Origin of the sequence: Pseudomonas sp. SMV7 (assembly GCF_052041995.1) — a bacterium.
In the GTDB taxonomy this organism is placed as follows: domain Bacteria; phylum Pseudomonadota; class Gammaproteobacteria; order Pseudomonadales; family Pseudomonadaceae; genus Aquipseudomonas.
Genome location: NZ_JBKGGT010000013.1, coordinates 114,008 through 169,505 on the forward strand (window position 1 = coordinate 114,008; position 55,498 = coordinate 169,505).

The following is a 55,498-nucleotide window of genomic DNA, read 5'->3' on the forward strand; positions in this document are numbered from 1 at the left end:
CCGCACTCTGTGGCTACGGTTTCTGGACCCAGCAGCGCCCGGAAGGCCATTACCTGTCCGACCTGCGCATCGAACTGGCGCTGAACCATGGCGTGCCCGGCGAACATGGCAACCTGCTCGGCGTCGAGCCGTTGCTGTACCCCGGCGACTATCAGAACCTGCAACGCCTGCACCGCAAGCTCGCGGCCTACCTGGAACAGGCCCGGGCCCAGGGCCTGGTCGGCCCGCGCACGGTGGTGGTACTGCCCGAGCACATCGGTACCTGGCTGTGGGCGCGCGGCGAAAAGAACGAGCTGTACCAGGTCACCCAAAGTCGTGAAGCCCTGCAATGGCTGGAGCTGAGCAACCCGCTGCGCTATGGCCTGGCCATGCTCGGTGCTGACGGTGACGACCGCCGCGCCGATGCCCATTTGCGCATGAAAGCCGAACAGATGGCCACGGACTACCAGCAGCTGTTCGGCGGCCTGGCCAAGGAATTCAACGTGACCCTGGTGGCCGGCTCGATCGTACTGCCCGCCCCCTATGTGAAACACGGCGTGCTGCATGCCGGCAACGGCCCGCTGTTCAACAGCAGCATGGTGTTCGCCAGCGACGGCTCGCTGCTCGGCCAGCCACAGCGTCAACAGTTCCCCGACAGCGAAATGCGCCGCTATGTCCACGATGGCCGCCAGCAGCCTTTGCAGGTCGTGCAGACCCCTGCCGGACGCCTGGGAGTACTGGTGGGCAGCGATAGCTGGTACCCGGAAAACCACCAGCAACTGGCCCGCCAGGCCGTAGAACTGATCGCCAACCCGGTATTCCTCAGCGGCAAGAACAGCTGGCAGGCACCCTGGCGTGGCAACCGTCATCAGGCTGCCAGCGCCAGGCTGCCCTTGCAGCGCGGCGAAGTCAGCGAACAGGCCGCCTGGCAGCGCCTGACCGAGGCCGCCGGGGCCGGCGTCAGCAGCATGAGCGTGTTCATGCGCGGGCAGTTCTGGGAACAGGGCAGCGACGGCCAGGGCTTTGCCCGCCAGGCCGGTGAACTGCTGGCGGGAACGCCCAGCCCTGGCGCCCGCCTGCTGAACCTGTGGTTGTAGGCCGATGGCCCGCCCCCGTGTGCGCCTGGGCGACCTTTCGGTCGGTTTCGTCCAGCCGCTGAGCGAGGCCCTGCGCGAGCTTGGCCACGACCCTGAGCCGCTGTTACAGCGCTATGGCCTGGGCGCGGTACGCCTGGGCGAGGCCAATGCACGTTTGTCGATACCGCGCTACATGCACCTGGGGCATGCCGCCATCGAACTGTGCGGCGAGGCGGCGCTGGGCCTGCACATGGGGCGCCTGAGCCGTCTGGCGCAGGCCGGGCTGGCCGGGGTCACCGCGGCCCAGGCGCCCAGCGTGGGCGAGGCGGCGCGCACCCTGCTGCGCTTCGAGCCGCTGTATGCGGCCAACTACCGTGGCCATTGCAGCTTCCATGAGGACGCCCACGGCGCCTGGCTGCGCTTCTACTCGATCAGCCCCTACAACGCCTACAACCGCTTCGTCGTCGATTCCCTGCTCGCGGGCTGGCTGGCCCAGTTGAGCGACCTTGCCGGCACACCGGTGCAGGCCGAGCGCCTGGAAATCGAGTTTGCCGCCCCCGCCTACGCCGAACGTTACCAGCCATTGTGCAGCGCACCCGTGCAATTTGCCGCAGAAAGCAATCAATTGCGCCTGAGCCGCGCCACGCTGCAGCTGGCCAACCCGCGGCATTGCCCAAGCACCTGGCAGCATCTGCTGCAGCTGTGCGAGGCGGAGATGCTGCAACGCACCCGCGTACGCAGCCTGGGTGAGCGCATCACCCACCTGCTGGGCCCGTTGCTCAATGGCGGTCGCGAACCGGACCTGGAAGAAGTAGCGCTGCACCTGCAGCTGCCGACTTGGACCTTGCGCCGCAAGCTGGCCGAGGAAGGCACGCGTTTTCGTGACCTGCTCAACGAAACACGGCGCGACCTGGCCGAGACCTACATCCGCGATACGGCACTGGCCTTTGGCGAGATCGCCTATCTGTTGGGGTTTGCATCGGCCGAGGCCTTCCAGCGCGCGTTCAAGCGCTGGACGGGCCTTACACCGGGCGAGTTCCGCCGCAGCCAGCGGCGGGTGGGCTAGAGCTCGGTGGCGTCGTCGGCTGGTTCCGGAGTGTCCAGTTCATAAGCCTGGTATTCGAGAAGTTCTTCCTGGTATTCATCCATAACCCTGCGTCCTCTTGCTCATTTTCTCTTGATGGCGGTTGCCTTCACCCTAGGCAGGTGAGATGAAGGAACGATGACAAGCTTAGGAAAGATACAACAAAGCTGTAAGGTAATCCCCCCAACTGTGTCAGCCTGATGGATTTCTAGCCGAGAAGCATGTCGTCACCCAGACAGCGCATCGGACCACCGACAACCAAGCCTGGTTCGGCTCCACCGAGATGCGCTTCCGTGGGTTGTTCAAGTGTGGCGCGCAAGCAAGACGCTAATGCCCCGTCGGGCCTACCATTGGACCAGCCATGACAAGCGAGCTCCAGTAAAAGCCGGGGCTTCCTTGCTCCCATCCAAAAGCAAAGCTTCAACCAAGCTTGCGACCTAGCGCCTTGAAGAACAACGCCGATTGAAGTCGCTCACCGTCAGCCTGAAGTGCAACTTTCGCAGCTATATCATTACTGACACCCGCTAGTGCAAGGCCCGTAGAGCGCGCCAACACCTCGGCGCCGCACGCTCTTTCTAAAAAATACAAATCGTCATAGGCATAATCAATTCTATCATTACACACTACCACGCCATGATTTCTCAGAAATACGATATCAGCCCCGCCCATGGCAATTGCAATGCGCTCCCCCTCGGAGTGATCCAGCGCAAAGCCGTTGTATTGTTTATCTACAACCACGCGATTATGAAACCTCATCGCATTTTGCGAAAGCTGGGTATCCAGGCAGCCATGTTCGGTCAGAGCAAGTGCAGTCGCATAGGGCATATGTGTATGAAGCACACAGGACTTTTTCGCAATTCGATGAATGGCTGCATGAATAAACATCGCCGTGGGCTCAACCTCATGACGTCCAGCAATTCGATTTCCGTCGCTGTCGACGATGACGATGTCATCGGCTTGGATCTCTTCCCACAGCAAGCCCCGTGGATTCAACAAGAACAGATCGGGCTGTTGTGGCAGCGCGATACTGAAATGATTGCAGACCCCTTCACCAAAGCCATGATAGGCGGCCGCACGTAAAGCCAGCGCTAGACTTTCTCTCAGTTCAACGACACTGCTTTCCGAAAAAATCTCTGCCCCAGGATTCAATTCTGCCTTCATGAAAACCTCCCTTCCTCACAACTTATGTGTGCCTGATCATTGGCGGCTATTTGATTTATTGCTGTAGCTGGGTTCGACAGCAACAACGGATAATCGGTTGTTCGCCGCGCGGGCCAAATAGTAGACGGCCAATGCAATGATAGCGATGCCACATTGGCCAAGGCTGATCCGGAGCACCGGGTCGAACGCCATGCTTGCCAGGACGGCTACAATCGCTGCGATCACCAACAGCGGTACCCACGGATGTCCCCAAACTGCAAATTTCAGAGAGCCCTGCGAGACCCAGTTACTGCGTAATCTGAGCTGAGACAGACAAATCATCAGATAAACAAAGAGAAACACTGTTCCGGATGAGTTGATGAGGAACTGAAAGACAGTGTCGGGCCAGAGCGCGGCTATGACCACGCAGCCATATCCCACGAGTGTGGAGGCAATGACACCACGGACCGGAACGCCTTTATGATTAAGCCGGGCCATTGAACGCGGGGCGTCATCGTTGGATGCCAGGATGAACAAGACCCGCGATGCAGTGTAGATACCGGCATTTAATACAGAGAGCACCGCCACCAGAATTACCGCGGTTAGAATGGTGCCGGCAGCAGGAATGCCAATATGTTCAAGCGTGGTTACGAAGGGAGACTTGCCAGGAATGATGTTGCTCCAAGGCTGCGCGACAACGATAAGGAATATCGCCAGGACATAGAAAATCATGATACGCATGATGACGGTGTTGGCGACTTTGCGAATGCTGCGTGCGGGGTCCCCCGACTCGGCGGCAGCAAGCGTAGCAACCTCCATTCCAGTCATGGAGAAAATCACTACTACCACACCCGCGAACAATGATCCGACGCCGTATGGCAGGAAACCGCCATGTGCTGTCAGATTACCGAAGTTGGCCGTAGCGGTTGAGTCATTATCCAACATGAAAAAGACGACGACCCCGACGAACACCAGGATTGCCACAACCTTGACGCCGGCAAACCAGTACTCAGCCTCCCCGAAGGAGTGGACAGACATCAAATTGAGCAGGGTCATGCTCATCATGAGCCCCAAAGCTATCGTCCATACGGGTATATCAGGTAGCCAGCCGTTAATGATTTGCGCCCCCGCCACGGCCTCGAAACCCACGACAATGACCCAGAAATACCAATATAGCCATCCGGTCATGTAACCCGCCGGACGGCCGAAGGCCAAGCGGGCATATTCAATAAAAGAGCCTGTCACGGGATGCGCTGCCGCCATTTCACCGAGCATCCGCATTACCAACGCCACGATAACGCCTGTCAACGCATAGGTAATGAAGGCACCAGGACCGGTGGAAGCGATTACCGTACTCGATCCAACAAATAGTCCAGCACCCAGTGCACTTCCAAGCGCTAGCATGCTGACATGTCTTGTTTTCAGCGCTACCTTGAGCGCTGAGGGCTTGCTTTCATTCGGCATGGTCGTCTTCTCCATTATTGTTTTTTAGCGGAGTCAATATCACTGGAACACTTATGAGGGAAATGCCACTGGCAGGCGTGTTATTGCAGACCTGGACTTAATGACTTAAAGCCGTATCTGCGCCTGCCTTGGCAATAGGCACTGCATGTCGTGGAGATATAGGGCGTTGTTGTCGTTACAACCCATGACTTGAGTTGCAGCTAATCATGAGGCGCCGGGAGGAGCGCTCACCTGTCGGCAGCCTGAAGCACCCCTCCCCTTCTCCCTAGGAGCGCGCCCAACCAAGTTGCTCAAACAGGCTGCAAACCGGATCCAGCGTCGGGAAAACGGCGTCAGGCTTGTAATCCGCAAGGGGCATGCGTTTCGTGCCTCGGTCGATCCAGATGCAGCGGAAGCCCATATCCCGCGCAGCTACCAGATCGAGATGGGGACTTGCGCAGATATGCAGGACTTGGGAGCGTTTCACACCAAGCTGCTCGTGAGCGAAATCGAAAAGGCGAGGGTCAGGCTTGTACGCTTGGGCTTGCTGAGCGGTGATGACCCTGTCAATCAGCCCGCCTAGCTGGGCGACATTGCCTGCAATGATGTCATCGTCGGTATTCGAGACGATGCACAACTTGAAGCCCTGCGCCTTCAACCAGTCGAGGGTAGGTACTACTTCTGCAAAAGGCGTCATGCGCCCGATCCGCTCGACGAATGCTTCGGCCTCACCTCCCTCGTAGCTGACCTCCAGCTCTCTCAGGGTGCTGCGCAGCGACTGCTCGGTTACCTGGCGAAAATTCATGAAGGACGGCTGCTGTTCGAGGCGGTGTTCGTATTCATCATAAACCCGCAGAAATTCCGCCTCACGGTGGATGATTCCTTTTTGCTGGAGGAGCGTACGGACGTAATCCAGCAGCCCTTCATCCCACTGAATCAAGGTGCCGTAGCAATCGAAAGTCAGCCATTGAGGCTTGGAAAAATCATGAAGAGACATGGAAATAGCACTCTGCGTTGTTGGTACGAGTTCATCATCCCCGCGCTGTGCCAAATTTGAAAATTGAATTATGATGAAAAAATAATTCGAAACGCAGATTAATCGCCATGATCGACCTGGACCTCTTGCAAACCTTCGTCTCTGTCGTCGATTCGGGAGGGTTCACTCGGGCAGGAGATCGAGTGAAGCGTACTCAATCGACCATCAGCCAGCAGATAAAGAAGCTCGAGGAGCAGGTCGGGCGGGCGCTACTCGTTCGCCAACGGGCATGCAGGTCGGTCCAGCTCACCGAGGATGGTGAGCGTCTGCTGGGTTACGCACGGCGATTGGTAGGACTTGCTCGGGAAGTCGGGGACATGATGAGTTGCGCTGACATTCGCGGCGTGGTCAGCCTCGGCATCCCTGAGGATTTCCCGATTGATCAGCTAATCAGGCTTATCACTGGCTTCAACCAGCGCTTTCCTGACATCAGGCTCGACATATCAAATGGATTAAGCAGCAGCCTGATCGCCCAGATGGAACGCCGCGAGCTAGACATGGCCGTGGTAAAGCGCAACAGCGGCGATGGAGAAGCGATTGCCATATGGCCAGAGCATTTAAGCTGGGTCGCCGGGCCTGACCTACCGTTGGATCAGGATACCGTTCCGCTTGTAGTGTATGCGCCGGGATGCTTGTACAGGGAACGTGCTATCCGCGCCCTTGAGCTCGCCGGCAGGCGATGGCGAATCGCGTTCGCATCGCCAAGCCTGACGAGCATTCAAGCCGCTATTTCCGCCAATCTCGGCCTAAGCCTGTTGCCTGGCAATGCGATACGTCCCGATCACCGGATTGTATCCACGGAGTTAGGCCTTGGCGTCCCGCCTTCGACAGAACTGGCACTTGTAGCGGCTAGCCGAATATTGACCAACGCTCAGAAACTCGTCGCTGATTTTCTCATCGAGCACGTGAATTGAACGGGCAGCTCTCGTCTGCCTTTATTTCTTCGGGCCGCTGCTGGCCGAGCTCTTTCGTTCCCGACCGTGCGCTTTCATAGAGCGGGCGAAGTGGCTTCGCCAGGCTGGGCCTGTTGCTGCACCTCAATCGGCGCAGCCTCGGCCGGCGGTGCCACCGGCTGCGAGCCCTGGCTGTCATCCACCGCTGGCGCCGCTACCGCCTCAGTGGCCGGCGCCATGGCTGCTGGCGCTGGCACAGCCTCAGTAACAGGCGCGGCTGCCGGGGCGGGCGCCACCGGGCTGGCCGCTGCCTGCTCCGGCAGCCCCAGGTCAGCCGCAGGCTTTTCGACCTTTGGCGCGGGCGCCTCGGCCTCGGCCTTGCTCGCCTGCTTCGGCTTGGGCTTGGGCAGATAGCTCTCCACCAGGGCGAAATAGCGATCATAGAACTGCGCCGCCGTCACCGTCTCGCTGGCCACCTTGACCATGGAATCGTCGCTGGAGCCGATCGGCATCGACACAGAACCCAGCACGCCAACGCCCAGGCTGGCCGAGGTGTTGGACTTCTTCAGGGCATAACGGTCCTGCAGGGCGTTGGCGAACATGGTCGAGCGCTGCTCGTCGCTCACATCCGGCGCACAGGTAACGTTGAAGCTGATCTGCAGGTGATTCTCGCTGTTCTGCTGGAAACTCTTGTTGCCCATCACCTGGTTGGCACCGCTGCTGGTGATGATATAGCCCTGGCTGAGCAAGGCACGCCGGGCGGCCTCGCAAGAGCCGGCATCGCTCACCGGGAAGCTGCGCGAGAAGGTGCCCGAGTCATCGAAATTCTCATGCTCGTAGACGGCGGCTTTTTTCGAGGAACAACCGGTCACGCCCGCCAGCACCAGGGCCAGCCCGAGCGCACCAAAGACGGTAGATCTGGTCATTGCGTATTCCGGGTAAGTCAGAAAGGTGCCTATTGTGCAACACAGCAGGCAGGCACAGGAACCGCTGATCGGTGAAGAGTCTGTCAGATTCGTGTAAATCTGGGCCAAGGCCGGCGACGGCCAGGCGCAGAAACAAAAAAAGCGACCCTGAGGTCGCTTTTTCGTGCTTCGAGGCGTTCAAGGGGCCTCGAGGCGAAGATGGCGCAGCGGACGGGACTCGAACCCGCGACCCCCGGCGTGACAGGCCGGTATTCTAACCGACTGAACTACCGCTGCGTATCATTCAGGCTTGCGCCCGATTGAAACCTGGGTCTACCCTTCCGGCTCGATGGCCTCAGGATAGGCACAAAAAAAGCGATGACTGGATCGCTTCTCTTGTGTTTGCTTCAAGGTGTTCAAGGGACCTTGAAACGAAGATGGCGCAGCGGACGGGACTCGAACCCGCGACCCCCGGCGTGACAGGCCGGTATTCTAACCGACTGAACTACCGCTGCGTATCGTTCAGGCTTGCGCCCGATTGAAACTGGGATCAGCCCAAGGCAGCTTGCCTTGCGACTTCAGACCGGTGCCAGGCACCCATCTGTTATTGAAAAATGGCGCAGCGGACGGGACTCGAACCCGCGACCCCCGGCGTGACAGGCCGGTATTCTAACCGACTGAACTACCGCTGCGCAGTGCGCTCCTCTCTGGCTATCGGCCTCTTGCAAAACCTTTAGCACCAGGAACTTCTCAGGAAGTGGTGGGTGATGACGGGATCGAACCGCCGACCCTCTGCTTGTAAGGCAGATGCTCTCCCGGCTGAGCTAATCACCCTCGCGATGTTGCTTGTTGCGTTTGCTTCGCTGAGGCCGCGAAATTTACGCAGGTGGTGAAGCTAAGTCAATAGCCCCGTTGGATTTTTTTCAAAAAAGGTCGGTTGGCTACACCGACCTCTTCGCGGGCTCGCCCGCTCCCACAGGATCTCCACCGATCCTGACCTATGTGAAATACCTGTGGGAGCGGGCGTGCCCGCGAAGAGGCCAGTACAAAATATGCAGAATGCTCAGGTGTAGATCATCTTGCGGGTCATGCCGCCATCGACCACGAACTCCTGGCCGGTAACGAATGCCGCCTGGCGTGACAACAGCCAGGCCACCATGGCCGCCACGTCTTCCACCGTCCCTACCCTGCCCGTCGGATGCTGGGCATGGTCGGCCTCGGTCAACGGTTCGGCCCGGCGCTGCGACGGGTCGCGGGCGTCGATCCAGCCCGGGCTCACCGCATTGACGCGGATCTCCGGGCCGAGGCTCATGGCCAGCGCATGGGTCAACGCCACCAGGCCGCCCTTGCTGGCTGCGTAGGCCTCGGTGTCAGGCTCGGACTGCCGCGCCCGGGTAGAGGTCAGGTTGACGATCGCCCCGTTGTGCGCGCGCAGGTACGGCGCACAGTGCTTGGCCAGCAGCATCGGGCCACTGAGGTTGACCGCCAGCACGCGGTTCCACTGCGCCAGGCTCAGGCTTTCCAGGGTATGGTTGTGCGGGTTGGCAATGGCCGCGTTGCACACCAACGCGTCCAGGCGGCCAAACTGCCCCAGCACCTCGGACACCCCGGCACTGACCTGGGCCTCGTCGGCAACATCCATGGTAATGAACCAGGCGTTGCCACCCAGGGCCTTGGCCACCTTGGCACCACGCTGGCGATCAAGATCACTGAGCACCACCTGCCAGCCTTCGCAGATCAGCCAGGCGGCAATGCCCAGGCCAATGCCGCGCGCGGCACCCGTGACCAGGGCAACCCGGCCGTTGTGGCCGGGCGCAGCGCCGCCGATCTCGATCACAGTGCCGCCAGCCCGCGCGCCAGGTCGGCCTGCAGGTCAGCGACGTCTTCCAGGCCCACGGCAACGCGGATCAGGCTGTCGCGAATCCCCGCAGCTTCACGCTCCTGCGGCGTCAGACGGCCGTGGGAAGTGGTGGCCGGGTGGGCGATGGTGGTCTTGCTGTCACCGAGGTTGGTGGTGATGGAGATCACCCGGGTGGCGTCGATGAAGCGCCAGGCGCCCTCTTTGCCGCCCTTGACCTCGAAGCTGACCACCGCACCGAAGCCGCTCATCTGGCGCTTGGCCAGCTCGTGCTGCGGGTGGCTCGGCAGGCCGGCGTAATGCACCTTCTCCACGCCCTCCTGCTGCTCCAGCCATTCGGCCAGCAGCTGGGCGCTTTCACAGTGCGCACGCATGCGCAGGCGCAGGGTTTCCAGGCCCTTGGTGAAGATCCAGGCATTGAATGGGCTGAGGGTCGGGCCTGCGGTACGCAGGAAACCGACCACTTCCTTCATCTGCTCGGCACGCCCGGCAACCACGCCGCCCATGCAGCGGCCCTGGCCGTCGATGAACTTGGTGGCCGAGTGGAACACGATGTCGGCACCCAGCTTCAGCGGTTGCTGCAGCGCCGGGGTGCTGAAGCAGTTGTCCACTACCAGCATGGCACCGTGGGCGTGGGCGATTTCGCTGAGGGCAGTGATATCGACCAACTCGGCCAGCGGGTTGGACGGCGACTCGACGATCAGCAGCTTGGTGTTGGCCTTGATGGCTTTTTCCCAGCCAGCCAGGTCGACCAGCGGCACGTAGTCCACCTGCACGCCAAAGCGCTTGAAATACTTCTCGAACAGGCTGATGGTCGAACCGAACACGCTTTGCGACACCAGCACATGGTCACCGGCGCTGCACAGCGACATCACCACGGCGAGGATCGCGGCCATGCCGGTGGACGTGCCCACGGCCTGTTCGGCGCCTTCCATGGCCGCCAGGCGCTCCTCGAAGGCGCGCACCGACGGGTTGGTGTAACGCGAATAGACGTTGCCCGGCGTTTCGCCGGCAAAGCGCGCGGCGGCGTCTGCAGCCGTGCGAAACACATAGCTGGAGGTCAGGAACAGCGCTTCGCTGTGCTCGGCCTCCGGTGTACGGTGCTGACCGGCGCGCACCGCCAGGGTGTCGAAACCGACACCCTCGAGGTCGCTGTCCAGCCGCCCGGCATCCCATTGATCCGTCATGCCGTCGCTCCCGAATCAGTTGTTGTACAGGTCGATGATCGCGCTGACTGCCTGGTTCTTGACCTTGGCCAGGTCATTGCGGGCTTGTTCGATGCGGTCGAGGTAGGCCTCGTCGATGTCGCCGGTGACATATTCACCGTTGAACACCGCGCAGTCGAAGTGCTCGATCTTGATCTTGCCGCCACCGACCGATTCGATCAGGTCCGGCAGGTCCTGGTAGACCAGCCAGTCGGCGCCGATCAACTCGGCCACCTGTTCGGTGGTGCGGTTGTGGGCGATCAGTTCGTGAGCGCTCGGCATATCGATGCCGTAGACGTTGGGGTAGCGCACCGCAGGGGCTGCGGAGCAGAAGTAGACGTTCTTGGCGCCGGCTTCGCGGGCCATCTGGATGATCTGCTTGCAGGTGGTGCCGCGCACGATCGAGTCGTCCACCAGCATCACGTTCTTGCCGCGGAATTCCAGCTCGATGGCGTTGAGCTTCTGGCGTACCGATTTCTTGCGCGCGGCCTGGCCGGGCATGATGAAGGTACGGCCGATGTAGCGGTTCTTGACGAAGCCTTCGCGGAACTTCACGCCCAGGTGGTTGGCCAGCTCCAGGGCCGCGGTGCGGCTGGTGTCCGGGATCGGGATGACCACGTCGATGTCGTGGTCCGGGCGCTCGCGCTGGATCTTCTCGGCCAGCTTCTCACCCATGCGCAGGCGCGCCTTGTACACCGACACGCCGTCCATGATCGAGTCCGGGCGGGCCAGGTAGACGTGCTCGAAGATGCACGGCTGCAGTTTCGGCGCGTCGGCGCACTGCTTGGTGTACAGCTGGCCTTCTTCGGTGATGTAGACCGCTTCGCCGGGTGCCAGGTCGCGGATCAGGGTGAAGCCGAGCACGTCCAGGGCCACGCTTTCCGAGGCGATCATGTATTCCACGCCTTCGTCGGTGTGACGCTGGCCGAACACCACCGGGCGGATGCCATTGGGGTCGCGGAAACCGACGATACCGTAGCCGGTGATCATCGCCACCACGGCGTAACCGCCGACACAGCGGCTATGCACATGGGACACCGCGGCGAACACGTCTTCTTCGGTCGGCTGCAGCTTGCCGCGTACGGCCAGCTCATGGGCGAACACGTTCAGCAGCACTTCCGAGTCGGAGTTGGTATTGACGTGGCGCAGGTCGGACTCGTAGATCTCCTTGGCCAGCTGCTCGACATTGGTCAGGTTGCCGTTGTGTGCCAGGGTGATGCCATAAGGCGAGTTGACGTAGAACGGCTGGGCCTCGGCCGAGGTCGAGCTGCCCGCGGTCGGGTAGCGCACGTGGCCGATGCCGATGTTGCCGACCAGGCGCTGCATGTGGCGCTGCTGGAAGACATCGCGCACCAGGCCATTATCCTTGCGCAGGAACAACCGGCCGTCATGGCTGGTCACGATACCGGCAGCGTCCTGGCCGCGGTGCTGGAGGACCGTAAGCGCGTCATACAGCGCCTGATTGACGTTCGACTTACCGACGATACCGACGATGCCACACATGCGACGCAACCCCTACTTTGACGAAACTTGAGTGAATAGCGCTCAGGGCTTTGCCGGCCCGAGCAACTGTTCCTTGAACGGAAGATCAGCCGGAGTGCCGATCAGCCCACTGGGTGTCCACTGGCCGGTAAACCCCAGGATCAGGTTTTTCGACCAGTCGGCAACCAAGAGAAATTGTGGTATCAGGCGTGATTCCTGCCACCAGGTGTCCTGTTGAACCGGCCCCAGGCTGATCAGCCCGATGGCCACCACCACCAGCAAGGCCCCGCGCGCGGCACCGAAGGCCATGCCCAGGAAACGATCGGTGCCGGACAGCCCGGTCACGCGAATCAGCTCGCCGATGAGGAAGTTGATCATGGCGCCTACCAGCAAGGTGGCGACGAAAAGAATGGCGCAGCCGGCGATGACGCGCATCGACGGCGTCTGGATGTAGCTTTCAAGATACACCGACAGCGAACCGCCGAACATCCAGGCAACCGCACCGGCAATGATCCAGATGAGCAAGGACATGGCTTCCTTGACGAAGCCGCGCTTGAGACTGATCAGTGTGGAGACGGCGATGATCGCGATGATCGCCCAATCAACCAGGGTAAATGCCACGGTGCTGCCTGCAGACGTTTGAGGCGGCGCATTTTACCAGAGCGGCGGGCCGGGAGTAAGCGGAATGTCAGGTTGATTGGGGTTGGATCATTCGCGGGCAAACCTGCCCTCCAGGGATCGCGCACAAGAGAAATGCGCGATTTACCCAGGAGCTTGTCAAACAGGATCAGCTGCGTTCGGGCTGGAAGCGCACCACAAAGCCCTTGAGGCTGTTCTGGCGGTTGATCGCATCGCGCATGCGCTCGGCCTCGGCGCGCTCGATCAACGGCCCCACGTATACCCGGTTCATCCCACCCGCCGAGCGGACATAGGCGTTATACCCCTGGCTACGCAAGGTTTGCTGCAGCTTCTCGGCACCAGCGCGGTTGGACAGGCTGGCCAGCTGGATGGACCAACTGACGGGCAGGCCATTGACGTCGATCTTCGATGGCGCTTCCGCTTTGGCCACCGCTGCGGCCGGGGCCGAAGCCACTGCCGGCTTGCTCTCCGGCTTGGGCTCGACCTTTGGCGCGGGCGCCTGCGCCTTGGGCGGCTGAGCCTGCACCTGTACCTGCGGCGACGGCGTGATCGGCTGGCTGGGCGGGCTCGCCGGTGCGGTGGATTCCTCCACCACCACCGGTGGCTGTTGTGGCTCTGGCGCAATGGCCTGCGGCTCCGGCACGGCGACCGGCTCCACCTTTACTTCCGGCAGGCTTGGCATGGCCGGTGCCTGCGGGGCCTCGACGTGCACCTGGCGCATCTCGTCCTCGCGGGTGAACAGCATCGGCAGGAAAATCACCGCCAGCGCCACCAGCACCAACGCACCCACCATGCGCTGTTTCATCCCTTTATCCAGCACTGCCATCTACTCCACCCTCCTGGGCGTGCCGCTCCAGCCATTCCAGCGCCTGGGCAACACAGAAAAACGAACCGAACAGCAAGATCTGGTCATCCGCCGTCGCCTGCGCGCATTGCCCTTCAAGGGCGGCGTCGACGCTGGCATAAGACTTCACCGCGGCGCCGAGGTTCGTCAAGGCCGCGACCAGCTCGGCAGCCGGGCGGCTGCGCGGGGTGTCCAGCGGCGCCACCGCCCAGTCGTCGACCAGGCCCTGCAGCGGCGCGACAACGCCGTCCAGGTCCTTGTCGGCGAGCAGCCCGAACACCGCCAGGCGACGCCCGCTCAGTGGTCGCGCTGCCAGGCGTCGCGCCAGGTATTCTGCGGCATGCGGGTTGTGCCCCACATCCAGTAACAGCTCCACCGACCGGCCCTGCCAGCTCAGTAGCCGGCGATCGAGGCGCCCGGTGATACGGGTATCCAGCAGCGCCTGGCGAATCTGCCCGGCGTCCCACGGCAACCCCATCAGCAGGGAGGCCTGCAGGGCAAGCGCGGCGTTCTCCATCGGCAGGTCGAGCAAAGGCAGGCCGGGCAACGCTACCGGCTCACCCGTCGCGGCCGTACCGCGCCAGCTCCAGTGGCCATCGGCACCGGCCAGGTCGAAATCGCGCCCGCGCAGGAACAATGGCGCAGCCAGCTCGGCGGCCTTGTCCAGCAGCGGCTGCGGTGGATCCAGGTCGCCACACAGGGCTGGCTTGCCCTGGCGGAAGATGCCGGCCTTTTCGAAGGCCACCTGCTCGCGGGTATCGCCCAGGTAGTCGACATGGTCGACGCCGATGCTGGTCACCAGAGCCAGGTCGGCATCCACCACGTTCACGGTATCCAGGCGGCCACCCAGGCCCACTTCCAGCACCACCGCGTCCAGCTGCGACTGGTAGAACAACCAGAACGCGGCCAGGGTACCCATCTCGAAATAGGTCAGCGAAATGTCGCCGCGCGCCGCCTCGACGGCAGCGAAGGCTGCACACAGGCGCTCATCGCTGGCTTCGTGGCCATCGATCAGTACCCGCTCGTTATAACGCAACAGGTGCGGCGAGCTGTACACGCCGACCTTCAACCCCTGGGCACGCAGCAGTGAAGCCACGAAGGCGCAGGTCGAGCCCTTGCCGTTGGTGCCGGTCACCGTTACCACGCGTGGCGCCAGCTTGCCCAACGCCAGCCGGGCAAGCACCTTTTGCGACCGCTCCAGGCCCATGTCGATGGCCGTGGGGTGCAACTGCTCGAGGTAGGCGAGCCATTCGCCCAGGGATCGTTGTGTCATCACGCGACGGCAGCCGCCTCACGCGCCTGCGCCGGGGTTTCCTGGCCAGTCATCTGCGCCAGCAGGCGAGCCAGACGCGGACGCAGTTCACCACGCGGGATGATCAGGTCGATCGCACCGTGCTCCAGCAGGAACTCGCTGCGCTGGAAGCCTTCCGGCAGTTTCTCGCGCACGGTCTGCTCGATCACCCGCGGGCCGGCGAAACCGATCAGCGCCTTCGGCTCGCCGACAATCACGTCACCGAGCATCGCCAGGCTGGCGGAAACGCCACCGTATACCGGGTCGGTCAGTACCGAGATGAACGGGATGCCTTCTTCACGCAGGCGCGCCAGCACGGCCGAGGTCTTGGCCATCTGCATCAGCGAGATCAGCGCTTCCTGCATGCGCGCGCCGCCGGAGGCGGAGAAGCACACCATCGGGCAGCGGTGCTCCAGGGCGTAGTTGGCCGCGCGTACGAAACGCTCGCCGACGATCGCACCCATGGAGCCGCCCATGAACGAGAACTCGAAGGCACTGACCACGATCGGCATGCCCATCAGGGTGCCGCTCATGGAGATCAGCGCGTCTTTCTCGCCGGTCTGCTTCTGTGCGCCGGCCAGGCGGTCCTTGTACTTCTTGCCATCACGGAACTTCAGGCGGTCGACCGGTTCCAGCTCGGCGCCCAGTTCGGCACGGCCATCGGCGTCGAGGAAGATGTCGATGCGCGCACGTGCGCCGATGCGCATGTGGTGGTTGCACTTGGGGCAGACATCCAGGGTCTTTTCCAGCTCCGGACGATACAGCACGGCCTCGCAGGCCGGGCATTTGTGCCACAGGCCTTCAGGCACCGAGCTCTTCTTCACCTCGGAACGCATGATCGAAGGGATCAGTTTGTCGACTAACCAGTTGCTCATGCTTTCTTTCTCCAGTATCGGCAGGCGGGCCCGGTAGCGCCGGCCCTGCCCTTGAGCTCACAATCTTTCATGAAACGATGATGGACCGACCGCCGGGGCTTCCGGCGCGCCGCTCCACCGCTAATGTATGTTCTGCCGCCACAGACGCTGACGGCTGCCCCACAGGGCTGCGAAAGCTATGGACGATGGCGCGCAGCCAGCCGTCACATCTGCTATCACGCCTGTTTCACCGCCTGCAGGAAGGCCTCGATCTTCGCCGCATCCTTGATGCCCTTGGCCTGCTCCACGCCGCCACTGACATCTACCGCGTAGGGCCGCACCTGGGCGATGGCCTGGCCGACATTGTCGGCAGACAACCCACCGGCCAGGATGACCGGTTTGCTCAGGCGCGCCGGCACCAGCGACCAGTCGAACGCCTCACCGGTACCCCCGGGTACGCCAGGCACATAGGTGTCCAGCAGGATGCCACGGGCCCCGGCGTACAGCTGGCAGGCCGCCTCCAGGTCGTCGCCCGGGCGTACGCGCAGGGCCTTGATCCAGGGACGCTGGTAGCCTTCGCAGTCCTGCGGGGTTTCATCGCCGTGGAACTGTAGCAGGTCCAGCGGCACCGCTTCGAGAATCTCGTTCAGCTCGCAGCGCGTGGCGTTGACGAACAACCCCACCGTGGTCACGAATGGCGGCAGCGCGGCGATGATCGCCCGTGCCTGACGTACGTCCACCGCCCGCGGGCTCCTGGTGTAGAACACCAGGCCGATGGCGTCAGCCCCTGCCTCGGCAGCGGCCAGTGCGTCTTCGATGCGGGTAATACCGCAGATCTTGCTGCGAACGTTGCTCATGGACAGCGAACCCTGCTGGTGGCAGTGAAAGGCCGGATGTTAACAAATGACGTTTGGCCCGTCAGTCAGCCAATGCCTCGTAGCCAGTCAAAAAGTGTGGGCCGATGTAACGGCTGGGCAGTGCATACGCCTCGGGGTACTCCACCTGCACCAGGTAAAGCCCGTACGGGTGCGCCGTGACCCCGCCTTCGCGACGGTTGCGCCCTTCCAGCACCTCGCGCGCCCAGGCCACCGGGCGCTCGCCGGCGCCGATGGTCATCAGCACACCGGCGATGTTGCGCACCATGTGGTGCAGGAACGCCGTGGCGCGTATGTCCAGCACGATCATCTGGCCATGCCGGGTAACGCGCAGGTGGTAGATGTGCTTGATCGGCGACTTGGCCTGGCACTGGCTGGCCCGGAAGGCGCTGAAGTCATGGGTGCCGAGCAGGTACTGCGCGGCTTCGGCCATGCGCTCGACATCCAGCGGGCGATGGTTCCAGGTGACCTCCTCGGCCAGGTGCGCGGGGCGGATCGGGTCGTTGTAGATGACGTAGCGGTAACGCCGGGCACAGGCCTTGAAACGGGCATGGAAGTCGGCCGGCATCGGCCGCGACCAGACCACACTGATGTCATGCGGCAGGTTGAAGTTGGTGCCCATGGTCCAGGCGCGCTCGTCGCGCACGGCGCGGGTGTCGAAATGCACGACCTGCCCACAGCCATGTACGCCGGCGTCGGTGCGCCCGGCGCAGATGACCGAAATCGGCTCGTTGGCCACCTTGGACAACGCTTGCTCGAGCGCTTGCTGGACACTTGGCACGCCGCTGGCCTGGCGCTGCCAGCCGCGGTAGCGCGCGCCCTTGTATTCCACGCCCAGGGCGATGCGAGAGTAGCCTTCGGCCGCAGACTCGGCGGCAGTGTCGATGATGTCCAAGAGCATGAAACCTGTGGGGTGTACGGAATGGCGGGGATTATAACGACAACGGCAGCCATGTTGGGCTGCCGTGGGATCCGCATTGTCTTATGGCCGCTTCGCGGGTTTCCACGGAGAGGCCAGCCTTGGGTGCCTCAAACCAGACGGGAAAGCATGTCCTCGGCTTCCTGGCGCTGGTTTTCATCACCATCCTTGACCACTTCATCGAGGATGTCGCGCGCCCCCTGGTTGTCGCCCATGTCGATATAGGCACGCGCCAAATCAAGCTTGGTGGCCACTTCGTCGCTGCCGGAGAAGAAGTCGAAGTCCAGGTCGTCCAGCGGCTCGGGCTCGGGCTGGGCAGCGGCGTCTTCGCTGGTGAAATGTGGCTCCAGCGAGGGCGACTCGAGGCTCTGCGACAGCTTGTCCAGCTCGGCGTTGACATCGTCCAGCTCGGAGGCGAAGTTCTTCGCCGCTGGCGAATCATCTTCCAGCGACAACGACAGGTCGAAGTCGGATGGCAGGTCGAACTCGGACAATGGGTCGAACGCCGGCACGCTGTCGAAAGCAGCCAGTTCCGCGGCGACATCCACCGGGGTTTCGTCGACACCCGGCGCAGCCGGGGCAACCGGCTCGCTGACATCGAGGTCGAAATCGGACAGGTCGACAGCGGGTTGCGCTTCGGCCTGGGCCAGCATGGCCTCGAAATCGGCGTCGGCATCGGCCTGCAGCTCGGCATCGACGGCAAACGGTTGTTGTTCTTCCTGCGCCACTTGCGGCAGGGGCTCATCGAGTACCGGCTCGTCCAGCACCGGTTCGTCCAGCCCCGGCGTAGCCAGCGGGCTGTCCTCGGGCAGGTCATCACCCAGGCTCAGGTCGAAGGCAGTGTCCAGGTCCTGTTCGTCCAGGCCCGGCATATCGAGGGTCGGCACTTCATCGAAGGCATCCAGCTCAGGTGCAGCTTCAGGCTGCGCTGGCGCGGCGGCCTCCGGCTCGACCGCCAACTGCGGCTCGAGGGTCGGCAAGTCGTCCAGGCCGACTTCGGCAGGCGCTGGCGTTTCAGGCTGATCCTGCAGCAAGCCCTGCACATACTGTTCGTCCATCTCGGCAGCCAGGGCCGCAGCACCGAGGCCGGCAGCAGCCAGGCCGAGCATGGCCGGGTAGCGTTCCTTCAAGCCGGCGACCGCGGCGCTGTTCTGCTCGCTGGCCGGCAGTTTGCGCTCCTGCTCGACGAACGCACTCTGGTCACCCTGGCGAGCGTACACGTCCATCAGTTGCAGGCGCAGGTCATCACGCTCCGGCGCAGCAGCCACGGCGGGCTCCAGCAGGTCGGCAGCGCGGTTCAGGCGGCCTGCGGCCAGGCATTGCCCGACCTCTTCCAGCAGCGCGGCGTAGGGGTCGGCCTGTGCCTCGGGCTGCGTTTCGACGGCGGCCGCCAGCGGCTTTTCTGCTGCTGCGGCAGCGGCGGCCGAAGCGGCGACCACGGCTGGCGACAGAGTCACGCTCGGCGCCGAAACATCGACGCCATCGAGGCTTGCGCTGTCGTTGTCGAAGCCTGTGGCCTGCTCTTCTTCCAGCGCGCGCGCCATGCGCAGGTGTTTTTCGGCTTCCTGCTGGGCCTTGCGCTTGCGCGCCAGCAGCAACAGCAGAAGCAGCAGCACGAGCAACGCGCTGCCGGCGATCAGCCCCAGCAACAGCGGATTGCCGGTGATTTCATCCAGTACATTGCCAGGCTGTTCGCCGGCTGCAGGCTCGGCGGCTGGCGCCGGCTTGGGTGCGGTATCCACGGCGGCAGGCGCCGGTTTGACCACCGGTTGAGCATCGGCCGCGGGCTGGGCCGGGGCCGCTGCCCCCTGGGCCTCCAGGCGGGCCAACTGGTTGTTCTTCAGCTCGATCAGACGCTGCAGCTTGTCCAGCTGGCTCTGCAGGTCGGCCATGCGGCTCTTGAGTTCTTCGTTGTCGCGACGGCTGGTGTCCAGGCTTTCCTCGGCCACGGCCAGCTTGTCGCTGAGTGCCTTGGCCTGGTCGGCACCGGCGTTGCCCGGGCTGACCAGGCGCAGGTTGTCGCCCTGGGCGATACGCGCCGGTGCCGCCTCGGCGGCACCCCGACGGGTGGCATCCAGCTGGCGGGCACGCGGGCCCAGGCGGCGGCCTTCACGCCAGGCGGCATACTGCTCGGCCACTTCGCTGATCGCCTCGCCCTGCGGGATGCTCTGGATCTGCTGCTGGTCAGGCAGGCGCAGCACCTGCCCCACCTTCAGCTGGTTGATGTTGTTGCCGATGAAGGCATCCGGGTTCAGCGCCTGGATCGCGATCATGGTCTGCTGGATCGAACCACCCTGGGTGTTGCGCGCGGCAATCTGCCACAAGGTGTCGCGGCGCTGGGTGGTGTAGCTGCCGGCAGCGGTCACTGCCGGTGCGACATTGCCCGCTGCCGGCTTGTCGCCCTGGGCCTTGGCCTGGTCGAGCAGCACGCTGTAGTCACGCAGCAGGCGGCCCTGCGGCCACATCACCTGAACCAGGAACTTGACCACCGGGCCCGGCAGCGGCTGGCTGGAGGTAACCCGCAACACGCTCCTGCCATTGGGGTTGATCACCGGCGTGAAGGTGAGGTCTTCGAGGTAAGGCGGCAGCGCTACCCCGGCCTTGCTGAACTCTTCCGGCGGCGCCAGGCTCGGCGCCACTTCGGCGGCGGTAAGGTCGCGCACGTCCAGCAGCTCGATCTCGGCGTCCAGCGGCTGGTTCTGTGCCGACTTGAGGGTCAGCTCCCCCAGGCCCAGGGCATTCGCCATGCCCGACGACAGCGCCGATGCTGCAGCCATGGCCAGAACCAGTTTGCGAATTCGAAGCATGACCTCTTCCCTTGTATGAAGCGTCCTGAAACCTGCATGCAGAGCAGGACAAAAGTGCTCGCCAGTATCTTTTACGGCATGTGTTTAATCAACAATTGCGCCACTTGCACAGCGTTTAGCGCGGCACCTTTGCGCACATTGTCGGTGGTCAGCCAGAGATTGAGTTGCTGCGCCTCATCAACACCGTGCCGTACACGACCAACATAGACCACGTCTTGGCCCACTGCGTCACCAACCGGGGTCGGATAATCATCGCGCTCCACCAGTTCGACACTGTCAGCCGCCTCGAGAGCGTGTTGAATCGCCTCCAGGTCCACCGGGCGGCGGCTCTGCACCGCCACACTGAAGCTATCGCCAAAAAACACCGGGACTTGAACACAGCTCACGGAAATCTTCAGTTCCGGCATGCCCAGCAGCACGCGCAATTCGTTGACCAGGCGCCGCTCCAGCGCGGTATGGCCCTGTTCATCGGCGGCACCGACCTGGGCCAGCAGGTTGAAGGCCACCTGGCGGTCGAAGAAGCGTGGTTCCAGCGGCCGGGCATTGAGCAGCTCGGCGGTTTGCCGGGCCAGTTCGGTGACCGCTTCACGGCCTTGCGCAGACACCGCCAGCGCCGCCATCACCTGCACCCGCTCGATATCCAGCAGGCCCTTGAGCGGTGCCAGCGCAACGGCCACGGCCACTGCGGCCGAGCACGGGCTGACGATGCGCGCGGGCAGCGCCAGGCCGGCCAGGCGTTCGGCGTTGGCTTCCGGTACCAGGGCCAGGGCGTCGTCCAGGCCGCCGGACAGGTCGATGACCGTGCAACCCGCCTGCAACGCCTTGCCGGCAAAGCTGCGGCTGACAGCGGCGCCGGTGGCGAAGAAGGCCAGCTTGACCTGGGCGAAGTCGAAGCTGTCCACTTCGCGCACTTTCAGCTTCTTGCCGGCGAACATCACGCTGCTACCGGCCGATTCCATGCTGGCCAGCAGGTGCAGCGTGCCGACCGGGAAGGCCAGTTCTTCGAGGATCTGTACCAGGGCTTCACCGACGCTGCCGGTGGCGCCGACGACGGCGATGTCCAGAGGGTTTGTCATGGAAGGAGTCCTTTTGCTGAAAACGGCGGGGGCGGCACTTTACTTGGATTGTCGGTGTTTGTCTTTGCTGACATATGGTGGGCCTACGGGCTGAATGGGTGATCGCCAGTATGCATAGGTCGCGGGGTTTACGGCGCCTGTGAGATCGAGCGCTGCACGGGCGGCGCTCGATCAGCTGACGCAAAAAAACCCGTGCTGTCGCCAGCACGGGTTTTCGGTCAAGCCGGAACGATCAACGCTCCAGCAGGATCCGCAGCATGCGGCGCAGCGGTTCGGCCGCGCCCCACAGCAGCTGGTCACCGACGGTGAACGCACCGAGGTACTGCGACCCCATGTTCAGCTTGCGCAAACGGCCAACCGGAATGTTCAGGGTACCGGTCACCTTGGTCGGGGTCAGCTCCTGCATGCTGATTTCACGCTGGTTCGGCACCAGCTTCACCCAGGGGTTGTGCTGGCTGATCATGCCTTCGATGTCGGCGAGCGGCACGTCCTTGTTCAGCTTGATGGTCAGCGCCTGGCTATGGCAACGCATGGCGCCGATGCGCACGCAGATGCCGTCGACCGGGATCGGGCTCTTGAAGCGGCCGAGAATCTTGTTGGTCTCGGCCTGGGCCTTCCACTCTTCGCGGCTCTGGCCGTTCGGCAGCTCCTTGTCGATCCACGGGATCAGGCTGCCGGCCAGCGGCACACCGAAGTTCTCGGTCGGGAACGCTTCGCTGCGCATGGTTTCGGCAACCTTGCGGTCGATGTCGAGGATGGCACTGGCCGGGTTGGCCAGGTCATCGGCCACGGCAGCGTGGGTTGCGCCCATCTGCTTGATCAGCTCGCGCATGTTCTGCGCGCCGGCACCGGACGCCGCCTGGTAGGTCATGGCGCTCATCCACTCGACCAGGCCGGCTTCGAACAGGCCGCCCAGGCCCATCAGCATCAGGCTGACGGTGCAGTTGCCGCCGATGTAGTTCTTGGTACCGGCGTCCAGTTGCTGGTCGATGACCTTGCGGTTGACCGGGTCGAGGATGATCACCGCGTCATCCTGCATGCGCAGGGACGAAGCGGCATCGATCCAGTAGCCCTGCCAGCCGGCTTCACGCAGCTTGGGGAAGACCTCGTTGGTGTAGTCGCCGCCCTGGCAGGTCAGGATCACGTCGAGGGTCTTGAGTTCTTCGATCGAATAAGCGTCCTTGAGTGGAGCAGTATCCTTGCCCACGTTCGGGCCTTGGCCACCGACGTTGGAGGTGGTGAAGAACACCGGCTCGATAAGGTCGAAGTCCTGCTCCTCCAGCATCCGCTGCATGAGCACGGAACCGACCATACCGCGCCAACCGATCAGACCTACACGTTTCATCGCAACTACACCTTTGCTAAAAGTGGGCCGCCACCGGGAATTTGGGGTGGCGGGCCAGAGAGATTACAGATTCCGCAGCGCTGCGACTACTGCGTCGCCCATTTCCTGCGTCCCCACCTTGCGGCAGCCTTCCGAGAAGATGTCGCCGGTGCGCAGGCCCTGGTCCAGAACCAGGCTTACGGCCTTCTCGATCGCCTCGGCGGCAGCCACCTGATTGAAGCTGTAGCGCAGCATCATCGACACCGAGAGGATGGTCGCCAACGGGTTGGCGATACCCAGGCCGGCGATGTCCGGCGCCGAGCCGTGGCACGGCTCGTACATACCCTTGTTGTCGGCATCCAGCGACGCCGACGGCAGCATGCCGATGGAACCGGTCAGCATGGAAGCTTCATCCGACAGAATGTCACCGAACATGTTGTCGGTCACCATCACGTCGAATTGCTTGGGCGCCCGCACCAGCTGCATGGCAGCGTTGTCGACGTACATGTGGCTCAGCTCGACATCCGGGTAGTCCTTGGCCACATCCTCGACCACTTCGCGCCACAGCTGGCTGGACGCCAGGACGTTGGCCTTGTCCACCGAGCACAGCTTCTTGCCGCGCACGCGGGCCATGTCGAAGCCGACCCGGGCAATGCGACGCACTTCGCTTTCGCTGTACGGCAGGGTGTCGTAGGCCTGGCGTTCGCCGCCCTCCAGCTCGCGCTGGCCACGCGGTGCACCGAAGTAGATACCACCGGTCAGTTCACGGACGATCAGGATATCCAGGCCCGAGACGATCTCCGCCTTGAGCGACGAGGCATCGGCCAGTTGCGGATAGAGGATGGCCGGGCGCAGGTTGGCGAACAGCCCCAGTTGCGAGCGGATCTTCAGCAAGCCGCGCTCCGGGCGGATGTCACGCTCGATCTTGTCCCACTTCGGCCCGCCCACGGCGCCCAGCAGCACGGCATCGGCCTTGCGCGCACGTTCCAGGGTCTCGTCGGCCAGCGGCACGCCGTGCTTGTCGATGGCGGCGCCACCGATCACGTCGTGGGCCAGGCTGAAACCGAGCTGGAACTTATCGTTGGCCAGTTCCAGTACCTTGACCGCCTCGGCCATGATTTCCGGGCCGATACCGTCACCTGGGAGAATCAGAATCTGCTTGCTCATGCTTTCCTCTATCCATTCACGCGGTGCGGCCAAGCGGGCCACACCGAAAAGTTCTTAACGCTCGGCCCACAACACCAGCACATCCGTGCTGAACGAACCATCGGCCTCGATCTGGTAATACTGCCGTACTTCTTCGCCCATGGCTTGCTGCAACTGGCGGATGGCCACACGCATCGGCTCGGGGGTACGCATGCGCTCGACCCAGCTGGCGAACTCCAGGCGCAGCGGTTGGCGGGTATGGCTGCGCACGTGCAGCCCGGCCTCGCTGACCTGGCGCTGCCATTCGGCGGCGGAGTAGTCACGTACGTGGCTGGTATCGCGCAGCACTTCCACCGTTTGCAGGTAGGTGTCGAGCAACGGGCTTCCCGGCGACATGACGTCGATGAAGGCTGCCACGCCGCCCGGCTTGAGCACCCGGCGCACTTCGCGCAGGGCCAGGCCCAGGTCGCTCCAGTGGTGCGCCGAATAGCGACTGAAGACGAAGTCGAACGCAGCATCGGCGAACGGCAGGCGTTCGGCGGCACCGCGCTCGGTGGTGATATTGGCCAGGCCGCGCTCGGCAGCGGCACTGGCGACCACGTCGAGCATGGCTTGCGAAAGGTCGTAGGCAACCACTTCGGCAACCAGCGGGGCGACCTGGAAGCTGACATGGCCGGCACCGCAACCCAGGTCCAGCACGCGGGCATGGCCCTGCCCGGCCAGTTCGGCCTGCAGCAGGGCGAATTCACTGCCCTGGGCGTGCACGGTGCTGCTGAGGTAGGCACTGGCCTGTTCGCCGAACTGGCGCTGGACCACATCGGTGTGGGTGGTGCTGGTCATGTCTCGATCCTTTTGGTTTCTTGCCGCCTGTACCGGCCCTTTCGCGGGCGTGCCCGCGAAGAGGCCGGTACTGCCACCTACAAACAATCAGGCATCACGGAACAGCCAAGGCTGCGCTGCGCGGTGCTTGCCTTCGAAAGCCTTGATCGCGTCGCTGTCCTGCAAGGTCAGGCCGATATCGTCCAGGCCATTGAGCAGGCAGTGCTTGCGGAATGCGTCGATCTCGAAGTGCAGCACCTTGCCATCCGGGCGGGTGACGGCCTGCGCCTGCAGGTCGATGACCAGCTGGTAGCCCGGGTTGGCTTCGACCTGCTTGAACAGCTCGTCGACTTCCTGATCACTGAGAATGATCGGCAGCAGGCCGTTCTTGAAGCTGTTATTGAAGAAGATGTCGGCAAAGCTCGGCGCGATCACGCTGCGGAAGCCGTACTCGTCCAGCGCCCACGGCGCATGCTCACGGCTGGAGCCGCAACCGAAGTTCTCCCGCGCCAGCAACACGCTGGCACCCTGGTAACGTTCGTGGTTGAGCACGAACTCCTTGTTCAGCGGGCGCTTGCTGTTGTCCTGGTAGGGCTGGCCCACGTCCAGGTAGCGCCACTCGTCGAACAGGTTGGGGCCGAAACCGGTGCGCTTGATCGACTTGAGGAACTGCTTGGGGATGATCTGGTCGGTGTCGACGTTGGCACGGTCCAACGGGGCGACGAGGCCAGTGTGCTGGGTAAAGGCTTTCATGCTGCGCTCCCTTGGATCAACTCGCGGACATCGATGAAGTGGCCGGTCACCGCGGCGGCGGCGGCCATGGCCGGGCTGACCAGGTGGGTACGGCCACCGGCGCCCTGACGGCCTTCGAAGTTGCGGTTGGAGGTGGACGCGCAGTGCTCGCCGCTCTCCAGGCGGTCCGGGTTCATCGCCAGGCACATCGAGCAGCCTGGTTCACGCCATTCGAAACCGGCTTCGAGGAAGATCTTGTCCAGGCCTTCGCGTTCGGCCTGGGCCTTGACCAGGCCCGAGCCCGGCACCACCAGCGCCTGCTTGACGTTGGCCGCGACCTTGCGGCCCTTGGCGATTGCGGCCGCGGCGCGCAGGTCTTCGATGCGCGAGTTGGTGCACGAGCCGATGAACACGCGGTCGAGCTTGATGTCGGTGATCGCCTGGTTGGCGGCCAGGCCCATGTACTTGAGGGCACGCTCGATCGAACCACGCTTGATCAGGTCCGGCTCGGCAGCCGGGTCCGGTACGCGCTGGTCGACGGCCAGGACCATCTCTGGCGAAGTGCCCCAGCTGACCTGCGGCTTGATTTGCCCAGCGTCGAGCTCGACCACGGTGTCGAACACTGCGTCTGCATCGGAAACCAGGCCTTTCCAGGCTGCGACCGCCTGCTTCCACTGTTCGCCCTTGGGCGCGTACGGGCGGCCTTCGACATAGGCGATGGTGGTGTCGTCCACCGCCACCAGGCCGACGCGGGCACCGGCTTCGATGGACATGTTGCAGATGGTCATGCGGCCTTCCATCGACAATTCGCGAATGGCGCTGCCGGCGAACTCCATGGCGTGGCCGTTACCACCGGCGGTACCGATCTTGCCGATCACCGCGAGGACGATGTCCTTGGCAGTAACGCCGGCAGACAACTGGCCTTCCACGCGCACCAGCATGTTCTTCATCTTCTTGGCGACCAGGCACTGGGTCGCGAGCACGTGCTCGACCTCGGAGGTACCGATGCCGTGCGCCAGGGCACCGAAGGCGCCGTGGGTGGAGGTGTGCGAGTCGCCGCAGACCACGGTCATGCCCGGCAAGGTGGCCCCCTGCTCCGGGCTGATGACGTGGACGATGCCCTGGCGCTCGTCGTTCATCTTGAATTCGACGATGCCGTACTCGTCACAGTTTTCGTCGAGGGTCTGCACCTGCAGGCGCGACACCTGGTCGACGATGGCTTCGATACCGCCCTTGCGCTCCGGCGTGGTCGGCACGTTGTGGTCCGGCGTTGCAATGTTGGCGTCGATGCGCCACGGCTTGCGATTGGCCAGGCGCAGGCCTTCGAAGGCCTGGGGCGACGTCACTTCGTGGATGATGTGGCGGTCGATGTAGATCAAGGACGAGCCGTCATCACGGCGCTTGACCTCATGTGCTTCCCAGAGTTTGTCGTAGAGCGTTTTGCCAGCCATCAGACTGTTCCTCATCAGCGTCTTTCTATGCCAAAGACCCCTTGGCTTGTGCGGTCGATGCTAGGGCGTTAGATTGAATAACTCAAATTCATAATTTTTATGCTTTGGATAACCAACAGGAATTCAGATCATGGACCTGGCCAACCTTAGCGCCTTCATTGCCATCGCAGAAACCGGAAGCTTTTCCGGGGCAGCCGAACGCCTGTTCCTGACCCAGCCGGCCGTCAGCAAACGCATCGCCGGGCTGGAACAGCAACTGGAGGTGCGCCTGTTCGACCGACTGGGCCGCGAAGTTACCTTGACCGAGGCTGGCCGCGCCTTGCTGCCGCGCGCCTACCAGATCCTCAATGTGCTCGATGATACCCGCCGGGCGCTGACCAACCTGACCGGCGAAGTCAGCGGTCGCCTGACCCTGGCCACCAGTCATCACATCGGCCTGCACCGGCTGCCGCCGCTGTTGCGGGCATTCACCCGCCAATATCCGGCCGTGGCACTGGATATTCAGTTCATGGATTCGGAACAGGCCTACGATGAAATTCTGCATGGCCGCGCCGAGATTGCGGTGATCACCCTTGCGCCCGAGCCACATCACCTGGTCAAGGCCATGCCGGTGTGGGACGACGCCCTCGACTTCGTGGCCGCGCCTGAGCACCCACTGGCCGCCAACCAGGCGGTCAGCCTGGCCGACGTCGCCCGTCACCCGGCGGTGTTCCCGGGCGGCAACACCTTCACCCACCATATCGTCCAGCGCCTGTTCGAAAGCCAGGGCCTGGCCCCGAACATCGCCATGAGCACCAATTATCTGGAAACCATCAAGATGATGGTGTCGATCGGCCTGGCCTGGAGCGTGCTGCCGCGCACCATGCTTGATGAACAGGTTGCACCCATCACTTTGCCGGGCATACAGCTGTCGCGCCAGCTAGGCTACATTTTGCACACTGAGCGTACGTTATCGAACGCGGCCAGGGCATTCATGGCCTTGCTCGACAGCCACGCGGGGCCCGCCTGACCGGTCGTCAGCCCGGTTTATCATCCCAAAGGACGCGTCACACGCCAAAGGTCTGGTACCGATGCCCAAATCAGCGAACCGTTTTCCGCGCCTGCCGCGTATCCCGGCGGCCGATCCCCAGGAGTCGGAACAGGCCTGGCAGAACGCCCCGCAACTGCTGGCCGCACTCAACGGGGCGCGGCTGGGCGCCTGGCTGTGGGACATACAGACCGGCCGGGTGAGCTGGTCGCGTGGCACCCAGGCACTGTTCGGCTTCGACCCGCACAAGCCGCTATCCAGCGATATCGACTACCTCGACCTGCTGCCGGAGGAAGACCGCGCCCGTACCCGCCAGCTGTTCCAGGCCGTGGTCAACGGCGAGCCGGCGGAAAAAGCCATGCGCCACCGCATCCGCTGGCCCGATGGCAGCCTGCACTGGCTGGAAATCAACGGCAGCCTGACCCACGACCAGCAAGGCCGCCCGCAGATGATCGGGGTCATTCGTGAAATCACCCGCCAGCGCGAACGGGAAACAGCCCTGATCAACTCGGAAAAGCGCTTCGCCACCCTGTTTCACCTCAGCCCCAACGCCATCCTGCTGACCCGCCGTGACGACGGCATGATTTTCGAGGTCAACCAGCACTTCGAAAACATGTTCGGCTGGCCTGGTAGCCAGGTGATCGGCAAGACCAGCCTGGAACTGGGCTTGTGGACCAACCCCGAACAGCGCCACCAATTGCTGGAACTGGCCCGTCACAACAGCGGCCCGCTGAGCCTGGAAGTCCAGTTCCGCGCCGTCAGCGGCAAGATACATGACGGCATCCTCTGCACCCAGGGCATAGAGCTGGAAGGTGTGACCTATCTCCTCAGCACGTTCATGGACACCACCGAACGCAAACGCGCCGAGCAGGCCCTGAAGGACAGCCAGGAGCGCCTCGACCTGGCACTGGACTCGGCACAGCTGGGCACCTGGGACTGGCATATCCCCAGCGGCATGCTCTATGGCTCGGCCCGCGCCGCACAACTGCACGGTTTGCCACCGATCCCCTTTCACGAATCGTTCGACGCGTTTTTCGAAGGCGTGCCGGAGCAGGAGCGCAACGTGATGCGCCAGGCCTACCGCAGCCTGCGCGAGGGGCCTGCCGGCAACTACCAGATCACCTACCAGGTTCAACTGGAAAACGGCGTTTCGCGCTATATCGAAAGCCGCGCCCGGCTGTACCGCGACGAGCAGGGCAACCCGCTGCGCATGGCCGGCACCTTGCTCGACATCACCGACCAGGTGGAACGCGAACAGCGCCTGAGCGCTTCGGAAGAGAAGTTCGCCAGCCTGTTCCAGGTCAGCCCCGACCCGATCTGCGTCAACCGCCAGGACACCGGCCAGTTCATCGAGATCAACCCGGCGTTCACCCAGACCTTCGGCTGGAGCGCAGACCAGGTCATCGGCCGCACCGCCGAGGAAATCGGCCTGTGGGCCGAGACCTTCGAGCGGGCGCAACGCATCGAGCGGGTGATCCGTGAACAGGCCCTGAGCAACGTCGCCGTGGTGGTCAACCACCGCAACGGGGGGCCGTTGACCTGCGTGATTTCCAGCCGCCTCATCACCGTCGACGGCCAGCCCTGCAGCGTGACAACGCTGCGCGATATCACCCAGCAGCAACGGGCCGAGGCAGCGCTCAAGTCCAGCGAGGAGAAGTTCGCCAAAGCCTTTCATTCCAGCCCCGACGCCATCACCATCACCGAACGCTACAGCGGCCGTTACCTGGAGATCAACGACGGCTTCTGCCGCCTGACTGGCTACAGCGCCGCCGAAGTGGTCGGCCGCACAGTGTACGAGGTCGGCATCTGGGCTGACGACAAGCAACGCAGCGCCCTGCTGGCAGAGCTGCGCGAGCGCGGCCGGGTACATCACCGCGAGATGCTCGGGCGCAACAAGCGTGGCGATATCCTCACCGTGGAGGTGTCGGTCGAGCCCATCACCCTCAACGAGGTCGACTGCCTGCTGCTGAACGCCCGCGATGTCAGTCAGCTGAAGAACGCACAAGCGCAGATTCGCCACCTGGCCTACCACGACCCATTGACCAACCTGCCCAACCGCGCCTTGCTGATGGACCGCCTGAGCCAACAGATCGCCCTGCTCAAGCGCCACAACCTGCGCGGCGCGCTGCTGTTCCTCGACCTCGACCATTTCAAGCACATCAACGACTCGCTGGGCCACCCGGTGGGCGACACGGTGCTGAAGATCATCACCGCGCGGCTGGAAGCCAGCGTACGCCTGGAAGACACCGTGGCACGCCTGGGTGGCGACGAATTCGTGGTGTTGCTGAGCGGCCTGGAAGGCAGCCGTGATCTGGTCGAAGAAAAAGTGCGTGAGCTGGCCGATACCCTGCGTGAACTGCTGGCCGAACCGATGTCACTGGACGGCCAGCGCCTGCAGGTGACGCCCAGCATTGGCGTCGCGTTGATCCCTGACCATGGCGCCACGCCGGCCGACCTGCTCAAGCGTGCCGATATCGCCCTGTATCGGGCCAAGGATTCCGGGCGCAACACCACCCAGCTGTTCCACACCACCATGCAGAAAGCCGCCAGCGAACGCCTGCGCATGGAGAACGACCTGCGCCTGGCCCTGGCCCGCGGCGAACTGGCGCTGCACTTCCAGCCGCAGGTCGATGCTCGTGACAACCGCATCGTCGGCGCCGAGGTACTGCTGCGCTGGCACCACCCGGAGCTGGGCCAGCAGCCACCGGCGCAGTTCATTCAGGTATTGGAAGAAAGCGGCCTGATCCTGGAAGTTGGCAGCTGGATTCTCGACGAAGCCTGCGACGCCTGTGCCCGCATGCTGGCCGACGGGTTGGTCGAGGCAGACACTTTCAGCCTGTGCGTGAACATCAGCCCACGACAATTCCGCCAGAACGACTTCGTCGGACGCGTGCTGCGCAGCCTGGACGACTACCGTTTGCCCCGGCAGATGCTGAAGCTGGAAATCACCGAAGGCATCGTCATCCAGAACCTGGAGGACACCATCAGCAAGATGCGCGAGCTGAAGCGCCACGGGGTGAGTTTCGCGATGGACGACTTTGGCACCGGCTACTCTTCGCTGACCTACCTGAAGCGCCTGCCGGTGGACGCCCTGAAAATCGACCAGACCTTCGTGCGCGATGCGCCGATGGACCCCAACGATGCCGAAATCGTCCGCGCCATCGTGGCCATGGCCCGCAGCCTGGACCTGGCAGTGATTGCCGAAGGGGTGGAACTGAGCGAGCAGCTGGAGTTTCTGGAACGGTTGGGGTGTCACTTGTACCAGGGGTACCTGCACAGCCGGCCGTTACCATTGCCGGAGTTTCGGCAGATGTTGCTGGAGGCTCCGGCAAATTACTGAACCTGACACGCTCGCTGTAGGAGCGCACAAGGGCCATTACAGCGGACACAAAAAAGGGCACCCCCGGGGGTGCCCTTTTTCACATCGCCGCGATCAGTTCAGCGCTGGCTGTTCGCCGTTGATCGGGATGCGCTTGGCCTTGGCTTCTTCAGGTACGATGCGCAGCAGGTCGATGCTGAGCAGGCCATTGGCCAGGCCGGCAGCCTTGACTTCGATATGGTCGGCCAGGCGGAACGACAGCTTGAAGGCGCGTTGCGCAATACCCTGATGCAGGTAGGTGACCTCTTCGGCGCCATTGTCGCGCTTGCCACCGGACACGGTCAGGACACCTTTCTCGACCTGCAGATCGAGGTCCTGCTCCTGGAAGCCGGCTGCGGCTACCACGATGCGGTATTGGTCATCGCCATGCTTTTCCACGTTGTAGGGCGGGTAGCTGCTACCGGCCTCGTTACGTGCCGCAGATTCGAACAGGTCGTTGAAACGGTCGAACCCTACGGAATGGCGGAACAGTGGAGCGAGAGAGAAAGCAGTGTTCATGGTCATTAACTCCTGAGATTCAGCAAGTAAAGTCACTACGCGACCCGACTTCGGCATCGCGTACTCAAGAGATAGGGGCGGCAGAACGGCTTTCAAGAGGGGCAGCAAAAAAATCTTGCATCAGTGCCCACGCAAACGCCGGATCAGGCAACGCATGCCGTCACCGCTTGCGCTTCAACCCCCAGCAGGCGGCTGATACGCGCGCAGTCGTCTTCCCGACGCAACTCGGCGAACAGCACCACCGCCTCCGGGTAACTGCGGGTCAGCATCGCCAACCACTGCTTCATCCGTCCCGGCGCATAACGCGGCGACAGCTTGGCCTGGGCCTGGCGCCAGAATTCGCGCAGCAACGGCAGCAGGTCGTTCCAGGCCAGCGGCAGGTACTCACGTCCATCCCGCGCCGCGGCTATCTGCAGGCCAAGGTCCGGGCGCGAGACCAGCCCGCGACCAAGCATGATGTGTTCGGCACCACTGACTTCACGGCAGCGCCGCCAGTCGTCCACGGTCCAGATCTCGCCGTTGGCGAACACCGGCACCTTGACCACATCCTGTACCCGCGCCACCCACTCCCAATGGGCCGGCGGCTTGTAACCTTCGACCTTGGTCCGCGCATGCACCACCAGATGCGCCGAGCCGCCCTCGGCCAGCGCGGTGGCACACTCCAGCGCGCCATCGGGGCTGTCGAAGCCCAGGCGCATCTTTGCCGTTACCGGAATATGCGCCGGCACGGCGCTGCGCACCTCACGCACAATGGCGTGCAACAACTCCGGCTCCTTGAGCAGCACCGCCCCACCGCGCGACTTGTTCACAGTCTTGGCCGGGCAACCGAAGTTCAGGTCGATCACCGGTGCCCCCAGCTCACAGGCCAGCGCGGCGTTTTCCGCCAGGCACACCGGGTCGGAGCCCAGCAATTGCACACGCATGGGTACCCCGGCGGCAGTCCGGGCGCCATTGCGCAACTCGGGCGCCAGCTTGTCGAACGAGGCAGGCGGCAGCAGACGGTCGCACACGCGAATGAACTCGGTGACGCACCAGTCGATACCGCCGACGCGGGTCAGCACGTCGCGCAGGATGTTGTCGACCAGCCCCTCCATGGGGGCCAGGGCAATTTGCATGTCGGGGTCTCGGCGGAAAAAGCCGGCAGTCTAGCAAAGATTGCCGGTGTTTCAGGCGCCGATCAGCGCCGGGCCGTAACCGTCGAGGAATTCCGCCGGCATGCGCCTGGGCTTGCCACTGGACAGCTCGATGCAGGCGAAGGTGGTCTGGGCGCGCAGCAGGGTCACGCCGTCGCGCGGGCGCTTGAGCTGGAAGCGCCGGGTCATGCGCAGGCGCTGGTCCCAGTCGATGATCCAGGTGGCCAGCTGCAACTCGTCGTCTTCATAGGCGGCGGCCAGATAATCGATCTCGTGGCGAACAACGGCCATGGCCCGGTCCAGCCGGCGGTATTCGGCCAGGTCCAGACCCAGGCGTTGCGAGTGGCGCCAGGCGCAGCGCTCCAGCCAGGTCACGTAGACGGCGTTGTTGGCGTGGCCGAGGCCATCGATATCCTCGCTACCGACGCGCAGATCGATGACGAAAGGTGTTGCCAGGTCCCAGCTCATGTTCGCTTCCTTGGCGCAAAAGTGGATTTAGCAGCGACCTGGGCGGGAATGTCCAGACCTTCTGTGCCTGCCTGGAAGCCCGGCGCGTCGATCAGGCAGTTTGCCGCGCTGGCGCAGCGGCCTGGGCCAGCAGTTCGAGCACGGCTTCACCCAGGCGCGGGTCAGCCAGCACGCGCTGGTGCCCGCCCTCCTCCAGCAGCAACAGCCGGCTGTCGAACCAGGCCTTGTGAATGGCCTGGGCTTCGCTGGCAGGCACCAGCTCGTCATCAACGGCATGCACCACCAACCCCGGCAACTCCAGTTGATAACCACTGACATCGAGCCGCGCAATCGGCATGCCGACGTCCCGCTCCACCTGGCGAATGAACGCGGCCCGCGCCCGGGCCGGCAACCCCAGGCGATGGGCAAAACCACGCAGCACGTCGAGCAGTTGCGCCGGCGCAGCGATACTTACCGCCGCTTCGGCGCGCAGGCCCATCTGCAACGCCAGCAACACACTGGCAGCGCCCATGGAATGGCCAATCACCGCGCGCAACGGTGGCAATTCGGCGGCAGCCTCCAGCAATGCCCGGGCAAACAGCGCCACATGCGCCTGCTGGCCAGGTGAACGACCATGCCCCGGACCTTCCAGCGAGACCACGGTGTGCCCGGCCTGGACCAGGGTCTCGATCAAGGCGGCAAACTGGGTCGGGCGCCCTTCCCAACCGTGCATCAACAGCACGGTCGGCCCTTTGCCCCAACGCAACGCGGACAAGCCGAAGCGCAGGGTGATGCGCTCGGCGCTGGCCAGCACGGGCAGCTCCCACTGCCTTGGCGGCAGGTTGCGCGGAGTCATGAATGCACGGCGCATCTTGCGCGCAACGTGCTCCGGGGCCAGGTGGCCCAGGGTGCCGTTGACAGCACGAATCCAGCTCAGGGTCGTCATCGCCATGCTCCCGTCAGAGCACCGCCGATTTGGCGGCGCGTAGAATGCGGTCAGACAGCTCGCTGGTGCCCAGGGCGCGGGCCAGGGCCAGGCCACCTATCATCAGGGCCAGGTCGGCCAGAGCCTTGTCGGTGTCTTCGGGGCGGTCGACCATGGCAGCTGTCATCAATTCGATGTGTTCGGCCAGCACCTCGCGAAATGCCTCTGGCAGGCGCTGCATTTCACCCAGCGAGTTGGGCAACGGGCAGGCATGTACCTCGGCATCGCGGTGCTTGCGCGACAGGTAGAAGGCGCCGGCCAAGGCCCGTCGCTCGGCACCCTCGAGGCTGGGATCGAGCTGGGCCAGCAACGCCCGGCGCTCGACCAACAGTTGGCGGAACGCCTCGAGCATCATTTCGTCCTTGCTGTCGAAATGGGCGTAGAAACCACCGACAGTCAGCCCTGCCGCCCCCATCACCTGGCTGACGCTGGGCTCGGCCGGTCCATGCTGGATCAGGGCGCTGCGCGCCGCTTCGAGAATGCGTTCGCGGGTTCTGCTTTTCTTGTCGCTCATCAGGGACTCGCCGATTAAATATGATGATCGAAATATTATTCTCATAATATTTTTTCGCAAGCGAATTCAGCGGCCATTTGTCGGGCAGGCATTTTTTTCGGGGAGAAAAAACAAAAGGCCCATTCAATAAGCGAATGAGCCTTAAAGGTCCCGCAATACGCGGGTAAAAGTGGCGTCCCCTAGGGGACTCGAACCCCTGTTACCGCCGTGAAAGGGCGGTGTCCTAGGCCACTAGACGAAGGGGACGTAACCTTCGCGAAGATCCACGTGCGTGAACCCTGGCAGAAATGGTGGAGCTAAGCGGGATCGAACCGCTGACCTCCTGCATGCCATGCAGGCGCTCTCCCAGCTGAGCTATAGCCCCGAAACAAAAGGCTCATCAATAATCGACGAGCCTTTTTAAGCCCTGCAAAACGCAGGAAAAGTGGCGTCCCCTAGGGGACTCGAACCCCTGTTACCGCCGTGAAAGGGCGGTGTCCTAGGCCACTAGACGAAGGGGACGTAACCTTCGTGCCGATCCGCCTGTGCGAACCGCGGCAAAAATTGGTGGAGCTAAGCGGGATCGAACCGCTGACCTCCTGCATGCCATGCAGGCGCTCTCCCAGCTGAGCTATAGCCCCGGATTTCTAGCCTCTCGGCCCAGCGACATCGTGAAGCATCGCTTGTGCAAAACTGGCGTCCCCTAGGGGACTCGAACCCCTGTTACCGCCGTGAAAGGGCGGTGTCCTAGGCCACTAGACGAAGGGGACGAACCTTCTTACCTTCAAGACCCGGTTGCTGGACCCGGTCTTGCCTGACAGCCTTGGCTGCCAAGCGGAATTTGGTGGAGCTAAGCGGGATCGAACCGCTGACCTCCTGCATGCCATGCAGGCGCTCTCCCAGCTGAGCTATAGCCCCACAATGTCGCTCTGAACCGAAGCGCTGGCTGGGTGCCTGACGTTTCGTTTTCGTTCATCGCTGTGGACGGGGCGCATATTAAGATCGGATTGCAGGGCTGTCAAACTAATTTTTCAAAATATTCAAAAAAATTTTCACAGATAACAATCACTTACCGCCCTGCCCTGGTAAATCGAAGCGCCGCGCCCTTGTAGGAGCGGCCTAGTGTCGCGAAAGGACCGCAACGCGGTCCCGCGATTTCAGCTTTGACGCAAAAATTGCCGGGGCCGCGTTGCGGCCCTTTCGCGACACTAGGCCGCTCCCACCGGGCTCAGCCAAGGCCTTTGGAGCGCTATCAGGCGATGGACGCCAGCAGCTTTTCCCATTCCTTGTTTTCTTTCTTCGACACCCCACCCAGCAGGTCCAGGGCCTGGCGCAGGCGATAGCGGGTCAGGTCCGGGCCAAGGATTTCCATGGCATCGAGCACCGACACCGAGCTGGCCTGGCCGGTGATGGCGGCGAACATCAGCGGCATGGCGTCACGCAGCTTCAGCTCCAGCGCCTCGACCACGGCCTGGATGCAACCGGTGATGCGCTCCTTTTCCCACTGGCGCAGGCTTTCGAGCTTCCACAGGATCAACTGGATCACCTGGCGCACCTGGTCGGCCGACAGTTTCTTGCTTTCGAACAGTTTGGCGTCGAGCTTCAGCGCACCCTCGAAGAAGAACCCGCCCAGCGGGGCAACCTGGCTGAAGGTTTCCACCCGACCCTGCACGTGCGGGGCAATCTTCATCATGTAGTCGCTGTTGAACGCCCACTTCTGCAGGCGCGCGGCGAACTCTTCGACCGGCAGCTCGCGCAGCCACTGGCCGTTCAGCCAGGACAGCTTCTCGATGTCGAAGATCGGGCCACCCAGCGAGATACGCGACAGGTCGAAGTGCTCGACCATCTCCGCCAGGGAGAACTTCTCACGCTCGTCCGGCATCGACCAGCCCATGCGGCCCAGGTAGTTGAGCATCGCCTCGGGCATGAAGCCCATGCGCTCGTAGAAGGTCACCGAAGTCGGGTTCTTGCGCTTGGACAGCTTGGACTTGTCCGGGTTACGCAGCAGCGGCATGTAGCACAGCTTGGGCTGCTCCCAGCCGAAGTATTCGTACAGCTTGATCAGCTTGGGCGCCGATGGCAGCCACTCTTCGCCGCGCAGCACGTGGGTAATGCCCATCAGATGGTCGTCGACCACATTGGCCAGGAAGTACGTCGGCAGGCCGTCGTTCTTCATCAGCACCTGCATGTCCATGCGGTCCCACGGGATCTCGACATCGCCACGCAGCATGTCCGGGACCACGCACACGCCTTCGCTCGGCACCTTCATGCGGATCACGTGCGGCTCGCCAGCGTCCAGGCGACGCTGCACTTCTTCGGCGCTCAGCAACAGCGCGCGGCCGTCGTAGCGCGGGGTTTCGCCACGGGCCTGCTGTTCGGCACGCATCTGCTCCAGCTCTTCGGCGGTGCAGAAGCAATAGAAGGCATGGCCGGCGTCAACCAGCTGCTTGGCATATTTCGCGTAGATCTCGCCGCGCTCGCTCTGCCGGTACGGGCCGTGCGGGCCGCCGACGTCCGGGCCTTCGTTCCATTCAATGCCGAGCCAGCGCAGGGCATCGAAGATCTGCTGTTCCGACTCGCGCGTGGAGCGCAGCTGGTCGGTGTCTTCGATGCGCAGGATGAACTCACCGCCGTGCTGCTTGGCAAAGCAGTAGTTGAACAGGGCGATGTAGGCAGTGCCGACATGGGGGTCGCCGGTAGGCGATGGCGCGATACGCGTGCGTACGGTGGTCATGGAGGGTCTCGAACGAAAGATGAAACAAAGGCGGGATGTTAGCAGGAGGCAGGCACCGGGCTCCAGCAATGGCGCGAACGACACTTGTCGATGCCCCCCATGCCGCTGTTAAATTTGTTTACATTTCTGGAACGATAGTGCTCATGCCTGCCCAACTCAAACGTCGCCTGCTGGCCTTCTTCATCCTGGTGGCGGCCATTGCCCTTGCCTTCCTGGGCCACTGGTACTTCAAGGGGCGCTTCTACGAAAGCACCGACAACGCCTACGTGCAGGGCGAGATCACACGCATTTCCAGCCAGTTGGGCGCGCGTATCGATGCTGTCGCGGTCGAGGACAACCAGCACGTGAACAAGGGCGACCTGCTGGTGCGCCTGGAGGCTGCCGACTTCGAACTTGCCGTGCAACGTGCTCGTGCCGCCCTGGCCAGCCGCGAGGCCGAGCAGGTGCAGGCACAAAGCCGCCTGACCCAGCAGGCCAGCCTGATTGCCGCCGGCCAGGCCCAGGTGGCGGCCAGCCAGGCCACTTTCGACCGCTCGCGCCTGGACCTGAGCCGCGCCGAGAAGCTGCGCAAGCCGGGCTTCGTCTCGGAGGAACGGGTCACCACGTTGTCGGCCGACAGCCATGTCGCCGGCTCGCAGGTCGACAAGGCCCGCGCCGACCTGCAAAGCCAGCGCCAGCAGGTCAACGCGCTGAGCGCCGAACTCAAGCGCCTCGACGCGCAAATCGCCAACGCCCGCGCCGACCTCGCCCAGGCCGAACTGAACCTGACCCGCTGTGAAATCCATGCGCCGATCAGCGGCACCATTGGTCAGCGCAGCGCACGCGACGGCCAGGTGGTGCAGGCCGGTGCCTACCTGCTGTCGATCGTGCCGGACGAAGACATCTGGGTGCAGGCCAATTTCAAGGAAACCCAGATCGGCCGCATGCAGCCCGGGCAACGCGCCGAACTGTTGTTCGACAGCTACCCCGACACACCGATCGAAGGCCGGGTCGACAGCCTGTTCGCCGCCTCTGGCGCGCAATTCAGCCTGTTGCCACCCGACAATGCCACCGGCAACTTCACCAAGGTGGTGCAACGCATTCCGGTCAAGCTGACCTTCCGCGCCGACAACCCGCTGCACGGGCGCATCCGCCCGGGCATGTCGGTGACCGCCACCGTCGACCTGCGCAGTGAAGACGAAGGCCGAAATGGCCGGTGACGTGTTGCTCAGGCCCACTGCGGAGCCGACCCGGCGCGACTGGATCGCGGTAATGAGCGTGATGCTCGGCGCCTTCATGGCGGTACTGGACATCCAGATCACCAACTCGTCGCTGAAGGACATCCAGGGCGCCTTGTCGGCGACGCTGGAGGAAGGCTCGTGGATTTCCACCTCTTACCTGGTGGCGGAAATCATCATGATTCCGCTCACCGCCTGGCTGGTGCAACTGCTGTCGGCGCGGCGCCTGGCGGTGTGGGTATCCGGCGGCTTCCTACTGTCGTCGCTGCTGTGCTCGATGGCCTGGAACCTGGAAAGCATGATCCTGTTCCGCGCCCTGCAGGGCTTCACCGGCGGCGCATTGATCCCGCTGGCCTTCACCCTGACCCTGATCAAGCTGCCTGAGCACCACCGTGCCAAGGGCATGGCCATGTTTGCCATGACCGCCACATTCGCCCCCTCGATCGGCCCCACCCTGGGTGGCTGGCTGACTGAAAACTGGGGCTGGGAATACATTTTCTACATCAACATCCCGCCCGGCCTGGTAATGATCGCCGGCTTGCTGTACGGGCTGGAGAAGAAGGACGCACATTGGGAGCTGCTGAAAAGCACCGACTACGCCGGTATCGTCACCCTGGGGCTGGGGCTGGGCTGTCTGCAGGTGTTTCTGGAGGAAGGCCACCGCAAGGACTGGCTGGAGTCGCGACTGATCGTCGGCCTCGGCAGCATCGCCCTGGTCAGCCTGATCACGTTTGTCATCCTGCAGTTTTCCAGGCCACAGCCACTGATCAACCTGCGCATCCTCGGCAACCGCAACTTCGGCCTGTCGAGCATCGCCAGCCTGGGCATGGGCGTGGGCCTGTATGGCTCGATCTACCTGTTGCCGCTGTACCTGGCGCAAGTGCAGGGCTATAACGCCCTGCAAATCGGCGAGGTGATCATGTGGATGGGCATCCCGCAGCTGTTCCTCATCCCGCTGGTACCGCAATTGATGAAGGTGGTGTCGCCCAAGGTGTTGTGCGCCTTGGGCTTCTGCCTGTTCGGTGCCGCCAGTTTCGGCTCGGGGGTGCTCAACCCGGATTTCGCCGGGCCGCAGTTCAACCATATCCAGATCATCCGCGCCATCGGCCAGCCGATGATCATGGTGACCATCTCGCTGATCGCCACGGCGTATATCCAGCCGCAGGATGCCGGGTCGGCGTCGAGCCTGTTCAATATCCTGCGCAACCTGGGCGGTGCGATCGGCATTGCGCTGCTGGCCACGCTGCTGGATGCACGGACCAAGGTGTACTTCGATTACCTGAGGGAAGCGCTGGTGCCGAGCAACCCACAGGTGGCAGAGCGCCTGGCACAACTGGCAGAGCGCCTGGGAAATGACAACGCCGCGCTGGGGAAATTGAGCGAGATTACCCATCAGCAGGCGTTGATCATGGCGTACAACGATGCCTTCCACTTTGTCGGCATCGGCTTGGCGGTGAGCATGGTGGCGGTGCTGATGACCCGCAAGTTGCCGGAGGGGTTGAAGGCTGGGGAAGCCCATTAAGCCTGCTGATCCGGCGCGCTCCCGCAAGGCACGCGCCAGGCTTCAGCTGGTAATCAACCGCTCCCGCAGCTGGGTGATCTCGTCGCGCAATTGCGCCGCGGCCTCGAACTCCAGGTCGCGGGCGAACTGCATCATCTTCTCTTCCAGCTGCTTGATGCGCTTGGTGATCTCGCCTGGCGTACGCAGCTCGGCCTCGTAACGGGCACTCTCCTCCGCCGCCTTGGCCATGCCCTTGCGCTTCTTGCTGCGCGCGCCAGGCACTGTGGCACCTTCCATGATGTCGGTGATGTCCTTGACCACGCCCTTGGGCACGATGCCATGGGCCTGGTTGAAGGCGATCTGTTTCTCGCGGCGGCGTTCGGTTTCGTCGATGGCCCGCTGCATCGAACCGGTAATCTGGTCGGCGTACAGGATGGCCCGGCCATTGAGGTTGCGCGCCGCGCGGCCGATGGTCTGGATCAGTGAACGCTCGGAACGCAGGAAGCCTTCCTTGTCGGCATCGAGGATCGCCACCAGCGACACCTCGGGCATGTCCAGGCCCTCACGCAACAGGTTGATGCCTACCAGTACGTCGAAGGTCCCCAGGCGCAGGTCACGGATGATCTCCACCCGCTCGACGGTGTCGATGTCCGAGTGCAGGTAACGCACCCGCACGTCGTGGTCGGCCAGGTAGTCGGTGAGGTCTTCGGCCATGCGCTTGGTCAGCGTGGTGGCGAGCACCCGCTCACCCTGTGCCACGCGCTTGCGGATTTCCGACAACAGGTCGTCGACCTGGGTCAGCGCCGGGCGCACTTCCACCTGAGGGTCGACCAGGCCGGTCGGGCGCACCACCTGCTCGACCACGCGCCCGGCGTGCTCGGCTTCGTAGGGGCCCGGCGTGGCGGAGACGAAAATGGTCTGCGGGCTGACCGCCTCCCACTCGTCGAAACGCATGGGCCGGTTGTCCAGCGCCGAGGGCAGGCGGAAACCGTATTCAACCAGGGTTTCCTTGCGTGAACGGTCGCCCTTGTACATGGCGCCTACCTGCGGAACGCTGACGTGGGACTCGTCGATGACCAGCAAGGCATCAGGCGGCAGGTAGTCGTACAAGGTCGGCGGTGGCGCGCCGGCCGGGCGCCCGGACAGGTAGCGCGAGTAGTTTTCGATGCCGTTGCAGTAGCCCAGCTCGAGGATCATCTCCAGGTCGAAGCGGGTGCGTTGCTCCAGGCGCTGCGCCTCCACCAGCTTGTTGGCCTTGTGCAGGTACTCCAGGCGGTCCTTGAGTTCTTCCTTGATGCCCTCGACTGCATCCAGCAGGGTTTCCCGCGGGGTTACGTAGTGACTCTTGGGGTAGAAGGTGAAACGCGGCAGCTTGCGGAAGACCTCGCCAGTCAGCGGGTCGAAGGCGGCGATGTTCTCCACCTCGTCATCGAACAGTTCGATACGGATCGCCTCGAGGTCCGATTCGGCCGGGAAGATGTCGACCACATCGCCACGCACGCGGAAGGTGGCACGGGCGAAGTCCATCTCGTTACGGGTGTATTGCAGGTCGGCCAGGCGTCGCAGCAGCGCGCGCTGGTCGAGCTTGTCGCCGCGGTCGACGTGCAGGACCATCTTCAGGTAGGTCTCGGGGCTGCCCAGGCCGTAGATGCACGAGACCGTGGTGACGATGATCGCATCGCGCCGCTCCAGCAGCGCCTTGGTTGCCGACAGGCGCATCTGCTCGATATGGTCGTTGATCGATGCGTCCTTCTCGATGAAGGTGTCGGACGACGGCACATAGGCTTCGGGTTGGTAGTAGTCGTAGTAGGAAACGAAGTACTCCACCGCGTTGTTGGGAAAGAACGCCTTGAACTCGCCATACAGCTGCGCAGCCAGGGTCTTGTTCGGCGCCAGCACCAGGGTCGGGCGCTGCACCTGCTGGATGACGTTGGCAATGCTGAAGGTCTTGCCCGAGCCGGTCACCCCGAGCAACGTCTGGTGCGACAACCCCGCCTCGATACCTTCGACCATCTGGCGGATGGCCTCGGGCTGGTCGCCGGCCGGCTGGAAACGGGTGACGAGCTGGAACTCGGACATGACGGACCTCGCGGTGTTGCAGCAACTGTAAATTTAGCCAGTAGTCTATACCCAAATGCGCACCTCGGGGGGTGCTTTCAAGGCATAGCTGTGAGCGCTTGTTACGGTGGACCCGGCATTTAGACCAATGGTCGAAAAATATTTGCGCAAATGGCGGGAAAAGCTGCGCCATAGTGTCGCGGTGACCGGTCGGTATCACTATACTGACACCCCGTTTGTGCACCGCTTCAGTGCATTCGGCTGGAGCGTGTACGTCCTATCACACTCCAATCAGAGCCAAGGTAACAATGAGCCTGTTTTCCGCTGTCGAGCTGGCACCCCGCGACCCTATTCTGGGCCTCAACGAAGCATTCAACGCCGACCCACGTACCGACAAGGTCAACCTGGGCGTGGGCGTTTACTGCAATGAGGAAGGCCGCATTCCGCTGCTGCGTGCCGTGATCGAAGCCGAGACCCAGCGTGCTGCCCAGCACGCCTCGCGCGGCTACCTGCCGATCGACGGCATCGCCTCCTACGACCAGGCTGTACAAAAGCTGCTGTTCGGCGCCGAGTCGCCGCTGCTGGCCGCTGGCCGCGTGGTCACCGTGCAGGCCGTGGGCGGTACCGGCGCGCTGAAGATCGGCGCCGACTTCCTCAAGCGCATCTCGCCGAACGCCGTGGTCGCCATCAGCGACCCGAGCTGGGAAAACCACCGCGCCCTGTTCGAATCGGCCGGCTTCCCGGTGCAGAACTACCGCTACTACGACGCGCCGACCAACGACGTGAACCGCGCCGGCATGCTGGAAGACCTGAACAAGCTGCCGTCCGGCTCGATCGTGGTACTGCACGCCTGCTGCCACAACCCGACCGGTGTCGACCTGAACCTGGACGACTGGAAAAACGTGCTGGAAGTGGTCAAGGCCAAGGGCCACGTGCCATTCCTCGACATGGCCTACCAGGGCTTCGGTGACGGTATCGCCGAAGACGCCTTTGCCGTACGCCTGTTCGCCGAGTCGGGCCTGGAGTTCTTCGTCTCCAGCTCGTTCTCCAAGTCGTTCTCGCTGTACGGCGAGCGCGTCGGTGCGCTGTCGATCGTCACCGCATCCAAGGATGAAAGCACCCGTGTGCTGTCGCAGGTCAAGCGTGTGATCCGCACCACCTACTCCAACCCGCCGACCCACGGCGCAACCATCGTCGCCACCGTGCTGAACAGTGCCGAACTGCGCCAGATGTGGGAAACCGAACTGGCCGAAATGCGCGAGCGCATCCACGGCATGCGCAAGCAGATGGTCGAGCTGCTGGCCCAGTACGGTGCCAAGCGCGACTTCAGTTTCGTCGGCCGTCAGGTCGGCATGTTCTCCTACTCGGGCCTGACCGTTGAACAGGTCGCCCGCCTGAAGAACGACTTCGGCATCTACGCCCTGGACACCGGCCGCATCGCGGTAGCCGCATTGAACCAGAGCAACATCCACGTGGTCACCAAGGCCATCGTCGAAGTGCTGTAACTGCTTGATTTGCCTGGGGGTGGCTTGACTTCCCCCTGGCAATCAGTAAGATACGCGCAGATTCCGCGATAGCTCAGTCGGTAGAGCAAATGACTGTTAATCATTGGGTCCCTGGTTCGAGTCCAGGTCGCGGAGCCAAACACTGAGAAAGCCCCCGGATGCGCAAGCACCGGGGGCTTTTTCGTTGCATCGCCGTCAGCAGCGCCCGATCGGGTAAAACACACCGTGGCTCCACACACCCAGCCACTCCTCGCCGTCGATCTCCCGCGGTACCGCCAGCTCCACCAGTTGGTAGAACACATTGCGATGGATCAGGGCTTCGAGGTTGCTGCGCATCAGCACATACGGCGACGGCTCCTGGGTCTGCGGGTCGGTCACCACACGCAGCGGATTGGCAGGCCCGGCCTCCACCTGATCCTCGACATTGCTGGTGAAGCGCAGCACCTGCTGCTCCCCTTCCCCCTGTACATCCAGCGCCACCGCCACGAACGGCGCATCGTCAACGCGGATGCCCACTTTTTCCACCGGGGTCACCAGGAAGTAGGCATCGCCATCGCGGCGGATGATGGTGGAAAACAGCCGCACCATCGGCTTGCGCCCGATGGGCGTGCCCAGGTAATACCAGGTGCCATCGCGGGCGATGCGCATGTCGATGTCACCGCAGAAATCCGGGTTCCACAGATGCACTGGCGGCAGGCCCTTGACCTTGGGAAGCTGCGCCAGCAGATCATTGGCCTTGCCGGAATCGCTCATCACACCTGCCTCACTCACTCATGCCCAGAAGGCTACGAGCGTACTCGCGCATCGGCGCCGCAAGCAAATCCTCCGGGGTATTGTCATGGAACGTCAACAAACCGCCACGGCTCTTGATACGGGCGGTGTCGATCAGGTAACGGGTGTTGGTCTCTATCAGCATCATCTGCACCACACCAGTGTCCCAGCCCAAGCGGTCGACCGCTTGTTCGTCGTACCACTCGTCGCCATTACCGATTCGGTCGTCGGTACGGGCAAAGCGGGTGTACAGCACATAATCGGCCCCCACCGAGCGCGCCTGGGCGATGGCCTCTTCCAGGCCCAGCGGGCCCTGGGCACGGCGTACCAGCGGGAAGTATTCGACGAAACTCTTGAACGCCTGCTCGGCCACTGCGTTCTGCCGTGGCACCGGCCCCTTGCCCGGCGGCACAAACGCGCCCTGGCCGATGAAGATGAACGAGTCGGGCTGCAGGCGAATCGACAGGGTGCGACGGGTATCGCTGTGGTCCAGCAAACCGGCATCGCTCAAGTGATAGCGGACGCCCTCGCCCATATCGCTGACATTCATGCAGCCGCCCAGCGCCATCAGCGCCAGCAGCAAAACCAGGCTACGCATCTTTCCTCCAGTGGCCGGCGACGAAAAACCGGCGGATAGCCGGCGGATGCAGCTTTTGCGCCAGCTTCAGCCGCCGATCACCTTCATCACCATCACGTCGCCGGAAAAGGCTACATCCTGCTTGTCTGCCAGGGCCTTGACCAGCAGGCGTTGCAGGGCCGGGAGCGCCTGGTGGCGGGGCTTTTCCAGCAAGTCGCCAACGAAGTGGCGATTCCCCGAAGACAGGCAGCCATGCAGCCAGCCCGTGGACGACAGGCGCAGCCGGGAGCAGCTGCGGCAGAAGGGTAGGCTCTCGTTGGCGATTACACCGAAATGGCCTTTGCCCGCAATTTGATAACGCAGGGCGGTGGCGTCGCGCGGCGCGTCTACCTGGGCAAAGGCATGCTTGTCAGCGATCAGGGCCAGCAACTGATCAAGGCCGACGAATTGCTGCAGGAAGGCATTGTGGTCACGGGCCAGGTGGCCCATGCGCATGAGCTCGATGAAACGCAGTTCGAACCCGCGCGCCAGGCAGTAGTCCAGCAGCGGCAGCACCTGGTCGAGGTTGTGCCCGCGCATCGGCACCATGTTCACCTTGACCTGCATGCCAAGCGCATCAGCCTGCTCCATCCCCGCCAGCACACTGGCCAGGTCACCTCCGCGGGCAATACGGCGAAAGGCCCGAGGGTCCAGCGTATCAAGGGAAATATTGAGCCGGCGAATACCCGCCGCCTGCAGCTGTGGCAATTTGCGCGTCAGCAGCTGGCCATTGGTGGTCAGCGAGATATCGTTGAGCTTGAGCCTGGCCACGGCAGCCAGAAAGTCCTCCAGACGCGGGCTGACCAGTGGCTCACCGCCAGTGATGCGCAAGCGCTCGATGCCAGCTGCCTCGATAAGGTAGGCGACGCCACGGGCCAGAGAAGCTGCCGGCAACTCGTCCTGCGCCGCCACCAGGCGCTTGCCATCGGGGACGCAGTAGGTGCAGGCGTAATTGCAGGCAGCCGTCAGGCTGACACGCAGGTTGCGAAATCGCCTGCCTTGACGATCGACGATCATGAATGACTCCGGCATGGGTGATGGGGCCGACAAAACCTGACTCATAAATCAGGTTTTTGCAAGCCCCTCACTTCATGCCGGTTTCAGGTGAAACCCTCGAAATGCTTCAGTTCGAGGGTTCCGGGTCGCGTTTGCGCTTGTTGCCCATGCGTACGCCAATGTCCATGAGGAACTGGAAGAAGCCTTCCTGGTCCTCCAGCACGTTGCTCCAGAACGGCGAGTGGTACAGCGCCACAGCGCCATGCACCAGCGCCCAGGCAGCGCAGTAGTGGAAATACGGCGGCACGTCTTCGAGCTTGCCTTCGCTGATACGGCCCTTGATCAGCTGGGTCAGGCGGTCGAAGTTGGAAGCCCGGATGCTGTGCAACTGCTCGACCATTTCCGGTACCTGGTTGCCCTTGACCACCTTTTCTTCCAGGCGGTCGAACAGCCGGTAACGCTGCGGATCGCGCATGCGGAACTCGAAGTAGGCGCGCGACAGGGCTTCCTTGTCGCGGTCAACGTCGGCCGAATGCAACAGCGCGTTCAGGTCGCGCTCGTAGTCGAGCATCAGGCGCAGGTAGATCTCCGCCTTGGACTTGAAGTGCTTGTAGATCGTGCCTTTGCCGATGCCCACGGCGTCGGCGATCATCTCGACGGTGACGCTGTCTTCACCCTGTTCGAGGAACAGTTTGAGCGCGGTATCGAGGATTTCCTGTTCGCGACGGCGAAACTCACGGACCTTACGAGGTTCTTTCTGCATAGGAAGGACTGGATGACAATCGAAGCGGTTTATTATGCCTAACTTGCGGGAAATTGCACGGATCATCCACGCATGTCTATGTTTCATGATGCATACAGCCATGCGCTGCGGAAGGAATGAAACGCCGGCGTATTCCAAATCTGTTTAAAAAACGACCAACAGGCACTGGCACTGCGCCAAACCTGGCCAATACTTCAAGTGTTGGCGCGGCGCATCCCCCCCAAGTGGCGCGCCGATAAAGGTGCTCAGGGACCGCGTACCTTTGTTTTACTCCTAATGGTCTTAACCCGGATTCCCCCCCCAGAACCCGGGTTTTTTTTGTGTGCTTGCGCAAGGGGGCATGAGGGCGGGGACACCCGGCCCCTACCCTTTGTGCATCAAGCCACGCGTGCCAGCGGGAACAACCGCTTGAAGTTGGCCGTGGTCTGTTCGGCCAACTGCTCATAACTGGCCCCGCGCAACGAAGCCACATACTCCGCTACTTCGCGCACGTACTGTGGCAGGTTCGGCTTGCCGCGATGCGGGATCGGCGCCAGATACGGCGAATCGGTTTCCACCAGCAGCCGATCGACCGGCACCTGCCGCGCCACCTCACGCAGGGCATCGGCATTACGGAATGTGACGATGCCAGAGAGCGAGATGTAATACCCCAGGTCCAGCGCAGCCTTGGCCATCGCCCAGTCTTCGGTGAAGCAGTGCAATACGCCCGCCTGCGGCAGAGCAGCCTCGCGCAGCAGCGCCAGGGTGTCGGCGCGCGCCGCGCGGGTATGCACGATCACCGGCTTGCCGGTCTGCCGCGAAGCCTCCAGGTGCAGGCGGAACGAAGCCTGCTGCAGCTCGGCGGCCTCCGGCTCGTAGTGGTAATCCAGCCCGGTTTCGCCAATCGCCACCACATGCGGGTGGGCCAGCTCGCGCAGCAGCCATTCCAGCGCCGGGGTATCGCCCGGGGCCAGGTCCAGCGGGTGCACGCCCACCGAGCAGTCGACATCGGCATACCGCTCGCTGAGCGCCTTCACCGCGCCAGCATTTTCGGCACTGACGCCGATACACAGGAAATGCCCGACCCCGCGCTCACGCGCCGCCTGCAAGGCAGCATCGAGAGAGCCCTGGTGAGCGCTGAGGTCAAGCCGGTCAAGGTGGCAATGGGAATCTACGAGCATGGGATAACGGCACACATGGAAAAATGAAAATCAGCGGGCGCCCGGCAATTGCAGCCAGTGGGCCAGCAGCGACTCAAGCAACAGGGCGCGATTGAGGTTGGCCTTGCCCAGCACCTTCTGGCGTTGCTCCAGGAGCCACGCCTGCACCTCCAGCACCTTGGCCTGACGGCTCTTCTGCGCCAGGTACTGCACTACCTTGCGCATATCGGCCAAGCCTAGCCCCTCCTCGTCCTGGGTCAATTGGTAGCGCAGGATCAGCTGTGCCCAATCGCAGAACCAGTCGAACAGCAGCAACAGCGGCACGTTATTCCAGGCCTCGGCCAGTTGGCTGGGCGATTGCTGCTGCTTGAGCAGCTTCTTCACCCCGTCGGTCACCAGCGCCCGCTGCTCGCGCACGCCTTGCGCCTGCAGGCTGACGGCCAGCAACGGTGAGCCGGCAGCCAGCATCAGCAATTCATCACGCTCGGCCTCGTCACTGTCAGGGAGCGCACGCGCCAGCCAGGCCCGGCTCTGCGCCAGGCTGGGCTGCGGGCAGGCAACCTGCTGGCAACGGCTCTTGATGGTGGGCAGCAAGCGACTGGGCTGATGGGAAACCAGCAGCAGCACGGTATCGCCGGAAGGCTCTTCGAGGCTCTTGAGCAGGGCGTTGGAGGCGTTGACGTTCATCGCTTCCACCGGTTCGATCAGCACCACCTTGCGCCCGCCCTGCTGTGCTGTCTGCACCACGAAAGCCACCAGATCGCGCACCTGGTCGACCTTGATCGGCTTGTCGGCTTCCTCAGGCTCGAGGACAAAATTGTCCGGGTGGCTGCCGGCCTTCAGCAACAGGCAGGACTTGCACCCGCCACAGGCCTCCAGGCCTTGAGGCTGCTGGCACAGCAGATACGCCATGAGGCGCTCGGCCAGGGCTCGTTTGCCGATACCCTGCGGCCCATGCAGCAGGTAGGCGTGAGCGTGCTGGCTGCGGCCAGCCAGTTGTTGCCAGAGAGCCTGCTGCCAGGGATAGGCCTCAGCCACGGCATCGCTCCACGATACCCGGCAGCAGCGCATCGATGGCGCGCTGCACGGCGTCCAGAGGCTGGGCTGCGTCCAGCAGGTTGTAGCGCTGTGGCGCACGCTGGGCGCGCTGCAGGTATGCCTGGCGCACCGCTTCGAAGAACGCCTGGCCTTCCTGCTCGAAACGGTCAAGACGGCCGCGCGCCGCGGCGCGAGCCAGGCCCACTTCGACCGGCAGGTCGAAGACCAGGGTCAGGTCCGGGCGCAGGTCGCCCTGGACGAATTGCTCCAGGATGGCGATACGCTCGGCAGGCAGACCGCGTCCGCCGCCCTGATAAGCGTAGGTGGCATCGGTAAAGCGATCACACAACACCACAGCCCCGCGGGCCAGCGCCGGGCGGATCACCTGGGCCAGGTGCTGGGCACGAGCAGCGAACACCAGCAGCAGTTCGGTGTCGGCCGCCATGCTTTCATCGCTGGGCGCCAACAGCAATTCACGCACCTTCTCAGCCAGCGGTGTACCGCCAGGTTCACGGGTCAGCACCACGTCCAGACCGTGCTCGCGCAGGCGCGCGGCCAGGTAGTCGCGGTTGGTGCTCTTGCCCGCGCCTTCGGGGCCTTCCAGAGTAATAAACAAGCCGCTCACAGGCAGTCCTTAATGTTGTTCGTCAGGCGTTGGCCGTTCAGCCGCTTGCGCGCCGCCGACAGGGGCATCCTGTGCAGGCGGCTGATCGGGCGCTGGCTGCTCCGCCGGCTCATCCGCCGCCGGCGCTTCGGGCGCGGCGGCCTCGTCGGCACCTGGCTGGGGCTGTGGCGCTGGGCTGGAGCGGTAGTCCGCCCGGCGCTTGAGCTGGAATTCGCGCACCGCCGAGTTATGGTCGTCGAGATCGTCGGAAAACACATGGCTGCCATCGCCGCGGGCGACGAAGTACAGGCTGGTGCCATCGGACGGGTTGAGCGCCGCATGAATCGCCTCGCGGCCGACCATGGCGATCGGCGTCGGCGGCAGGCCGGTCATGGTGTAGGTATTGTACGGCGTCGGCTCGCGCAGGTCGGCGCGGGTGATCTTGCCGTTGTAGCGTTCACCCATGCCATAGATCACCGTCGGGTCGGTCTGCAGCATCATGCCCAGGCGCAGGCGCCGCACGAAGACGCCGGCAATCTGCCCGCGCTCCTGGGGGATACCGGTTTCCTTCTCCACCAGCGAGGCCATGATCAGGGCCTGGTACGGGTCGCGGTACGGCAGATCGGTGGCGCGCTCCGCCCACTCCTTGGCCAGCACTTCATCCAGGCGCATGTATGCCTGCTGCAGCAGCTCGACGTCACTCATGCCGCGCACGAAGCGGTAGGTGTCGGGGAAGAAGCGCCCTTCGGGGAACACGCCGGTATGGCCGAGCCGGTCCATGACTTCGGCATCCGACAGGCCATCCAGGGTGTGCTTGATCTTTTCATGCCTGGCCACGGCGCTACGCACCTGACGGAAGGTCCAGCCTTCGACCAGGGTCAGGTTGTACTGGACCACGTCGGCCCGCCGCCAGGCATCGAACAGCTGCTCGACGGTCATGCCGGGGGTCAGGCGGTACTCGCCGGTGTGCAAAGGCGTGCCGGCCATGTTGAAGCGCCAGTACAGGCGCAACCAGACGGCGCCGTCCAGCAACCCTTCGCTTTGCATGCGATAGAACATGCGGTTGGGGTTGGTACCATTGGGCACGTCGAGCAGGCGTTCCTGCGTCACGTGCAAGGGCTGCTCCAGCACCGAGTTGACCTTCCAGGCAGACCAGCCCACGGCCAGGCCGGCGAGGATCAGGCTCATTTCCAGCAGCAGCAGGAATTTGCGTCTCACGAATTCAGGTTTCCAGTAACGTACGGGCAACGGCCTGCAGTTTACGAGTGAGCGGGCCCGGCGACCAGTTTAGCGCGGCTACACCACGCACAGGCCAGACACCGTAGACGCTATTGCAAACAAATGCTTCATCTGCCTGCTCCAGCGCCTCGAACGGCAGGTCGCAGACCTGCGCCGGAATGCCCAGCCGCACGGCCTCTTGCAGCAGTGCCGCGCGCATGACGCCGGCGACACCGCAACGGCTGAGGTCAGCCGTGAACAGCTGGCCGTCGCGCACCAGGAACAGGTTGCTGTACACCCCTTCGATCAGCCTGCCCTGCCCGTCCCGCATCAAGCCTTCGGCATGTTCGCTGTCCTGCCATTCGGCACGGGCCAGCACCTGCTCCAGGCGGTTGAGGTGTTTCAACCCGGCCAGCAGTGGTTGCTCGCCAAGCCGGGTCTGGCACAGGAACAGCCGCACACCCTGCTCGGCATGTTCCACAGGATAGCTGGGCAACGGGCTGCCCTGCAGGATACGCCTTGGCACGGCATCGGCAACCGGGGCATAGCCGCGCTGGCTATCGCCACGGGTAAGGATGAGTTTGGCAACGCCATCACCAAGCTGGCTGGCATAGCGCAGGAGTTCGTCGCGCACCAGTGCCAGGTCGGCATGGATGGCCAGACGCTGGCAACCCAGCGCCAGGCGGGCGAGGTGGCCATCCAGCAGGCTGGGCCGGCCACCGTGCACGGCGATGGTCTCGAACAGGCCATCGCCGTAGGCCAGGCCGCGGTTCTGCAGGTTGACTGCAGCTGCGGGCTGGCCGTCGATCCAGCTATGCATCAACCGGCGAACCGGCGGAATACCAGCGAACCGTTGGTCCCGCCGAAACCGAACGAGTTGGACAGCACCACGTCGATCGGCATGCTGCGCGCCTGGTGCGGCACGAAGTCGAGGTCGCAACCTTCGTCCGGCTCGTCCAGGTTGATGGTCGGCGGCGCCATCTGGCTGTTGATTGCCAGGACGCTGAAGATCGCTTCCACCGCACCGGCAGCGCCCAGCAGGTGGCCGGTCATCGACTTGGTCGAGCTGACCGCCAGCTTGTAGGCATGCTCACCGAACACGCGCTTGATCGCCGCCACTTCGGCCACGTCGCCTGCCGGCGTCGAGGTGCCATGAGCGTTGATGTAGCTGACCTCTTCCGGCTGGATGCCGGCATCGCGCAGGGCGTTGGCCATGCAGCGGGCAGCACCTTCACCGGTGTCCGGCGGCGATGTCATGTGGTAGGCATCACCGCTCATGCCGAAGCCGACCAGCTCGGCATAGATGGTCGCGCCGCGCGCCTTGGCGTGCTCCAGCTCTTCAAGCACCAGGGCACCGGCACCGTCAGACAGCACGAAGCCGTCACGGCCCTTGTCCCACGGACGGCTGGCCCGGCTTGGCTCGTCGTTGCGGGTGGACAGTGCACGCGAGGCACCGAAACCGCCCATGCCCAGGCCGCAGGCAGCCATTTCGGCGCCACCGGCGATCATCACGTCGGCTTCACCGTAGGCGATGTTGCGCGCGGCCATGCCGATGCAGTGAGTGCCGGTGGTGCACGCCGTGGCGATGGCATAGTTCGGCCCCTGCAGGCCCAGGTGGATCGACAGGAAGCCGGAGATCATGTTGATGATCGAGCCTGGCACGAAGAACGGCGAAATGCGCCGCGGCCCCGAGTCGTGCAGGGTACGGCTGGTTTCCTCGATGTTGGTCAGGCCACCGATACCCGAGCCCATGGCCACGCCGATACGCTCGCGGTTGGCGTCGGTGACCTCCAGGCCGGCATTACGCACTGCCTGGAAACCGGCTGCCAGGCCGTACTGGATGAACAGGTCGAGCTTGCGGGCCTCTTTGGCCGACAGGTATTGCTCGACCTCGAAGCCTTTCACCGAGCCGCCAAAACGGGTGGAGTAGGCAGACAGGTCCGTGTGTTCGATCGGACCGATGCCACTGCGGCCAGCCAGAATGCCCTGCCAGGTGCTCGGTACATCGGTACCCAGTGGCGACAGCATACCCATACCGGTGACCACGACGCGTCTACGCGACACAGTACTCTCCTTTTCTAATAACAGAGTCTCTTGCCATTGCATTCAAGCGCTGGAATGAAATGGCAACAGGCTCTTGGTGCGCGGTGAACGAGGCAGCCTGGAAAACACGGGCGCTCGCAAAGAAAAAACCGCACGCCGGCGAAGGCAGTGCGGTTTTCCCCGACAAGTAGCGTCGACTAGAGCGTCTTAGGCCTGGTGGGCTTTGACGTAGTCTACGGCAGCTTGAACGGTAGTGATCTTCTCGGCTTCTTCGTCAGGGATTTCGGTCTCGAATTCCTCTTCCAGAGCCATCACCAGCTCAACGGTGTCAAGCGAATCGGCACCCAGGTCATCGACGAAGGACTTCTCGAGAGTCACTTCCTCTTCCTTGACGCCCAGTTGCTCGGCGACGATTTTCTTGACGCGTTCTTCGATGTTGCTCATACCTAGGTTTACTCCTAATGGATATATGTCAGGCAGCTGGCCGGTGGCTAATTTTATAGAAAGACGTTCGCTTTTCAAGCTAAACACACTTTCAGGCCAGTCACCGTACCCGCTGGCTGGAATCTGGTTGCAGCTTTATAACGGATTTTAGGCTCGCAGTATGACTCTTTTTTTACGAAATCCGTCACATTGAGTTGCAGTATTACATGTACATCCCGCCGTTGACCGGCACGGTGGCACCGGTGACGTAGGCTGCGCCGTCGGATGCCAGGAACGAAACCACCTTGGCGATTTCGTCGGCCTGGCCCAGGCGGCCCAGCGGGATCTGGGTCTGCAGCGCTTCACGCTGCGCTTCCGGCAGTTCGCGGGTCATGTCGGTATCGATGAAGCCCGGGGTGACCGAGTTGACGGTGATGCCACGCGAGCCCACTTCACGCGCCAGGGCGCGGCTGAAACCTTCGAGGCCCGCCTTGGCGGCCGCGTAGTTGGCCTGGCCGGCGTTACCCATGGCACCGACGACAGAACCGATGCTGATGATACGACCCCAACGCGCCTTGGTCATGCCGCGCAGCACGCCCTTGGACAGACGGTAGAGGCTGTTCAGGTTGGTATCGATCACGTCGAACCACTCGTCGTCCTTCATGCGCAGCATGAGGTTGTCACGGGTGATGCCGGCGTTGTTGACCAGGATGGCAGGGGCGCCGAACTGTTCGCCGATGGCGGCCAGCACAGCCTCGACCGACTCCGCGCTGGTCACGTTCAGTTCCATGCCGGTACCGGTGATGCCGTGCTCTTTCAGGGTGGCGGCGATGCGCTCGGCGCCGGAAGCCGAAGTGGCGGTACCGATCACGGTCGCGCCCTGGCGACCCAGCTCGAGGGCGATGGCCTGGCCAATGCCACGGCTGGCGCCGGTGACCAGTGCAACTTTACCTTGCAGGCTCATGCAAGCTTCTCCAAATCAGGCCAGTGCCGCGCGGGTGGCGGCGACGGCGTCAGGGGTGTTGAGGTTGTAGGTGGTCACACCGTCGGCGCAACGCTTGTTCAGGCCGGCCAGCACCTTGCCGGGGCCGCACTCGACCAGGTTGACGGCACCGTTGGCCGCCAGGGTCTGCACGCACTCGACCCAGCGCACCGGCTGGTACAGCTGCGCCAGCAGGTCTCGCTTGAGGGCGGTCAGGTCAGCGGCGACGGCAGCGGTGACGTTCTGCACCACCGGAATCTGCGGGGCTTTCCAGTCGATGGCGTTGACCGACTCGGCAAAGCGCTCGGCCGCCGGTTTCATCAGCGCGCAGTGCGACGGTACGCTGACCGCCAGTGGCAGGGCGCGCTTGGCACCCTTGGCCTTGCACAGCTCCATGGCACGGTCTACCGCGGCCTTGTTGCCGGCGATGACCACCTGGCCTGGCGAGTTGAAGTTGACCGCGCTGACCACCTCGTCTTCGGCCGCTTCGGCGCAGGTCTCAACCACCACGGCGTCGTCCAGGCCAAGGATGGCCGCCATGGCGCCATGCCCGGCCGGCACGGCTTCCTGCATCAGCTGGCCACGACGTTCGACCAGGCGCACGGCGTCTTTCAGGCTGATGCTGCCCGCAGCGACCAGGGCACTGTATTCACCCAGGCTGTGACCGGAAACGAAAGCGGGCTGTGCGCCGCCTTCTTCCAGCCACAGGCGCCACAGCGCAATGGACGCGGTGAGAATGGCCGGCTGGGTCTTGTCGGTCTGGTTGAGTTGTTCTTCCGGGCCTTCCTGGACCAGCTTCCACAGGTCGTAACCGAGTGCCTCGGAAGCTTCCTTGAAGGTTTCGATGATCACTGGCTTCTCGGCGCCGAGCTCGGCGAGCATGCCCAGCGACTGGGAACCTTGACCGGGAAAGACGAATGCGAGAGATGCAGACATTGAACAAGCCCTTATGATCTTGTCGTCGGATAGGGTGCGCCAGGCCCTGGGCCAGGCGCGGAATCTGAAAGCTTGGATGGAGACGCGGACCAAGCGGTCACATTTAAGCACTTC

Annotated in this window: 48 protein-coding genes and 11 tRNA genes (1 of these 59 only partly in view); 9 read left to right on the forward strand and 50 right to left on the reverse strand. The window is 63.2% G+C overall.

Going from position 1 to position 55,498, the window contains the following annotated elements:
• Positions 1–1,076: the 3' portion of a carbon-nitrogen hydrolase family protein gene (locus ACLEJP_RS17095; protein WP_440808256.1), read on the forward strand. 43 nt of this gene lie to the left of the window's left edge; only the last 1,076 of its 1,119 coding nucleotides appear in the window; its start codon lies beyond the left edge, outside the window; its stop codon occupies positions 1,074–1,076.
• 4 nt (positions 1,077–1,080) lie between these two features.
• The gene (locus ACLEJP_RS17100; protein ID WP_440808258.1) at positions 1,081–2,121 is read left to right on the forward strand and encodes an AraC family transcriptional regulator; all 1,041 of its coding nucleotides are present in this window, start codon (positions 1,081–1,083) and stop codon (positions 2,119–2,121) included.
• 438 nt (positions 2,122–2,559) lie between these two features.
• Here the strand turns inward: ACLEJP_RS17100 and ACLEJP_RS17105 are convergent, their stop codons facing one another.
• The 3 genes from ACLEJP_RS17105 to ACLEJP_RS17115 form a co-directional block, all read right to left on the reverse strand.
• The gene (locus ACLEJP_RS17105) at positions 2,560–3,300 is read right to left on the reverse strand and encodes an aldolase (RefSeq protein ID WP_440808260.1); all 741 of its coding nucleotides are present in this window, start codon (positions 3,298–3,300) and stop codon (positions 2,560–2,562) included.
• A gap of 36 nt (positions 3,301–3,336) precedes the next feature.
• Positions 3,337–4,743, reverse strand: coding sequence for an amino acid permease (locus ACLEJP_RS17110; RefSeq protein WP_440808261.1), 1,407 nt, complete (start codon positions 4,741–4,743; stop codon positions 3,337–3,339).
• Positions 4,744–5,008: 265 nt separating this feature from the next.
• On the reverse strand, positions 5,009–5,719 hold the full coding sequence (locus ACLEJP_RS17115; RefSeq protein WP_440808264.1) for a haloacid dehalogenase type II: 711 nt from the start codon (positions 5,717–5,719) through the stop codon (positions 5,009–5,011).
• A 107-nt stretch (positions 5,720–5,826) separates the two neighbouring features.
• Between ACLEJP_RS17115 and ACLEJP_RS17120 the strand changes: the two genes are divergently transcribed.
• A complete protein-coding gene (locus ACLEJP_RS17120) occupies positions 5,827–6,672 on the forward strand; it encodes a LysR family transcriptional regulator (RefSeq protein WP_440808266.1) in 846 nt (281 codons plus the stop codon).
• 74 nt (positions 6,673–6,746) lie between these two features.
• Here ACLEJP_RS17120 and ACLEJP_RS17125 read toward each other — a convergent pair whose 3' ends face one another.
• The 21 genes from ACLEJP_RS17125 to leuC form a co-directional block, all read right to left on the reverse strand.
• Positions 6,747–7,577, reverse strand: a complete 831-nt coding sequence (locus tag ACLEJP_RS17125) for a DUF2242 domain-containing protein (protein WP_440808269.1) — start codon at positions 7,575–7,577, stop codon at positions 6,747–6,749.
• A 199-nt stretch (positions 7,578–7,776) separates the two neighbouring features.
• Positions 7,777–7,853, reverse strand: a tRNA-Asp gene (locus tag ACLEJP_RS17130).
• Between the two features lie 141 nt (positions 7,854–7,994).
• A tRNA-Asp gene (locus tag ACLEJP_RS17135) sits at positions 7,995–8,071 on the reverse strand.
• Between the two features lie 100 nt (positions 8,072–8,171).
• A tRNA-Asp gene (locus ACLEJP_RS17140) sits at positions 8,172–8,248 on the reverse strand.
• Positions 8,249–8,314: 66 nt separating this feature from the next.
• Positions 8,315–8,390, reverse strand: a tRNA-Val gene (locus tag ACLEJP_RS17145).
• A 229-nt stretch (positions 8,391–8,619) separates the two neighbouring features.
• A complete protein-coding gene (locus ACLEJP_RS17150) occupies positions 8,620–9,393 on the reverse strand; it encodes an SDR family oxidoreductase (RefSeq protein ID WP_289131573.1) in 774 nt (257 codons plus the stop codon).
• Positions 9,390–10,601, reverse strand: coding sequence for an O-succinylhomoserine sulfhydrylase (locus ACLEJP_RS17155; protein WP_440808271.1), 1,212 nt, complete (start codon positions 10,599–10,601; stop codon positions 9,390–9,392). Before ACLEJP_RS17155 ends, ACLEJP_RS17150 begins: the two co-directional genes overlap by 4 nt.
• A 15-nt stretch (positions 10,602–10,616) precedes the next feature.
• Entirely contained in the window at positions 10,617–12,122 is a 1,506-nt protein-coding gene (purF, locus tag ACLEJP_RS17160; protein WP_170028951.1) for an amidophosphoribosyltransferase, read from the reverse strand.
• Positions 12,123–12,164: 42 nt separating this feature from the next.
• Positions 12,165–12,722: a CvpA family protein gene (locus tag ACLEJP_RS17165; protein ID WP_170028950.1), complete on the reverse strand. Its 558-nt coding sequence runs from the start codon at positions 12,720–12,722 to the stop codon at positions 12,165–12,167.
• A 166-nt stretch (positions 12,723–12,888) separates the two neighbouring features.
• Positions 12,889–13,566: an SPOR domain-containing protein gene (locus ACLEJP_RS17170; RefSeq protein WP_440808275.1), complete on the reverse strand. Its 678-nt coding sequence runs from the start codon at positions 13,564–13,566 to the stop codon at positions 12,889–12,891.
• The gene (gene folC / locus ACLEJP_RS17175) at positions 13,550–14,857 is read right to left on the reverse strand and encodes a bifunctional tetrahydrofolate synthase/dihydrofolate synthase (RefSeq protein WP_440808276.1); all 1,308 of its coding nucleotides are present in this window, start codon (positions 14,855–14,857) and stop codon (positions 13,550–13,552) included. Before folC ends, ACLEJP_RS17170 begins: the two co-directional genes overlap by 17 nt.
• A complete protein-coding gene (gene accD / locus ACLEJP_RS17180) occupies positions 14,857–15,750 on the reverse strand; it encodes an acetyl-CoA carboxylase, carboxyltransferase subunit beta (protein ID WP_296234361.1) in 894 nt (297 codons plus the stop codon). Before accD ends, folC begins: the two co-directional genes overlap by 1 nt.
• Before the next feature lie 215 nt (positions 15,751–15,965).
• Positions 15,966–16,586 carry a phosphoribosylanthranilate isomerase gene (locus tag ACLEJP_RS17185; protein WP_289131578.1) on the reverse strand — a complete coding sequence of 207 codons (621 nt, stop codon included), beginning with the start codon at positions 16,584–16,586 and terminating at the stop codon, positions 15,966–15,968.
• A gap of 61 nt (positions 16,587–16,647) precedes the next feature.
• On the reverse strand, positions 16,648–17,505 hold the full coding sequence (gene truA / locus ACLEJP_RS17190; protein ID WP_440808280.1) for a tRNA pseudouridine(38-40) synthase TruA: 858 nt from the start codon (positions 17,503–17,505) through the stop codon (positions 16,648–16,650).
• Positions 17,506–17,633: 128 nt separating this feature from the next.
• Entirely contained in the window at positions 17,634–20,330 is a 2,697-nt protein-coding gene (locus ACLEJP_RS17195) for a FimV/HubP family polar landmark protein (RefSeq protein WP_440808282.1), read from the reverse strand.
• Between the two features lie 71 nt (positions 20,331–20,401).
• Positions 20,402–21,406, reverse strand: coding sequence for an aspartate-semialdehyde dehydrogenase (locus ACLEJP_RS17200; protein ID WP_440808285.1), 1,005 nt, complete (start codon positions 21,404–21,406; stop codon positions 20,402–20,404).
• Positions 21,407–21,638: 232 nt separating this feature from the next.
• Positions 21,639–22,751 (reverse strand): aspartate-semialdehyde dehydrogenase, encoded by a 1,113-nt coding sequence (gene asd / locus ACLEJP_RS17205; RefSeq protein ID WP_023660790.1) that lies wholly within the window; start codon positions 22,749–22,751, stop codon positions 21,639–21,641.
• Positions 22,752–22,814: 63 nt separating this feature from the next.
• Positions 22,815–23,897 (reverse strand): 3-isopropylmalate dehydrogenase, encoded by a 1,083-nt coding sequence (gene leuB, locus ACLEJP_RS17210; RefSeq protein WP_440808288.1) that lies wholly within the window; start codon positions 23,895–23,897, stop codon positions 22,815–22,817.
• 54 nt (positions 23,898–23,951) lie between these two features.
• Positions 23,952–24,716 (reverse strand): class I SAM-dependent methyltransferase, encoded by a 765-nt coding sequence (locus ACLEJP_RS17215; RefSeq protein ID WP_440808290.1) that lies wholly within the window; start codon positions 24,714–24,716, stop codon positions 23,952–23,954.
• 87 nt (positions 24,717–24,803) lie between these two features.
• The gene (gene leuD, locus ACLEJP_RS17220; protein ID WP_440808292.1) at positions 24,804–25,448 is read right to left on the reverse strand and encodes a 3-isopropylmalate dehydratase small subunit; all 645 of its coding nucleotides are present in this window, start codon (positions 25,446–25,448) and stop codon (positions 24,804–24,806) included.
• Positions 25,445–26,878 (reverse strand): 3-isopropylmalate dehydratase large subunit, encoded by a 1,434-nt coding sequence (leuC, locus tag ACLEJP_RS17225; protein ID WP_440808293.1) that lies wholly within the window; start codon positions 26,876–26,878, stop codon positions 25,445–25,447. The genes leuD and leuC overlap by 4 nt, the downstream gene beginning before the upstream one ends.
• A 130-nt stretch (positions 26,879–27,008) precedes the next feature.
• Between leuC and ACLEJP_RS17230 the strand changes: the two genes are divergently transcribed.
• Both ACLEJP_RS17230 and ACLEJP_RS17235 read left to right on the forward strand, forming a co-directional pair.
• The gene (locus ACLEJP_RS17230) at positions 27,009–27,887 is read left to right on the forward strand and encodes a LysR family transcriptional regulator (RefSeq protein WP_289129670.1); all 879 of its coding nucleotides are present in this window, start codon (positions 27,009–27,011) and stop codon (positions 27,885–27,887) included.
• A 61-nt stretch (positions 27,888–27,948) separates the two neighbouring features.
• Positions 27,949–31,245, forward strand: a complete 3,297-nt coding sequence (locus ACLEJP_RS17235; protein ID WP_440808296.1) for a PAS domain S-box protein — start codon at positions 27,949–27,951, stop codon at positions 31,243–31,245.
• A 93-nt stretch (positions 31,246–31,338) separates the two neighbouring features.
• On the opposite strand, the gene ACLEJP_RS17240 is transcribed toward ACLEJP_RS17235, so the two are convergent.
• The 12 genes from ACLEJP_RS17240 to gltX form a co-directional block, all read right to left on the reverse strand.
• Entirely contained in the window at positions 31,339–31,782 is a 444-nt protein-coding gene (locus ACLEJP_RS17240) for an Hsp20 family protein (RefSeq protein WP_225776893.1), read from the reverse strand.
• Positions 31,783–31,925: 143 nt separating this feature from the next.
• The gene (locus ACLEJP_RS17245) at positions 31,926–32,897 is read right to left on the reverse strand and encodes a tRNA dihydrouridine synthase (RefSeq protein WP_440808299.1); all 972 of its coding nucleotides are present in this window, start codon (positions 32,895–32,897) and stop codon (positions 31,926–31,928) included.
• 51 nt (positions 32,898–32,948) lie between these two features.
• Positions 32,949–33,383 (reverse strand): acyl-CoA thioesterase, encoded by a 435-nt coding sequence (locus ACLEJP_RS17250; protein WP_046617041.1) that lies wholly within the window; start codon positions 33,381–33,383, stop codon positions 32,949–32,951.
• Positions 33,384–33,474: 91 nt separating this feature from the next.
• On the reverse strand, positions 33,475–34,308 hold the full coding sequence (locus ACLEJP_RS17255; RefSeq protein WP_440808302.1) for an alpha/beta hydrolase: 834 nt from the start codon (positions 34,306–34,308) through the stop codon (positions 33,475–33,477).
• 13 nt (positions 34,309–34,321) lie between these two features.
• Positions 34,322–34,861 carry a TetR/AcrR family transcriptional regulator gene (locus tag ACLEJP_RS17260; protein ID WP_440808305.1) on the reverse strand — a complete coding sequence of 180 codons (540 nt, stop codon included), beginning with the start codon at positions 34,859–34,861 and terminating at the stop codon, positions 34,322–34,324.
• Positions 34,862–35,031: 170 nt separating this feature from the next.
• Positions 35,032–35,107, reverse strand: a tRNA-Glu gene (locus ACLEJP_RS17265).
• A 42-nt stretch (positions 35,108–35,149) separates the two neighbouring features.
• Positions 35,150–35,225: transfer RNA gene (locus ACLEJP_RS17270), tRNA-Ala, on the reverse strand.
• A gap of 61 nt (positions 35,226–35,286) precedes the next feature.
• Positions 35,287–35,362: transfer RNA gene (locus tag ACLEJP_RS17275), tRNA-Glu, on the reverse strand.
• A gap of 43 nt (positions 35,363–35,405) precedes the next feature.
• Positions 35,406–35,481, reverse strand: a tRNA-Ala gene (locus ACLEJP_RS17280).
• 53 nt (positions 35,482–35,534) lie between these two features.
• Positions 35,535–35,610: transfer RNA gene (locus ACLEJP_RS17285), tRNA-Glu, on the reverse strand.
• Between the two features lie 72 nt (positions 35,611–35,682).
• Positions 35,683–35,758: transfer RNA gene (locus ACLEJP_RS17290), tRNA-Ala, on the reverse strand.
• 334 nt (positions 35,759–36,092) lie between these two features.
• Entirely contained in the window at positions 36,093–37,574 is a 1,482-nt protein-coding gene (gltX, locus tag ACLEJP_RS17295) for a glutamate--tRNA ligase (protein WP_170028932.1), read from the reverse strand.
• 143 nt (positions 37,575–37,717) lie between these two features.
• Here gltX and ACLEJP_RS17300 point away from each other — a divergent pair, with 143 nt between their 5' ends.
• Both ACLEJP_RS17300 and ACLEJP_RS17305 read left to right on the forward strand, forming a co-directional pair.
• On the forward strand, positions 37,718–38,773 hold the full coding sequence (locus ACLEJP_RS17300) for an HlyD family secretion protein (RefSeq protein ID WP_440808307.1): 1,056 nt from the start codon (positions 37,718–37,720) through the stop codon (positions 38,771–38,773).
• Complete coding sequence (locus ACLEJP_RS17305; RefSeq protein WP_440808334.1) at positions 38,763–40,313, forward strand: MDR family MFS transporter; 1,551 nt, start codon at positions 38,763–38,765, stop codon at positions 40,311–40,313. Before ACLEJP_RS17300 ends, ACLEJP_RS17305 begins: the two co-directional genes overlap by 11 nt.
• Before the next feature lie 42 nt (positions 40,314–40,355).
• On the opposite strand, the gene uvrB is transcribed toward ACLEJP_RS17305, so the two are convergent.
• The gene (uvrB, locus tag ACLEJP_RS17310; protein ID WP_225776886.1) at positions 40,356–42,371 is read right to left on the reverse strand and encodes an excinuclease ABC subunit UvrB; all 2,016 of its coding nucleotides are present in this window, start codon (positions 42,369–42,371) and stop codon (positions 40,356–40,358) included.
• Positions 42,372–42,658: 287 nt separating this feature from the next.
• Between uvrB and ACLEJP_RS17315 the strand changes: the two genes are divergently transcribed.
• Both ACLEJP_RS17315 and ACLEJP_RS17320 read left to right on the forward strand, forming a co-directional pair.
• Positions 42,659–43,855, forward strand: a complete 1,197-nt coding sequence (locus ACLEJP_RS17315; protein WP_225776885.1) for an amino acid aminotransferase — start codon at positions 42,659–42,661, stop codon at positions 43,853–43,855.
• 62 nt (positions 43,856–43,917) lie between these two features.
• A tRNA-Asn gene (locus tag ACLEJP_RS17320) sits at positions 43,918–43,993 on the forward strand.
• Positions 43,994–44,050: 57 nt separating this feature from the next.
• On the opposite strand, the gene ACLEJP_RS17325 is transcribed toward ACLEJP_RS17320, so the two are convergent.
• From ACLEJP_RS17325 to fabD, 13 genes are all read right to left on the reverse strand, one after another.
• Positions 44,051–44,608, reverse strand: a complete 558-nt coding sequence (locus ACLEJP_RS17325; RefSeq protein WP_440808308.1) for a DUF1285 domain-containing protein — start codon at positions 44,606–44,608, stop codon at positions 44,051–44,053.
• Between the two features lie 10 nt (positions 44,609–44,618).
• Positions 44,619–45,224 (reverse strand): DUF4823 domain-containing protein, encoded by a 606-nt coding sequence (locus ACLEJP_RS17330; protein ID WP_225776883.1) that lies wholly within the window; start codon positions 45,222–45,224, stop codon positions 44,619–44,621.
• 66 nt (positions 45,225–45,290) lie between these two features.
• Positions 45,291–46,259: a GTP 3',8-cyclase MoaA gene (locus ACLEJP_RS17335; protein ID WP_440808311.1), complete on the reverse strand. Its 969-nt coding sequence runs from the start codon at positions 46,257–46,259 to the stop codon at positions 45,291–45,293.
• Positions 46,260–46,365: 106 nt separating this feature from the next.
• Positions 46,366–47,001, reverse strand: coding sequence for a TetR/AcrR family transcriptional regulator (locus tag ACLEJP_RS17340; protein ID WP_003260720.1), 636 nt, complete (start codon positions 46,999–47,001; stop codon positions 46,366–46,368).
• A gap of 377 nt (positions 47,002–47,378) precedes the next feature.
• Complete coding sequence (locus ACLEJP_RS17345) at positions 47,379–48,161, reverse strand: TatD family hydrolase (RefSeq protein ID WP_440808315.1); 783 nt, start codon at positions 48,159–48,161, stop codon at positions 47,379–47,381.
• A 30-nt stretch (positions 48,162–48,191) separates the two neighbouring features.
• Positions 48,192–49,178, reverse strand: coding sequence for a DNA polymerase III subunit delta' (locus ACLEJP_RS17350; protein WP_440808318.1), 987 nt, complete (start codon positions 49,176–49,178; stop codon positions 48,192–48,194).
• Positions 49,171–49,803, reverse strand: coding sequence for a dTMP kinase (gene tmk / locus ACLEJP_RS17355; protein WP_440808321.1), 633 nt, complete (start codon positions 49,801–49,803; stop codon positions 49,171–49,173). The genes ACLEJP_RS17350 and tmk overlap by 8 nt, the downstream gene beginning before the upstream one ends.
• A gap of 9 nt (positions 49,804–49,812) precedes the next feature.
• Positions 49,813–51,000, reverse strand: coding sequence for an endolytic transglycosylase MltG (gene mltG / locus ACLEJP_RS17360; protein ID WP_440808323.1), 1,188 nt, complete (start codon positions 50,998–51,000; stop codon positions 49,813–49,815).
• Between the two features lie 4 nt (positions 51,001–51,004).
• On the reverse strand, positions 51,005–51,820 hold the full coding sequence (pabC, locus tag ACLEJP_RS17365; RefSeq protein WP_440808326.1) for an aminodeoxychorismate lyase: 816 nt from the start codon (positions 51,818–51,820) through the stop codon (positions 51,005–51,007).
• Positions 51,820–53,064: a beta-ketoacyl-ACP synthase II gene (gene fabF / locus ACLEJP_RS17370; protein ID WP_012271164.1), complete on the reverse strand. Its 1,245-nt coding sequence runs from the start codon at positions 53,062–53,064 to the stop codon at positions 51,820–51,822. The genes pabC and fabF overlap by 1 nt, the downstream gene beginning before the upstream one ends.
• Positions 53,065–53,250: 186 nt before the next feature.
• Positions 53,251–53,487, reverse strand: a complete 237-nt coding sequence (gene acpP / locus ACLEJP_RS17375) for an acyl carrier protein (RefSeq protein WP_016715141.1) — start codon at positions 53,485–53,487, stop codon at positions 53,251–53,253.
• A 202-nt stretch (positions 53,488–53,689) separates the two neighbouring features.
• Entirely contained in the window at positions 53,690–54,430 is a 741-nt protein-coding gene (fabG, locus tag ACLEJP_RS17380) for a 3-oxoacyl-ACP reductase FabG (protein ID WP_003247160.1), read from the reverse strand.
• Between the two features lie 15 nt (positions 54,431–54,445).
• The gene (fabD, locus tag ACLEJP_RS17385) at positions 54,446–55,384 is read right to left on the reverse strand and encodes an ACP S-malonyltransferase (protein WP_440808329.1); all 939 of its coding nucleotides are present in this window, start codon (positions 55,382–55,384) and stop codon (positions 54,446–54,448) included.
• Positions 55,385–55,498 lie beyond the last annotated feature (114 nt).

Bases quoted from the DNA above. Each gene is read 5' to 3' on its own strand.
- ACLEJP_RS17250 (WP_046617041.1), bottom strand. From the start codon at position 33,383: ATGAGCTGGGACCTGGCAACACCTTTCGTCATCGATCTGCGCGTCGGT.
- fabD (WP_440808329.1), bottom strand. From the start codon at position 55,384: ATGTCTGCATCTCTCGCATTCGTCTTTCCCGGTCAAGGTTCCCAGTCG.
- leuD (WP_440808292.1), bottom strand. From the start codon at position 25,448: ATGAAAGCCTTTACCCAGCACACTGGCCTCGTCGCCCCGTTGGACCGT.
- ACLEJP_RS17125 (WP_440808269.1), bottom strand. From the start codon at position 7,577: ATGACCAGATCTACCGTCTTTGGTGCGCTCGGGCTGGCCCTGGTGCTG.
- ACLEJP_RS17110 (WP_440808261.1), bottom strand. From the start codon at position 4,743: ATGCCGAATGAAAGCAAGCCCTCAGCGCTCAAGGTAGCGCTGAAAACA.
- ACLEJP_RS17100 (WP_440808258.1), top strand. From the start codon at position 1,081: ATGGCCCGCCCCCGTGTGCGCCTGGGCGACCTTTCGGTCGGTTTCGTC.
- ACLEJP_RS17255 (WP_440808302.1), bottom strand. From the start codon at position 34,308: ATGACGACCCTGAGCTGGATTCGTGCTGTCAACGGCACCCTGGGCCAC.
- ACLEJP_RS17200 (WP_440808285.1), bottom strand. From the start codon at position 21,406: ATGACAAACCCTCTGGACATCGCCGTCGTCGGCGCCACCGGCAGCGTC.
- ACLEJP_RS17230 (WP_289129670.1), top strand. From the start codon at position 27,009: ATGGACCTGGCCAACCTTAGCGCCTTCATTGCCATCGCAGAAACCGGA.
- ACLEJP_RS17215 (WP_440808290.1), bottom strand. From the start codon at position 24,716: ATGACCAGCACCACCCACACCGATGTGGTCCAGCGCCAGTTCGGCGAA.
- ACLEJP_RS17325 (WP_440808308.1), bottom strand. From the start codon at position 44,608: ATGAGCGATTCCGGCAAGGCCAATGATCTGCTGGCGCAGCTTCCCAAG.
- leuB (WP_440808288.1), bottom strand. From the start codon at position 23,897: ATGAGCAAGCAGATTCTGATTCTCCCAGGTGACGGTATCGGCCCGGAA.
- ACLEJP_RS17195 (WP_440808282.1), bottom strand. From the start codon at position 20,330: ATGCTTCGAATTCGCAAACTGGTTCTGGCCATGGCTGCAGCATCGGCG.
- purF (WP_170028951.1), bottom strand. From the start codon at position 12,122: ATGTGTGGCATCGTCGGTATCGTCGGTAAGTCGAACGTCAATCAGGCG.
- ACLEJP_RS17340 (WP_003260720.1), bottom strand. From the start codon at position 47,001: ATGCAGAAAGAACCTCGTAAGGTCCGTGAGTTTCGCCGTCGCGAACAG.
- ACLEJP_RS17155 (WP_440808271.1), bottom strand. From the start codon at position 10,601: ATGACGGATCAATGGGATGCCGGGCGGCTGGACAGCGACCTCGAGGGT.
- ACLEJP_RS17345 (WP_440808315.1), bottom strand. From the start codon at position 48,161: ATGCTCGTAGATTCCCATTGCCACCTTGACCGGCTTGACCTCAGCGCT.
- ACLEJP_RS17305 (WP_440808334.1), top strand. From the start codon at position 38,763: ATGGCCGGTGACGTGTTGCTCAGGCCCACTGCGGAGCCGACCCGGCGC.
- ACLEJP_RS17245 (WP_440808299.1), bottom strand. From the start codon at position 32,897: ATGCAAATTGCCCTGGCCCCCATGGAGGGGCTGGTCGACAACATCCTG.
- acpP (WP_016715141.1), bottom strand. From the start codon at position 53,487: ATGAGCAACATCGAAGAACGCGTCAAGAAAATCGTCGCCGAGCAACTG.
- ACLEJP_RS17330 (WP_225776883.1), bottom strand. From the start codon at position 45,224: ATGCGTAGCCTGGTTTTGCTGCTGGCGCTGATGGCGCTGGGCGGCTGC.
- asd (WP_023660790.1), bottom strand. From the start codon at position 22,751: ATGAAACGTGTAGGTCTGATCGGTTGGCGCGGTATGGTCGGTTCCGTG.
- ACLEJP_RS17300 (WP_440808307.1), top strand. From the start codon at position 37,718: ATGCCTGCCCAACTCAAACGTCGCCTGCTGGCCTTCTTCATCCTGGTG.
- fabG (WP_003247160.1), bottom strand. From the start codon at position 54,430: ATGAGCCTGCAAGGTAAAGTTGCACTGGTCACCGGCGCCAGCCGTGGC.
- leuC (WP_440808293.1), bottom strand. From the start codon at position 26,878: ATGGCTGGCAAAACGCTCTACGACAAACTCTGGGAAGCACATGAGGTC.
- ACLEJP_RS17235 (WP_440808296.1), top strand. From the start codon at position 27,949: ATGCCCAAATCAGCGAACCGTTTTCCGCGCCTGCCGCGTATCCCGGCG.
- gltX (WP_170028932.1), bottom strand. From the start codon at position 37,574: ATGACCACCGTACGCACGCGTATCGCGCCATCGCCTACCGGCGACCCC.
- ACLEJP_RS17315 (WP_225776885.1), top strand. From the start codon at position 42,659: ATGAGCCTGTTTTCCGCTGTCGAGCTGGCACCCCGCGACCCTATTCTG.
- ACLEJP_RS17335 (WP_440808311.1), bottom strand. From the start codon at position 46,259: ATGATCGTCGATCGTCAAGGCAGGCGATTTCGCAACCTGCGTGTCAGC.
- ACLEJP_RS17105 (WP_440808260.1), bottom strand. From the start codon at position 3,300: ATGAAGGCAGAATTGAATCCTGGGGCAGAGATTTTTTCGGAAAGCAGT.
- ACLEJP_RS17120 (WP_440808266.1), top strand. From the start codon at position 5,827: ATGATCGACCTGGACCTCTTGCAAACCTTCGTCTCTGTCGTCGATTCG.
- uvrB (WP_225776886.1), bottom strand. From the start codon at position 42,371: ATGTCCGAGTTCCAGCTCGTCACCCGTTTCCAGCCGGCCGGCGACCAG.
- accD (WP_296234361.1), bottom strand. From the start codon at position 15,750: ATGAGCAACTGGTTAGTCGACAAACTGATCCCTTCGATCATGCGTTCC.
- ACLEJP_RS17185 (WP_289131578.1), bottom strand. From the start codon at position 16,586: ATGAGCAACGTTCGCAGCAAGATCTGCGGTATTACCCGCATCGAAGAC.
- folC (WP_440808276.1), bottom strand. From the start codon at position 14,857: ATGACACAACGATCCCTGGGCGAATGGCTCGCCTACCTCGAGCAGTTG.
- truA (WP_440808280.1), bottom strand. From the start codon at position 17,505: ATGCTCTTGGACATCATCGACACTGCCGCCGAGTCTGCGGCCGAAGGC.
- ACLEJP_RS17240 (WP_225776893.1), bottom strand. From the start codon at position 31,782: ATGAACACTGCTTTCTCTCTCGCTCCACTGTTCCGCCATTCCGTAGGG.
- ACLEJP_RS17170 (WP_440808275.1), bottom strand. From the start codon at position 13,566: ATGGCAGTGCTGGATAAAGGGATGAAACAGCGCATGGTGGGTGCGTTG.
- ACLEJP_RS17115 (WP_440808264.1), bottom strand. From the start codon at position 5,719: ATGTCTCTTCATGATTTTTCCAAGCCTCAATGGCTGACTTTCGATTGC.
- pabC (WP_440808326.1), bottom strand. From the start codon at position 51,820: ATGCATAGCTGGATCGACGGCCAGCCCGCAGCTGCAGTCAACCTGCAG.
- ACLEJP_RS17260 (WP_440808305.1), bottom strand. From the start codon at position 34,861: ATGAGCGACAAGAAAAGCAGAACCCGCGAACGCATTCTCGAAGCGGCG.